Genomic DNA, 55057 nt, shown 5'->3' on the forward strand with positions numbered 1-55057 from the left:
GATCACGAAGGATCAGTTCGATCGGATCATTGAATTTGGAAAAGACCCTGCCAAGCATGGATTCAACATGCAATACGGTGGCTTCAACAACAGCTGCATCGACTTCACTTGGGGTGCGCTGAACCATGCCGGGTTGCACCGTCAGTCCAAGTCGGGTCAGGATAAAGACTACGAGGGTGCTGTAAGACCTCTGGAAAACAAGCAGGAAATCAAGAAGATTCCCGCTCCAGTTCCCGGGAGCAAGCTGAACACCGAACACGAAAACCCGATGCCCAAGCAAACAAACTTTCAGAAGTGGATCTCTGAAAACGGACCGTACGAAGGTGTGGAAGGCGACCCGATGATGGCCCAGATTCGCGGCAAGGTCGCAGAACTGGACGCCGCCAATGGGCGCACGTTTGACCCAACCAGCGAACGCGTCAGCGCCAGCCTGTTCGTGCTGGCCAAGGAAAACGGCCTGTCGCGCGTTGACCACGTGATGCTCAGCGAGCGCACCGCGCAATCGCCCGCCGCCGAAAACATCTTCGTGGTGCAGGGCGAGCGCGGCGACCCGGGGCATCTGCGCGCGACGATGGCAACTGCCCAGGCCGCGCAGACGCCAGTTGAGGTATCGATGGAACGCGGTGAGCAGCTGACGAACAACAGCCAGCTGGCGCAGCAGCAGAACGACCAGGTGCAATCGCAGGAGCGTGAGGCAACCGCCCGCCGAATGGGGTGACGCCCAGCGGCGTCACCCTGCGCTTTCAGCGGTCACGTCCGCTTCCGCACATACCGCGCCCGCCCTTCCCCATGCACCACACTCAGCGCATTCACCTGCCCGCGCCCATCCCGATGGAATTCGATCTGCAGCCCATCGATATCCGGTGACACGAACCGGTTCGGCGTGAGCGGCAGCACCTGCCCGTCGCGCGGTGTGCCCGCTACGCCAACACGCACTTCGCCATTGGCGACCTTCACCTGCAGCGTCGGAATGTCGAAGATGTCGGCCAGTGCGCGGCGCTGGTCCATGGGGATGGCGTCATCCCGTTCGAAGACACCCGCGTAGTCGGCATAGCGGGCGTCACGCAGGTCCAGCGCCACCGTGCGCACGGGCGGGTTCACGCCACGGCCGATGGCATCGGAGAGCGCATTGCGGATCTCGGCGGCGAGCTCGGCACCGTTCTCACCGTTGGTGAGGATCACGAAGCCATCGCCGGTGTCCAGGTAGCCTTCGATCCACGCGCGGTAGCTGTCGTTGGAGCCGCCGTGGTGGAAGATGCGGGTCTGCCCGGTACCGTCCAGGCGCGGGCCGAGCCCGTGCCAGCTGGGGGAGACCTCGGTCATCATGTCGGTGGCGATGGCACGCGGCAGGAAGCTGCCCTGGCCGCGATAGCTGGCGGTGAGCGCGGCCACGAACGCGGCCAGGTCGTTGGCGCTGGTCCACAGGCCGGAGGCACCCTGTTCGGGGAACGACTGCCAGCCGCGCGGCAGGGCAGTGAGCGCACCGTCGCCGTCGTGCGCCTTGGCGATGTTGTCGGTGCCCGGCTGCGGGTCGCTGTAGCGGCTGCGCTGCATGCCCAAGGGGACGAACACCTGCGTGCGTGCGATGGCGTCCAGCGGCTGGCCGGTCGCATCTTCCAGCACCTGCTGTTCCACCATGACGCCGCCGCCGGAATAGTCACCGCGCTGGCCCGGGGTGTGGTTCAACCGGATGGGCTTGTTCTTGGCCGGTGCAATGCCATCCAGCGTCTGCACCAGGGTGGGCAGCGGCTCGCCGGGCAGGTAATCGGCGAAGCCATGCACGCCCAGCCCGCTGGTGTGCGACATGAGCATGCGCAGGGTGAGCTGCGGGGCGGGCACGGTTGGGGTGGCCGGTACCTTCCAGCTGCGCAGGTAGCCGTTGATGTCCTGGTCCAGTGCGAGTGTGCCGTCGGCCACCAGGCGCAGGGTGGTGGCGGCGGTGACCACTTTGCTCACCGAGCCCACCGAGAACAGGGTGTCTGCATTCACGGCATCGTGGGTGCCCGCCTGGCGGGTGCCGTAGCCGGCGCTGTGCACCAGCGTGCCGTTGCGCAACACGGCGATGGCCACACCCGGCACGTGGTGCTGGGCCATGCGCTGCTGCAGCGACCAGTGCGGTAGCGCGACATTCGGCGGCAGCACGGTGGGGCGCAGGCCGTTGGCGAGCGCGGCCTGGATGGCGGTGTCTTCGCGGTCGGCAGCGTAGGCCGATGCGGTGAGCAGCAACGCCAGCGCGGTGCACAGGGTGCGGACGACCGCTGCCGCGGGGCGGGAGGTGGGGGCGTGGTCCATGCGGGGCCTCTCAGGGTTTGGGCAGGGCGAAGCGGAGACGTGCGGGTGCACGCCGTGGGGAAGGCGGGGTGGGCCTGCGGATCGGCAGGCAGCAGTGGGCCGTGGGTGACCGTTGCCGGTCACCGGGTGGGGGCTGCGGGTGGGGCGCTACGCGCCTTGGGGGTTAACGCCGGCCGGCGATGGCGCCGCGCTGCACGAGGGTCTCGCGCACGCGCGGGTTGCGCGCCTGGTTGAGTGGCGAGCGCCACTGGCCGGCGTCGGCCACCACGCCCAGGTTGACGTCGGCACCGTGGTCGATGAGGAAGGTCACGGTGGCCACGTCGCCGGAGCGGGCGGCGTTGATCAGCGGCGTTTCATCGAAGGGCACGATGCGGTTGACGTCGGCGCCGGCGGCCACCAGCCGCTCCACCACCGGGAGGTGACCGTGGCGGGCGGCGGCGATAAGCGGGTTGCCGTCGCCGGTGGCCTGCAGGTCGGGCTGCGCGCCAAGGGTGAGCAGGGCATCCACGGTAGCGAGCTGGCCGTTGCGTGCGGCGCTGATCAATGCGGTGCCATCGCCGCGCACGGCGCTGTCCACGGCGACACCGGCCTGCACCAGCTGCTGCACTTCGGCCACGTCGCCTGCGGCGGCGGCATCGAGCAGGCGCTCTGCCTGCGGCGACACCGTGCGCGCAGCTTCTTCATCCACGATGCGTACGGGAGCAGTGCCCAGGCGCGGGGTGGCGGCGACGGTGACGCTGACATGCGCAACCAGTGCCAGCCCGCACAGCGCGCTCCAGGCGATGCGGGTGGTCCAGGCGGTGGTGCGGGTGTCGAGGCTCAGCAGGCTGTCGATGCGCTGGGACAGACCATTGCGGCTGCCGGACATGGCCACCGCCAACGGTGCACCGCGTGGCGGGGTGTTGATCAGCCCGGCGATGCCGGTGAGCAGGGAATCTGCATAGCTGCGGCCGCTGTCGCCCTGTGCGGCGGCGCGGGCATCGCAGGCGATCTCGCGGGCAAGGTCGAGGCGCTTGCCGAGCAGGCGCAGGAACGGGCTCCACCAGTAAACGGCCAGCACCGCGCGCTGTGCCGCCGCCATCCACAGGTCGTTGCGGCGGATGTGGGCGGCTTCGTGCAGCAGCAGGTCGCGCAGGGCGGCCGGTGCCAGCGTGGTGGCCAGGTGCGACGGGACGAGGATGCGCGGGGCGAGCAGGCCGACCACCATGGGGCCGGAGGCGGTGTCGGACAGTGCCACCGTGCTGCCGTAGGGCAGCTCGCGGCCCAGCAGGGCGTGCAAGGCCGGTGCGGGGCGGGACGTGCGGTGCAGGGTGTTGGCCTGCCACGCGCCACGGAGCAGTTGCAGGAGGGCGAACACGGTGCCGAGCAGCCAGACCAGGGCGGCGCCTTGTTGCAGCAGCGAGGTTGAGGTTGGGGTTGCGGAGGGCTGGCCAACGGCCGGCGCAACCGGAGGCGCGGCTTGCGATGACTGTAGGGTGGTGGGCGCCGTTTGCGCAGGCAGTGCGACGGTGGGGGCCACCGTGTTGTGCGGTGGTGCGGGGAGCAGCACCAGCAGCGGGGAAACGGCGGCGAGCGCGAAGGCGCCGCACAGCAGCCAGGAGCGTACTTCGGCACTCAGCCGGGCGCGCGCTACCAGCAGTGCGGCAAGTGCGAACAACAGGGCGCTGTGCCACAGGTGCTGCAGCGCGAAGGTGGCCAGCAGTTCGGTCCCGTGCACGCTCATTTGGGCTTCCTCGAGGGGGCGGCATCCTCCACGCGCTTCTGCAGGGCCTGCAGTTCGTCGGCGTCGATGGCGTGTTCGTCGATGAGGTGCTGGGCCAGCACGTTGGGGGAATCGTTGAAGAACGACTTGAGCAGGTTTTCCAGCGCCTGCTTGCGCGCTTCGCCACGGCTGATGGCGGCGCTGTAGATGAAGGCGCGGCCCTCGCTGCGATGGGTCACCAGGCCCTTCTTGTCGAGCACTTTGAACATGGTGAGCACGGTGGTGTAGGCCACCGGTTTCTTCCTGGACAGCTCGTCGGCCACCTCGCGCACGGAGGCCTCCTTCTTCTTCCACAGCACTTCGAGGATGCGGCGCTCGGAATCGGTGAGAGTGGGCGAGGGCGGGCGGGCCATGGGCTGTCTACTGGTTCGTTAGTTGATGATCGCATCCTGCGCCCGCCGGGTTCAGGGTGTCAACTATGTAATTAGTAATGGGCCGTCGGTGGCAGGCCGGGTTGCGCGGCCGCACGGGTTTGGTGTGCACGTGACGTCATCGCAGGGGCGGATATTTTCACGGGTGCGGTGCAGCGGCTTGTCTATGGTCAACGCTCCTTTTTGCACACTCGAGGTTGTCCCATGACTGCACCCCGCGTTCGCCTGCATGTTGAAGACACTGGCGGCACCGGCCGCCCCGTGGTGCTCATCCATGGTTGGCCGCTGTCCGCCGAATCGTGGAAGGCGCAGGTACCGGTGCTGAAGGCCGCGGGCTACCGCGTGGTGTCCTACGACCGCCGCGGCTTCGGCCGTTCGGACAAGCCAGCCGACGGTTACGAATACGACACGCTGGCCAACGATCTGGCCGGTGTGCTGGAAGATCTGGACCTGCGTGATGCGACGCTGGTGGGCTTCTCGATGGGCGGCGGCGAAGTGGCGCGCTACATCGCCAACCATGGCGAGCAGCGCCTGCGCAGCGTGGTCTTTGCCGCTGCGGTGCCGCCGTACCTGCTTAAGACGGCTGACAATCCCGACGGCCCGCTCACCGAGGAAAAGGCCGAGCAGATGCGCCTGGGCCTGCAGAATCATCGCGACACGTTCTTCGATGGTTTCACCACGGATTTCTTCAGTGCCAAGGGAGAACTGAAGGTCAGCGAGAAGCAGCGCCAGGAAGCGATCGCGCTGTGCGAGCAGTCCGACCAGACGGCTGCGCTGGGCTGCATGAAGGCGTTCGGGACCACTGACTTCCGCGAGGATCTGAAGAAGGTGACGGTGCCGACGCTGGTACTGCACGGTGACAGTGATGGCACGGTACCGTTCGAGGGCTCCGGCAAGCGCACGCATGCCGCCATTGCCGGCAGCGAGGTGGTGGTGCTGGAGGATGCGCCGCATGGGTGCAATGCCAGCCACCCCGAGCAGTTCAATGCGGCGTTGGTGGCGTTTCTGGCAAAGTAGGCGGGCGCCTTCTCCGTCGGCCACGCATGGCGTGGCTCTACCGCCACGTATCACGTGGCGTCACGGCTACGTGGGGCGTGGCGCCGCGCAATTGGAACGATGAGAGCTTGCATGCGTAAGACGGCTGCACCGCCTTGGAAGAAGCCCAACCCGAAGAAGACAGGTAAGGGCCAGCCGATGTCGCAGCTGCAGAAGGATGCAGCGCGGCAGCGCGCCGAGGAAAATGGGCGCGCGTATCCGAACCTGGTGGACAACATGTGGGCGGCGAAGCTGCCGCGCAGCGACTGATGCTGAAGGCGATGCGGTGTGGCATTCCCACCGCATCGTTGCCCGTTGGTGCTGCAACGCCTGATCAGCGCAGCGCGTCCTTGGCGGCACTCAGTGCCTGGTCGGCGCGCAGGAACACGGCGGTAGTGGCCTCGGCCGTGGTGGTCGACGCCGCGCCCAGCAACAGCGCGACCTGCAGGCGTTGGCTGGTTTCACGGGCCACCTGTTCGAGCCGGGCGAGCGTGTCGCCCGCATCCGAACTGCCCAGCACCGCAATGAACTCGCCGCTGCCGGTAACGCGGTTGATGCTGTCGCCGCGCGCCGGCTGCAGGCACTGCTCCAGTTGTTGGTCGAGCTGCTGCAGCTGTCGATCCAAGGCGCGGTCGCCGAGGCGCTGGGCGAGTGCGGAGAGATCCTGCAGTTCCAGCACCACAACGGTGTATGCGCCGGCAGCGTCAGGTGCGGCGGCGGTCTCTTCCACCACGCCCTGTTCCAGAATCGCCGCCACGGCCTGCTCACGCTCGCGGCCACGTCCCTCCATGAGGGTCATGGTCAACCGGGCCAGCGCCTGCAGTGCATCGCGCTGGAGCGGGCTGAGCTCGCGCGGATTGACGTCCAGCACGCACACCGCGCCAACAGCTGCGCCGGTGTCGGTCACCAGCGGCATGCCGGCATAGAAGCGGGCGTCGATGTCCTTGAGCAGCGGGTTGTCGACGAAGCGGTCGTCCAGGGACAGATCCCCGACCTCCATCAAGCGCGACGGCTCGCGGATGGCGTGGTCGCAGACGGCCATGTTGCGTTCGGTCTGTACACCTTCCAGCCCGGTGCGCGCCTTGAACCACTGGCGGTCGCGGTCGATCAGGGTCACCAGCGCCATCGGCGTGCCGCAGACGGCTGCGGCCACTTTGACGATGTCGTCGTAGGCGGGCTCGGGCAGGCTGCCCACGATGTGCAGCGCATCCAGGGCGCGCTGGCGCTCGTTCTCGTCGACGGCGGTGGGGCTCGGACTCATGCAGGTTCCTGAAAAAACGTGGGGCCGATGCCTAGCCTAGGTCAGGCGCCTGGCAGGCTGGTTAAGCCGTGGTGGAGGCGCTGCGCATGGTTCATCTGCGCGCGGGGTCAGCGCCTGACGGCCAGCACCCCGTCCAGCGCCAGCTCGGCCTTGAAGCCGGCCTTCTCCAGGCGCTTGGCCACTTCGCGCGGCACGTCGCGGCCGCTGGTGAGTTTGTTGGGCGCGCCGGTGTAATGGAACATGCGCCCGCCAGCGCGGATCACCCGGGCCAGCTGATCGTAGAACACCTGCGAGTACAGCTCGCCGGCAATGCCGAAGCGCGGCGGGTCGTGCAGGATGGCGTCCACCGAACGGGGCTCCAGACCTTCGATGGCTTCGGATACATCACCTTGGGTCAATGACAGCCGGCCGCCGCTGCTGGCCGCGTCCGGGTCGGGCGACCACGGGTTGAGCGTGCGCAGCCACAGCACGTCCGGATTCTTCTCGAACGACTGGATGCGGGTCACGCCGGCCTCCAGGCAACACGCGGCAAAGTAGCCAAGCCCACCGCAGGTATCCAGGACGGTCTTGCCGGCCGGCGCCACCAGCGCCACCTTGCGGCGCGCATCCTCGAACGGCGAGACCTGCGCGCTGGGCAGCATCTTGATGCCGTCGATCTCGAAGGTGGGCGCATCCCACTCGGTGGGCACCAGCTTGATCAGCGCCGAGCCGAACCGCGACACCGCCGAGAATTCCTCGCCATCCCAGTAGTACAGGGTGCGGTCCCGGGTCTTGCCCGGGTAGGCGTAGGTTTCACCCTTCCACTGCCAGCGCTCCGCACCCAGCACGGCGGTGCCGGTGGAGCGCGCCAGGTCGAGCGAGCCGCTCCATTCGCCTGCGCCGCTGTCGCGCGCGCGGACCAGGGCTTCGGCAAGGGAACGGGTAAGCAGGGGGCCGGTGTAATGGGGCACGGGATCGGGGCGGGCCGTACTGCAGGGCAGCCGGCCGACAGGTAGGAGGGGTGGGCATCGTACCCGAGATGGGTGGTGGGCTGAGTCAGGGAGGCTCGGTGGGGTGGGCCAGCCCGGCGGCGCGCCGCGCAGGCGACAGGGTGGTTGCCGCGCAGCTCCAGCCGCCGTAGGTGCCGGGCCCGCTGGTGGTCAGCTCGGCCTCGTCGGCATGCAGTCCGCGGTAGCCGCACCAGGTGGCGTGGTACATGCGGGTGGCACGCGTCTGGCGCGCGAACTGGTAGGTGAAGGAGCCGTCCGGGTTGGGCAGCAGCACCTGTTCCACCCAGGCGTGCCGGCCTTGGAAGTCCGGCCAGAGCCCCGTTCGGATCACCACCGGGATTCCGTCCGCACCCATTCCGGGGCGGTCACTGAACCCTGGCGGGAAGGGCTCTCCCGTGCCGGTGGACAACAGGTACAGCAGCAGGGCGAACATGGCGAACTCCGGTCGATGCGATGGCGGCCAGTCTGGCCACGCCCGTCTTGCCGCGCCGTGCGCGCCATTCCAGCCGCAGGGATCGGCGCCATTGAAGATGCCAACACTGCGGAGCACGTCACTGCCGGGCGCGCCTAGAATGCGTGCATGCCCGCACTCGCTCACACCCTGCTTCGCCATATCACCTGGGTACTGGCCTGGATCCCGGCCGTGTTGATGACCGCCTGCACGGTACCGCCGGGTGCAGCCTCACCGGTATCGGTACATAACGTGCGCGCGGTGGAGATCCGCTACACACACGATGGCTGGGGCCACACGGACGAAGTGCACCGCCTGCAACGTGGTGCGTCACAGCGGACCTACACCCGCACGTCCAGCGGCACGACGTTTGAGGGCGTGAGCCCTGCAACTGCTACGGTCCCTGCGCAGCGCGTCGGCGAACTGCTGTGGGCGTTGTCGGCCCCAGCGTGGCCGCGCGAGCGCGCGGTGCAGGTGGTGGCGCGCCGCGTGCGTCCCGCTTCCGTGTTGGCGCATGCGTCCGGAGTGTCGCGCGAACGCGTGCCGGGCTGCAGTGCGGACCAGATCCGCAACAGAATACATTCGCGCCTGCAGGGTGGCGCGCTGCGTGCGCAGTTGGATGACTACTACGTGCATGGCTTCTGGACCGATGACTACCCGACGATGCGGGTGGTGATCGAGTACGACACCGGGCCGCCCAAGGTGATCACCTCCAGCTCGCAGAAGTTGTTGATGCTGCCATGGGTGCTGGGCGAGCAACCGGCGCAGGGGGAGCGTGCACCGCAGAACTGGTCGGTGCCCGTCAGCGATGCGCTGCGGCGGCTGTTGCCGCCGGCATCATCCGCCGCTGTCCGTCTGGGCCGTGATGAGTCAACTGCGCTGGCCAGCACGATTGAGCATGCGGCCGTGCAGGACTGCAGGCGGGCGTCGAAGGGAACCTGACCCTTCATTGGGCTGCGGTCCGACGTCTGTGCAGGGGTTGGGCTGATCGCAGCGATCTGCGCGGATTTGCACACTGCGCGCATGGTCACCGACAACCACACCTGGCAACCCGGCAGCGCGTACTTCTTCAGTGCGCACCTGCGCGATCACCACAGCCGCCTGCTGGTCGAACAGGCCCAGGTGTTGCGCCTGGCCTTCCGGGTGGCGCAGCAGGCCCGACCGTTCCGGGTCAATGCCATCGTGGTGCTGCCCGACCACCTGCACGGCGTATGGACGCTGCCGGCGGGCGACGAGGACGGGCATCGCCGCTGGCTGCAGATCCAGGCCGTGTTCGATCGCCAGCTGCCCGGCCAGCCACCGCGCGCCATGGTGCGCCGCGACCGCTGCACGCGGCCGCTCTGGCACAACGATTTCCGCGAGCACCGGCTGGTGGATGCCGAAGACGTGCAGCGCCACATCGCCTATGTGCACCAGAACCCTGTGAAGCATGGGCTGGTGCGCGAGGCCGCCGAGTGGCCGTACAGCTCCATTCACCGCCGCAACGGTGCGGAGGGAGCGCCATGCTGAAATACGGCAGGCGAGTGCCGCGGTGGGCATGCTGCATGGCCGGCACGCGGTTGGGGTGGATGCTGCAGGGGCGCAGGACGCTGCGCCCGCTTGCGCACGCGTCAGCACGCGGCCGCCTGCGCGCGCTGCAGGCGACGGCTGCGCCGGGGGCTGGCGCGGTGCGCATTGGAGCTGCGCGGGATGCCCAGGGGGCTGCTGCTTCCTGCGGGGCCCGGCAGCACGGGGGAGTGGGACGCGGATGCGCACGTTGGCGCGGACCGCTGCCGGTCTTGGGGGAGGTGCGTTGGGGGTACGCGCCGACGGGGAAACCAAGGCCACAGTTGCACATCCGGGGCTCGCCGCAGGCACGTGCCCTGGGTGCGGCGCTTAGCCGCAGGCGACCTGGAAGACCGGCCCGGCGCCGATGAGGACCAGCGCCATGTAGTCACTGTCCTTGGCCTTGCCCTTGAGGGTGGCGCCGGGATTGAAGTGGAAGATGCCGAAGCCCCCGTTGGGGCGAACCAGCGCCTTGTTGATCTGGTCGGCATCGTCGTTGAAGAAGCGGGCGATGTCGGCGCGCGAGGACACCTGCAGCGGCGTCGTGTCGCGCTGCCATTGCTCGTCGCGGTTGAAGGACACGAAGTACACGCCCTGCTCCTGCTCGATGCGGAACTCGGCTGGTTTGCGTGGGTGGGTGGCGTAGCAGCCGAGCAGCGGGTCGGAGGAGAACACGCCGGGGCCGGTGTCGCGATCGCGGCAGGAGGTTAGCAGCAGCAGGCCGGGCAGCAGCAACAGGAACGGAATGGTACGCATCGATGGGTCCCCCCCAGGGACAGGTCTGACGCCATGGTGCGCCGCTGCGTGCCGAGGCCGTGTGTACATGTGGGGTTGGGTGTACGGTTGGGAGACCTACGGAGCACGACCATGTCGCAACCCACCGCTCACCCCCCATCGAAACCCGCTTCCCCCGGTGCCGGGCAACGCTGGCCGCTGTTGGGTGCCTGCAGTTGGCTGGTGGCACCGGCGCTGCTGGCCATGGCGTATGCAACGTCGCAGGCCTCGCCGGATGTGGGCCGGCTGCTGGTCGGTAACGCCGGTGTATCGGTCGGCGTGTTGGCGTCTTCGGTGCTGGGTCTGCTGCTGACCATGGGTTCGCGGGTGCGCCGCGAGCGCTGGCCATGGGTGGGCATCGTGGGCGCGATCATCAGTGCGCTGCCGCTGCTGTTGTTCCTGGCGGGGATGTTGTTGCGGCTGTGATGACTCTGCCGCGCCGCCCGTAGAGCCAGACCGCGCCGTTTGATCGACAGGCGCCGGTTCGATGAACGCATCGCCATGCGCGCAAAAAGTGCCGCTGTCTCGGGACGTGATTCATGCCTGGCTGCGCGTCTTCCGGCATATCCGACGCGCATTGGCAGCATCAAGCGAATGGCTCAGAAGGATAAGAACAATCTTCCATAGCGGTGCCGTTTCTGTATCGAGGGCACAGCACGAGAGTATCCGGGTAAACAGACTGCATGCTCCTTCCACTGGAGATGCAGAATCAGATGAAGACTCTCGCAATAGCGCTCATGGCGTGCCTGCCACTGTCGGGCATTGCCGCCGAGAACGGCGGTCCATTCGAGCGGACAGAGATTGACGGATCAGGCAGGCATCTGATTGTGAGAACGAGCCAGATGCCCGACGTGCAGGGCGAGATTGTGTGGATCGAGCAGCGGCTGCAACCCATCGGTGAGGACAGCTTTCGGTATGACTACCATGATCAAAGCGACGGGACCAATGAATATCACAATGCGTATTGCGCAGCGGGTGGGTTGCTCCCCCAACAAGACGGCGAGATCTACTTCACTGGCGCGTCCAGTGCCTGGGTATGCGGCATCTCAACCCAGTACGGGCCAGATGGTGAAGTTCTGGACGAATAGCAGGCGTTGTTCGTTGGTGCAGCCACGCGTGAGTCACGTCCGGAGACAGCGGCAGGCTTCGCGCGCATGGCGACGCGTGCATCGAACCGGCGCCCGTTGGACAAGCGGCACGGGGTAGCTCTACGGGTTGGTCGGACTTTCAGCCACGCAGGGCGTGGCTCTACGGGTTGGTCGGGGTTTCAGCCACGCAGGGCGTGGCTCTACGGGTTGGTCGGGGTTTCAGCCACGCAGGGCGTGGCTCTACGGGTTGGTCGGGCTTTCAGCCACGCATGGCGTGGCTCTACGGGTTGGTCGGGCTTTCAGCCACGCAGGGCGTGGCTCTACGGGATGGGCGGGCTGGCAGCCAGGTGTGGCTCGGCTGCGCTTCAGTGGCGGTGGCGGCGCCAGGCGTTCCATAGGTGAGTGGCGGCCAGCAGCAGGCTGCCTACCACTGTCATGGGGGTTTCGGCGTCGTGGGTGGGCCACCCTGCGGCGCCTGCCAGGAGCAGCAGGAGGCCGGTGGCTGCGCTGAGGAACGCGGCGGCGGGGAGCCGCTGCTGGCGGTGGGCGCGCCATAAGGCGAAGCCGGTGGTGGGTGCGGCGATGGCGACGAACAGCACATGGACCCATTCGGCCTCGGCCCAGACGCCCATCAGCGGCAATGCGGCCGCAAGCAGCGGCAGGGCGAGGCAGTGCAGCAGGCACAGGCTGGAAAGGGCAATGGCACCGGCGTCGAGCAGGGCGGAGGTGGTCTTCATGGGCGCGGGGGTCAGGAACTCGAAGTGTTATAGAGTAACATTTGAGTGGACGTCGAACCTTTCGCCTTCCTGACTGGATGGGGGCTTGCCGGGCCGAGGGAGCACGCGCAGCGTTGATGGCGTCAGGCGTCAGGCGTCAGGCGTCAGGCGTCAGGCGTCAGGCGTCAGGCGTCAGGCGTCAGGCGTCAGGCGTGAGGCGTGCGGCGTCAGCGAGAGCACCATCTGCAGTTGCACCGCCGACCCCCATAGGGTGGGGGTCGGGCGCATGCTGACGCGCGCGTCGTCGGCGTCATTGGTGTCATCGGCGTCATCAGTGTCAGAGGCGGCGCAGCTGCCAGCCGTCCTCGTCTGCATCCAGCAGGTGGGTCAACTGCACGGCGTCGAGCAGCGCCTGGTCGTGCGAGACGATTACTACGCTGCCTGGGTACTGATTGAGCATCTGCTCCAAGGCGGTGAGCGATGACAGGTCGAGATGGTTGCCCGGTTCGTCGAGCACCAGCAACTGCGGTGGTGCCTGCGCGTACAGCACTGCAGCCAGAGCGGCCTTGACCCGCTCGCCGCCACTGAGCGTGGACAGCGGACGCAGACTGCGGCCGGCGTCCAGCCCGAGCAGGGCCAGCTGGGTGCGCAGGCTGGCTTCGCTGGCGGGTGGGTTGGCCCGCTGCAACAGGCCGAGCGCGGTCTCGTGCGCGGGCAGCGCGGACAGGTGCTGGTCGAGCAGGGCAACGCTGGCCGCGCGGTTGACCTGGCCGGCCAGCGGCGTCAGCTCGCCAGCCAGTACGCGCAGCAGGGTGGACTTGCCACTGCCGTTGCGGCCGCGCACGCCGATGCGGTCACCCCGCTGGATGCGCAGGTCGATGTGCTGCCACGGGGCCTGGACCCACGGCAGCTGCACGCTGGAAAGCTCGGCGACCTGCTGCGGGCCAGGTGCGGCCAGCCGGGGCCCGAGCATGGCGATCTGGACGGCGTCGTCGATGTCTGCCGCTGCATCGCGCACGCGCTGGTCGGCCACTGCACGGCGTGCGAGTTGCTGGGCCTGCATGCGTCCGGCGCTATGCTCGGCGCGGTTCTTCATGCCACCGAGCAGGATGGGCGCCTGGTTGGCGGTACGCGCGTCGCGCTGCGCACGTGACTGGCGATGCTCCAGCCGCTCGCGCTGGTCGCGCAGCGCGGCCTGCTCCTGGCGACGCTCGCGCTTGCGCAGGAGCAGTGCTGCTTCGGCGGCGCTCTGCTCGGCCTGCTTCTGTTCTGCATACAGGTCGTAGCTGCCGCCGTAGCTGCGCAGCCCGGCGGGACCGAGTTCGACGATGCGTTGCATCTGGCGCAGCAGCGCACGGTCGTGGCTGATCACGATGAGGCCACCGCGCCACTGCGCGAGGGCGTCGATCAGGCGCTGGCGATGCGCGGCATCCAGGTGGTTGCTGGGCTCGTCCAGAACGAGTGCGTCGGCGTCGGACAGCAAGGCACCCGCCAACGCCACCTGCATGGCCTGGCCGCCGCTCAGGCGTGCGGCGGGTTGTGCCGGGTCCAGTGCCGGCAGACCCAGGCGCTGCCACTGCGCGTGCAGCCGTTCGCGGATATCCCAGCGATCGCCGACCGTGGCGAAGTCGGCCGGGTCGACGTGGCCGGCTTCAATCCGGGCCAGTGCGTCGAGCAGCGGGGCGACTCCCGCCAGGTCGGCGATACGTCCAGGAATGACGCCGCTGTGCTGGGCCAACAGGTGCACGTGGCCCTGCCGCTGCACGTGGCCAGCGGCAGGTGCGAGGTGCCCGGCGAGCAGGCGGGCGAGCACGCTCTTGCCCACGCCGTTGCGGCCCACCAGGCCAACCCGGGTGGTGTCGAACGTTGCGGAAAGCTCGGAGAACAACACCCGGCCGTCGGGCAGGGTGGACGTCACGCGGTCGAGCGTGAGGGAAAATGCGGTCATGCGACCTCCATGGATGCCAACGACTCCCCCTGCGGACAGGGCGGGAAGGAGACTGGCCGTCAAACGACGGCGGCATCAATGGCGCATGTAGGCATACCTCATCACGGGGGCGGCTGGATGCCGCGGGGGGAGTATAGGGCGCGGGTGGCGTGGAGCGATGAACGGTTGAATAGCGCGTCGCCTGCGGCGTAGAGCCACCCCATGGGTGGCTGTCTCGATGGCGGGCTTGCGCTGTCTGATGGAAGAGCAGACACCCGACAAAACCATGCCCCTTGCCGATGCGGACAGGCCCGGGCGCGTGGCGACGCGTCCAGGGGAATGGCGCCCGATGGTCATGGGGCGCGGGGTGGCTCTACTCTTCGATGCTGTTGGGGTTGCGCATGTCTTCGGGCGCCTTGCCGTACTGCTTGCGACGCAGCTCGTGGAAGGCGACGAATTCGGGCGCCGGCAAGGGGCGGGAGAACAACCAGCCCTGGCCGAATTCGACCTGCCGCGACTGCAGGTAGGCCAGCTGCGCCGACGTCTCGATGCCCTCGGCAACGGTGAACAGGCCCAGCGTCTTGGCCATGTCGATGATGTGCGAGGTGACCGGGCTGGTGGCGCTGTCGGTACCGATGGAATCAATGAAGGACTTGTCGATCTTCAGCGCATCCAGCGGCAGCTGCTGCAGGTACTGCAGGCTGGAGTAGCCCACACCGAAGTCGTCGATGGCGACGCAGTGCCCGGCGCGGCGTGCGGCGGCCAGCGAGGTGCGGGCGCCCTGGATGTCCATGAAGCCGCGTTCGGTGGCTTCCAGCCAGAGCTGCTGTGGATGGATGCCGGTGCCGACGAGCTTGCCGGACAGGACCTTGAGGGCCCGACCACTGCTGACATCACCTGCGGAAAGATTGATGGCGATGTGCGCGCTGCGGTCGTGGACCAGCAGTTCGCGCATGTCGTTGAGCACCAGGTCCATCACGTGGTCGGTCAGGGCTTCGATCAGGCCGGTTTCCTCGGCCACCGGAATGAACAGGTCCGGACGCACCTGGGTGCCGTCGGCGCGCGACCAGCGCACCAGGGCTTCGGCGCCCACGCAGATGCCGGTGTCCAGCTCGATGATGGGCTGGTAATCCATGCGGAACTCGCGGCGACGCACGGCGCTGGCCAGTTCGTTGCGCAGCGACAGGCGCCGGCGCGACAACCATAGGGCCGCCGCAACGGCCAGCGCCGCGCCCAACGCGCCCAGCGGCAGCAGCCGCAGGCCGTGCTGCCGGAAGCTGGTGAGCAGCCCGGTGCGCGGGGCGACGGCGATGGCCAGCCATTCCTGGTCCTGCGCGGTGGCATACCGGCTGCGCGCGGTGCTGCCGTCGTGTGGCTCGCGCAGCAACTCCTCCAACAGGTCCTGGTCGGGCAGCGCCTGCTGGGCGATGAGCCGCCCGTCAGGAGTGGCCACGGCAAGGCGGACGTTGGGATCGGTGATGACGTCGACGAAGCGGTTCGGGTCCATCAGGATGTCGTGGCGGCCCAGCTGCAGCGCGAGCAGGGAGGCGTTGTCACCCGCGACCGGGCGGACCCCGAGGGTGAGGGTGGCGCCGTCGGCGGTGACGTGGTCCGGGGAGGGCTCGGCGATGACGTCCTCGGTCATGCCCCACGAGGTGCAGCGCAGGCGCCCGTCCTCGAAGTAACCGACCTGCTCGGCCGAGTTCGTGGTCAGGGCCAGGCTCCGCATCAGCCGCAGGTGCTCCGGCGAGCACCCCGCCACCGGGGCCTGGTTGAGCTTGCGCAGCGCCAGCAGCCCGGCCTCGTAGGCACGGTTCGCGCGCTGCAGGGTGCGTTCGGCGGTCTGGTGCAGGCGCTGCTGTTCGGCATCCTGGCCGCGGCTCCAGGTGAAAAAGACCACGACCAGGATCGGCAATGCCGCCCCAAGCAGGGCGGCGAGCACGATGGCGGCGATGGTACGGGCGCGCTTCAAGCTGACCTCGATTCCTGGCTGGGCGTGGGAGGCAGGCAACCGAGGAAGGGCCGCCGATGCATGGGTGAGCGCTATATCACCATCTGGACCGGCTAATGGGAACAGGATTTCATGTAGATTCCTGTCGGCTTTTCCCCAGTGTCGGCATCAGGTCGCATTGGCAAGGTGAAGCCGACGAGGCGTGCGGCGGCGCCGCCGGCCCCGGCTGGATTCACCTGCGGTTCGCGCCCTGCGCCGGATGATCGCGCCACCCCACGATCTGGCCGCGCGCTGCGGCCCCGGAGCCATGAAGCCCTTCCTGCCTGCCTTGCTGGCCCTGTTGCCGTTGCTGCTGCCCGGTACGGCGGCGGCGCGCACGGTGTACCGCTGCGTGCAGGGCAACACGGTCAGCCTGGCCACCGCGCCGGAGCCGGGCTCGAAATGCACGCCGCAGCAGGTGGATGACAACACGGTGCAGGCGCCCAACCTGTGGGGCAACATGGGGGTGTTCAGCGGCACGCTGTACGAGCGTGAGCAGGATGGCGAGCTGGTCTACTCCACGCGCAACCTGCCCGGGTCGCGGGTCTTCCTGAAGTTCACGGTGTCCACGCCGCCCGGCGAGCCGGCCCACGAGGGGCTGGGCAAGGTGGGCGCGCCGCAGCTCAACCGCCATGCGAAACAGTTCAAGGCCGCCGCGCGTGCCACCGGGGTGGAAGACGCCTGGCTGCGCGCGATTGCCCATGCCGAAAGCGGCTTCGACGCCGGTGCGGTGTCGCCCAAGGGCGCGCAGGGCGTGATGCAGCTGATGCCCGATACGGCCACCGAGCTGGGCGTTGCCGACCCGCTGTCGGCCGAGCAGTCGATCAACGGCGGCGCGCGCTACCTGCAGGCACTGCTGAAACGCTACAAGGGCGACCGCACGCTGGCCGCAGCGGCCTACAACGCCGGCATCGGTGCGGTGACGCGCTACAAGGGCGTGCCACCCTATGCCGAAACGCTGGCCTACGTGGAGAAGGTGAGCGCGCTGTACGTGCGCTACCGCGAGGCGATGGGGTTCAAGGTGGAAACGCCTGCGCGCTAGGCGCAGGCGCACGCGCTACTCGTTGTACAGCGCATAGCTGTCCATGCGGCCGACCCGACGCACGGCCGCCTTGACGTCGGCACGCTGCACGAACTGCTCCCAGCGGGCGTGCGTTTCAAGCTCGCCGGGCAGCAGCGGTGAGATGCTCAATTCCTGAAGCTCCAGCAATGCGTCGCCGCGCTCAAGAGGATCGGCCAGCCGGGTGGCCAGCACGGCAGCGGCCGCATCCAGACGACCATCGGCGACCAGCGCGGCCATGTAATGGGCGGTGGCATCGTCGCGGCGGGCGAACAGGGCGTCACGCGCGCGCTGCGCGGCTGCGGCGTCCTTGAGCTGCAGCGCGGCGACCAGTTCGATCAGCTGGCGGGCAGCTTCCCCGTAGGCGTTGAGGTCGCCCAGGTCCTTCACGGTCTGGCGTGCGAGCGCCGGCCGATGCAGTGAGATGTAAAGATGGGCCAGGCCGAACTGCTGGTCGGACAGGCCGCTTGGCTCGGCCATGCGGACGGCCAGCATCTGGGTGTTGACGGCCGCGTCGCTCTGGCCGAGCTGGCGCTGGGCGCGGGCACGGACGTCGAGCATCCAGCCCACCGAGCGTGCCTGCGCCTCGCTCGGCTGCGTGGTGGACTTCGCTGCGACATCGGCCAGCGTCTGGGTCATGCCGATGACCTCCTGTGGCTGACCGGCAACCAGCAGGGCGTAGCTCAGCTGGACCGCCACGTCATTGATGCCGGGCGACAGCATCGTTTCCACCCGCAGCCGGTCGATATGGCGCTGTGCCGACGCCTCGGGATCGAAGCGCGACCCGCTGCGCTGCACGTAACGGTCGAAGCGCCTGTCACTGCGCAGTTTCACCAGCGCGAGGGGTTCATCCACGCGCTCCAGCGTGGCCGCGACCTTGTCCTGCTGGCCGGCGTCCAACTGGAGCGTGGCCAGGGACACCCACAAGGACGCCGGCTCGATGCCGTCGCTCTTCCAGCCGTGGTCGAACAGGGCCTGCAGCAACGCCCGGCGCCTTGCCGGGGAATGCTTCAACGACCGGTCCAGATGCCAGACCATGTTCTTGTCGAGTTCGGCCGTGCCCTCGGTGTTGTCCAAGGCAAGGATGACATTGTCGGCAGCGGCATCGACCTGATTGTCGCCGAGCTGATTGCCAGCCAGCGTCAGGCGCGCCAATGCGTTGCGCGGATTGATCGACAGCGCGGTCTGCAGTCGTTCTTCGGCCAGTGCCTGCTGGTTCTGCTGCCCGGCGACGATGGCGGCCGACAACCAGGTGTCGCTGCGCCGCGCGGGGTCGAGCATGGACAGGCGCGGATCGGCGAGCAGGCGCTCGAAGGCGATCAGTGCGCCCGAGGTGTCGCCGAGATGCCATTGCTCGGTGGCGGCATCCAGTGCGTCCTGGTAACCCCCGATGGCCACGGCCGCTTCCTGGGCGACATCGACGCTGCCGTGCCCGGCCGCGTTGGCGCCGGCGATGGGCGCGGCACAGAGCGACAGCAACACGATCAAAGCAGTACCGGAACGGCAGCGCATGCGGTGTTTCCTTCCTTGGCGTAGGCGTTGATTGAAACCGGAACGACGGATCGGCACAAGCGGCGCCCATCGCGCAAGGGTTTGCAGCGCGGCGGCGAGCGATTAAGGTCGTGTCCCGAACAGGCAGCAGGCAAGGACAGCAATGACGCGTGGACGATGGGCGATGGCGGTGCTGGTCGCCGTGCTGATGGCGGCGGCACTGGCCTGGACCTTCCTGCGCGAACCGGCCGCGCCGACCGCGCCGCCGGGACCGGTCGCCACGGCGCTGGGCTGGACGCCGGAGATCAGCCTGCTGGCCGGCGACGGCGTGGGTGGCTGGCGCGACGGTCCGGGTGCGCAGGCACGCTTTGCCGATCCGTATGGGCTGGCCGTGGATGGACAAGGCGTGCTGTACGTGGCCGATGCCGGCGACAACAACCGCATCCGCCGCGTCTACCCGGACGGGCGCGTGGACACGCTGGCCGGGCAGGGGGAGGGCTGGCGGGATGGGCCGGCGCTGCAGGCGCAGTTCAATACGCCGTCGGCGATCGCCATCGACGCGGCGGGCAGTGTGTTCGTGGCCGACACCGGCAACCACGTGATCCGCCGCATTGGCACCGACGGAACGGTGAGCACGATTGCCGGCGATGGCAGTGCCGGCTTTGCGGATGGCCCGGCGGCGCAGGCGCGCTTCAACGGACCGATGGGCGTGGCGGTGGATGCCGGCGGACGCGTGTTCGTGGCCGATACCTGGAACGACCGCATCCGCGTGATCGAGCCCGATGGCCAGGTGCGCACGCTGGCCGGTGGCGACGCGCCCGGCAATGTGGACGGCGCGGGCGTGGGGGCGCGGCTGGATACACCGGTGGCACTGGCGCTGGATTCGCACGGCAACCTGCTGGTTGCCGACCTGTTCAACGGGGCGATACGGCGGCTCGCGCTGAACGGTACGGTGGATACGTTGTTGGCCCAGGGCAGCGTCATCAACGGGCCGCTGGCGCTGGCGGTCACGCATGACGACGTGGTGTACGTGAGCGATTTCGACGGCAAGGTGGTGCAGCTGTCCGCGCTTGGGCACGTGCTGGACCTTACCGGCGTGGCGTCGCAACCGCGGTTCTCGCGGCCGGGCGGGCTGGCGCTGGATGCGGAGGGTGGGCTGTACCTGTCGGATGCGGCGTCGTACCGCGTGCACCGGCTGCGCGCGCTGGCTGCCGGTGCCGTGCCGCCACCGGCGCTGGTTGGCCCCGCGCCCGATGCCGCGCTGCCCGATACCGGTGGGCGCTGGCCGCTTGCCCCGCAGCTGGGCTGGCATGAAGTGGTTGGCACGTTGGGCGAAGTGCGCGGCACCTTCAGTGGCGAGAGCCGCCACCACCTGCATGACGGCTTCGATATCCGTGGCGATGTGGGGCAGACGGTGCTGGCGATTGCCGATGGCAAGGTCAGCAGCCCGTTTCCCAGCTGGTCGCTCGGCGGGCAGGCCGAAGGACTGTCGCTGGATCGCTTGCGCTACATCCATATGAAGGTAGGCCGCGATGCGGGCGACCGCGCGTTCGATGCGCGCTGGCCGCAGCTGCGGGACCTGGATGGCAAGCTGGAGCGCGTGCGGGTGCGTCGTGGCACGCGCTTCAAGGCCGGTGAACCGCTGGGCAGCATCAATCGCATGGCGCACGTGCACCTGAGCGTGGGTGCCGGCGGCTTCCAGCGCAACGCGGTGGCGCTGGGCTTCGTGGGATATGCCGATACGTTCGCGCCGCGCATCACCGAGGTGGCGCTGCTGGATGATGCGGACCAGCCCATGTCGCCAGGGGCAGACGTTCGCGTGGCGGTGCCGCGCCAGGGCCCGGGCGTGCAGATCGTGGTGGAGGCGTGGGACCAGGTGGACCGCAACCTGCCACGCCGCCGCCTGGGTGCGTACCAGGTGGGGTACCAGATCCTGGATGCGGCGGGCACGCCGCTGACGGGCTATGAGCAGCCGCGCTTCAACATCGTGTTCAACCGGATGCCGCGCGAGAACAGCGCCACGGTGGTGGCGTATGCGCCGGACAGCGGCATCACGGTGCATGGCAGCGCGGTGACGCGCTTCCGCTACCTGGCGACCAATACGGTGCGCGATGGGCGGGTGGACACCGGGCGCTGGCAGCCGGATGCGTTGCCGGCAGGGGACTACATCATCCGCGCCAGTGTGCGCGATTACAGCGGGAACGAGGGGGTGGGGGTGCGCGAGTTGAAGGTCACCTTGTTGCCTTGATGCCTCGAGCTACAACCGCCCCTACGCGCCGACGCGCTGGCGCTCGGCGTCCATGTCGGCCAGTGGGCGCACTTCGATGCTGCCGTAGCGGGACCACGGGAACCCTTGGGCGATGCGCATGGCCTCGTCGTGGTCGGCCGCGTTGATGAGGTTGAAGCCGGCGAGAAGCTCGCGGGTCTCGGCGAACGGGCCGTCGGTGATGCGGGCCTGCGACTGGCGCGTGCGCAAGGTGCGTGCCTGGGTGACCGGCTCCAGCTGCTGGGCGATGACCAACGTGCCTTGCGCCTGCAGTGCGTCGGCGTGCTGCAGGCAGCCGCGCATCAGCGCGTCGTATTCGTCGGCCGGCAGGGCCTGCAGCAGGCCTTCGTCGATGTAGATGAGCAGCAGGAATTGCATGGCCGTTCCAGCGGGGGCGGGGGTCGCCATGATGCCCCAGCCCGCGCGACGGGGCTGTTGCAGTGCAGCGTCGCGTGCCTGTTCAGGCCGTTCTTGCCAACGGATGTCGGCATCGGAATATTTTTTGGCAGGCGTGTCGATTTTCATTCCACTGGCGCGTCGTAACCAGTGAAGGGCCCGGCAACCGGGTCCGTGGACAGGACATGCCGATGAAAGTCATGGTGATCGTGAAGGCTACCGAGGCCACCGAGGCGGGGCAGTTGCCCACCGAGGCGCAGTTCAGGGACATGGGGGCCTTCAATGAGCAGCTGGTGCAGGCCGGCATCATGCTGGCGGGCGATGGGTTGCGGCCCAGCCGGCATGGCCGGCGGGTCGCCTATACCGGCGCGGCACCGCAGGTGATGGATGGCCCGTTCGCCGAAACCCGCGAGCTGGTGGCCGGGTTCTGGCTGTGGCAGGTGCGTTCGCTGGATGAGGCCACCGAATGGCTCAAGCGCGCCCCGTTCCTTCCGGGCGACGTGGTGGAGATCCGTCCGTTCTACACCGTGGACGATTTTGGCGATGCCCTCACGCCCGAATTACGTGCGCGGGAACAACGTCTGCGCGACCAGATCGGCCAGGCCGACTGACTCTTTGATCACACCCCTGGAGAATTCCATGAAACTGATTCCCTTCCTGAGCTTCAGCGGCCAGACCCACGAGGCCATGGCGTTCTACGCCGGCGTGCTGGGCGGCACCGTCACCTCGGAAACGAAGTACAGCGAGATGCCACCCAGCGAGGGCATGGAGGGTTGCGGTGACAACCCCGGCCCGGCCGATCCGAACCTGATCGCGCACAGCCAGGTGGAAGTGGGCAGCGCGATCCTGATGGCGGCCGATGGCCCGCCGTCCCCGGGTCAGGGCAGCACCACCATCAACATCGACGTGGAGACCGAGGAAGAGGCCGAACGCGTATTCAAGGCGCTGTCCGAAGGCGGCAAGGTGACGTTCCCGATCGGCGAGACGTCCTGGGCCAAGCGCTGGGGCATGCTTGAAGACCGCTACGGCAAGCCGTGGATGGTCAACTGCATGAAGCCCTATTGAGCACAGGAACCCCATCATGTCCGATACGCCCCAGATGATCTTCGTGAACCTGCCCGTCCGTGACCTGGACAGGAGCAAGGCGTTCTTCACCGCGCTCGGGTTCGCCCCCAACCTGACCTACACCGATGACAAGGCGGCGTCCTTCAACATCAGCGAGACCATCATGCTGATGCTGCTGCTGGAACCGTTCTTCGCCACGTTCATCAACCGGCCCATCGGCGACGCACGCAGGCAGGCGCAGGTGATCCTCGCGCTGTCCTCGCCCAGCCGCGCCGCGGTGGACGCCACCCTGGAGAAGGTGCTGGCGGCGGGCGGCAGCGAGCCGACGCCGGCCCGCGATTACGGCTTCATGTACCAGCGCAGCTTCGAAGACCCGGACGGGCATCTCTGGGAAGTGGCACACATGGACGGCGAACCGACGTAGTGCCGGCCGCTGGCCGGCAACCAAGGGCGGTCAACCGCCGCCCAGGACCGCGCCGCCGCTTGTGCGGCGCGGTCACGGATGCTCTCATTAACCGCATGGATGCCGCGCTGACGCAACGACTGGAGACCCTCTGGCGCATGGAGTCGCCGGTCCTGATCGCACGCCTGGCGCGGATGCTGGGCGGCGATGTCGGGCGTGCCGAAGAACTGGCCCAGGACACCTGGCTGGCCGCGCTGGAGCGCTGGCCACAGCAGGGCGTTCCGGACAATCCGGGAGCGTGGTTGATGACCACTGCGCGCAATCGCGCCATCGATGTGCTGCGCCAGCACCAGCGGGTGACCGGCCAGCATGCGCAGTGGGGCAGCGAACTGGAACCGCAACCGCTGCCGTTGCCCGACGACAGCGATGCGTTGCAGGACGACATCGGCGATGACCTGCTGCGGCTCATGTTCGTGGCCTGCCACCCGGTGCTGTCGGCCGATGCGCGGGTGGCCCTCACCCTGCGCCTGCTGGGTGGGCTGAGCACCGACGGGATCGCCCGCGCGTTCCTGCAGCCGGAACCGACCATCGCCCAGCGCATCGTGCGTGCCAAGCGCACCCTGGCAGCGAAGCAGGTGCCGTTCGAGGTGCCACGCCAGGCGGCACTGCCCGAGCGGCTGGGCTCGGTGCTGGCGGTGGTCTACCTGATCTTCAATGAAGGCTATGCGGCCAGCAGTGGGGATGACTGGATGCGCCCGGCGCTGTGCGAGGAGGCATTGCGGCTGGGCCGGGTCCTGCAGCAGCGGCTCCCCGCATGGCCGCAGGTACACGGGCTGCTTGCGCTGATGGAACTGCAGTCCTCGCGCGCGGCCGCGCGGGTGGACGCGCAGGGCAACCCGATCCTGCTGCCCGAGCAGGACCGCACGCGCTGGGACCACCTGCAGGTGGCGCGCGGCCAGGCGGCGCTGCAGCAGGCCGTGGCGCTGGGCGGCAGCGATGATGGCTACGTGCTGCAGGCGGCCATTGCCGACTGCCATGCCAGTGCGCGGCGCGCGGAAGACACCGACTGGGAACGCATGGCCGGGCTGTATGCTCGGCTGGCGATGGTGCAGCCCTCGCCGGTGGTGGAACTCAACCGTGCGGTGGCGGTGTCGCGTGCGGAAGGTGCGGCGGTGGCATGGCCGCTGGTGGAGCAGTTGGCCGACGATGCCCGGCTGCGGGACTACGCGCCGCTGGCTGCGGTGCAGGGCGACCTGTTGTCGCAGTTGGGGCGGCACGCCGAAGCTGCCGAGGCCTTCGCACGCGCCGCGCGGCTGACCTCCAACCCCCGGGAACGGCTGCTGCTGCGGGCGCGCGCCGGGATGAAGTGACGCTTTTGACTTGATTGAGTCGCAATCAGGGTCTATTGTGGCGCATTCATAAAAGTGACTCGGCGTCCGCCGGCGTCCAGCCAAGAAGGAACGGGGAACGATGTTTTCAGGGAAGAAGCCCGCGCGTGGAGCGTGGCTGTTGCTGTGCGCGTTTGTGTTCGCCGGTACTGCCGCCTTCGCCGGTACCGCACAGGCCGCCGACAAGTCGCAGCAGGCCTATTGGGCCGGTTTTGCCTACACCGCTGACCAGAGCGCTGTGGAAGCCAGCACCCCGCGTGCGGCCGCCGTGCTGAAAAGCCGCGGCTTGGCCCCGCTCAACCAGGCCCTGTGGGCCCGGCTGCAGGCACAGCGCCCGGCCAGCCTGGAACTGATCGATCAGCCCCTGGCGATGCTTGACGGCACCACCAGTGCCACCGTGCTGGCCACCGCGCTGGACCGCGAGCTGGTCTCGGTGGAGCCGATCGGCGGCCAGTACAAGGTGCTGGTGGAAGTGGCGCTGCAGGCGCTGTTCTTCGATTTCCGCGAACGCCAGGTGGTGGCGTCCTACCCGATCACGCTGCAGCGCATCGACGTGATGGAGTACCTGCCGGACGACGACGATATCGACGCGATCGTTGCCGACCTGCTCTATGGCAAGGCCGCTACCGGCCTGCCGCAGGTGCTGGCCGATACGCTTGCCAAGGCGCAGCTGCCGGCCGCGTCGACCCGCCGCCTGCAGGTGGGCGAGGTGACTCTGTCCGACGCCGTGCAGGCCAAACTGCCTGACGAGGTGGATGCGAAGGTGCTGCGCGCCACGCTGGCCCATGAACTGTCCAAGACGCTGTCGTCCAACACCGGGATCGGCCTGCTGCCGCCGGCCAGCGGCCAGGCGATCGGCGGGGCGATGGCCGCGCGCTTTGCCGACGGCAAGGTCTACCAGCTGAAGATTCCCGAGCCGGACTACGTGGTGAAGCTGCGCCTGGATGCGCTGAAGAACGGCGTGATCAATGAAACCCCGGCCATGAAGACGATGCTGTTCGGCGCGTTCTTCCAGGCCACGGTGGTGGAGCCGTTCTCGGGCAAGGTGTTCTTCGACCAGCCGCTGCGCAAGGGCGCCACCAAGGTGGTCCCGGCGACGCAGTGGCATGTGGACCAGTGGTCGGCGAGCTACGAAACCGTGCTGGCCGGGCTGGACGCCTTCGCCGGCGCCGCCGCCAAGCGTGCCGATTCGCGCGCCTGGCTGGACGAACAGAAGCCCGGCGGCAAGCCGCTGCAGCAACAGACCCAAGCCCTCCAGGAGTTGATCAAGTCATGCCGTTGATTCGTGCCGTACTGCTGATTCTCATTGCACTGATGGTTACCGCGCCCGTGGCGGCGCAGACCGCCAGCTCCCGCGGCACCGGTTCGGCCAGCTATGGCCTGCGCCTGAGTGCCGACACCCGCGCCCAGGCCCTGAACAAGGCCAAGGTCAATGCACTGGAGGCGTACATCGCCGAATCCGGTGCGGCCAAGCTGCGCCTGTTCGAGGCGCGCCGCGCCGAGTTCATCGGCGAGATCGACCGCTACGTGCTGTCGGCGGTGCCGCTGTCGGACACCGAAGACAAGAAGGCCAAGACCTACACCGTCAGCGTCCGCGCCGAAATCAACACCACGCTGCTGCAGACCAAGCTGGACGCCGGTTCGGCCACGGCCGGTGCGCGCAGCAACGAGCGTTCGCTGCTGACCTTCCTGTTCATGGCGCGCTCGCAGGACACCGTGCAGTCGTTCCAGGACAAGGAATACCGCCGCGTCGACGCCAGCCAGAGCTATGACGAGAAGACCCGCGAAGGCGACAGCTTCCGTGGCAACTCGGTGAGCACCAACGGCAGCATCAACCAGAACGCGTCGGTGTCGGTCACCTCCGGTGGCAGCACCACCGCGCGCAGTGACAACATCAGCTGGAAGGTTGCCAACGCCAATGAAGTGAACACCGCCATGACCGGCGCGTTCAGCGCGGCCGGCTATGAAGTGGTGGAAGCGGAGTACGTGGAAGGCGAGTCGCGCGGCCTGCTCAGCATCGAGCGCATCCGCAAGGACTTCAGCACCGGCAACGATCTGTCGCCGGCCACCCTGCGCGACACCGCCAACGGCATCAAGGCCGCCAACATTCCGTACCTGGCGGTTGGCACGCTGGACGTGGGCATGCGCGACCGTGATCCGGTCAGCGGCAACACCCGCGTGTTCGTCACCGTCACCGGCAAGGTGCTGGACGTGAGCGGCCGCTTCCCGAAGACGGTGTCGTCGGTGGGTCCGGTGCAGTTCTCCGGCACCGGCCCGAACGAGACCGTGGCCCGCACCAACGCGCTGCAGATCGCGGCCGAAAAGGGTGCGCAGCAGATGATCAACGAATTGAACGTCAAGGCCGTGCGTTAAGCGCACGACCGTCATGCGTACCGGCCAACGGTCGGTACCTACCGGTTTTTCTACAAGGAATCACATCATGATCCGCAAGACCCTCATCGCACTGGCCATCGCCACCACCTTCGCCGCGCCCGCCCAGGCGCAGTTCGGCAAGCTGAAGGACCTGGCCGGTGGCGGCAACAGCGCCTCGGCCGCTTCGGCCGGTGCCCCGGACGAAGCCGCGCAGGAAGCGCTGGTGCGTCGTTTCGTGTCCTCGCAGTCGCATTCGCTGGACGCGCAGTCCTCGTTCGCCAAGGCCTTCGGCCTGGCCGAGCAGGTGCAGCTGCTGGAAGCCGAGCGCCAGGCGCTGTCGTCGGGTTCGGTCAGCGTCGATGCCATGAAGAAGTCGGTGTCGGTCAGCGAAGCCGCCCAGGCAGCGATCGATGAGCGCGTGGCGGCCAAGCCGGAGCTCAGCGCCGAGTCCAAGCAGCATTACTCCCAGGGCCTGATCGCGCTGGTCGCGTCGGCTGCCGAAGGCCAGAAGCTGAGCGGTGAAGCCAGCAACTTCGCCAGCGGCATGAAGAACCTGAGCGGCACGCAGCTGGCCACCGTCGGCCGCAAGCTGGCGGCCGGTGCATGGGTTGCCAAGGAATCGCCGGGCTACCTGAAGGGTCTGTACTCCTCGTCGAAGGCTGCGCTGACCTTCGCCCGCGCCAGCAAGATCAAGGTGCCGGGCAACGCCGAGTCGATGCTCGACAGCCTGTAATCGACAAGGAACGCCACGCATGCAGACCTCATACCGACTGTTGAGCCTGGCCCTCACCGTGACCCTGCTTGCCGCCTGCGGCAAGCAGGAGGCACCGGTTGAGGCAGCCGCCCCCAAGGCCGAATCGAAGCTGGAAGCACCGGCGGCGGACCAACCGCTGCGCGGCGCGCCGGATTTCGGCGGCACCACCAAGGTGGCGCGCGAGGCCGACGGCATCGGCAGTACGCCGGAGCTGGCGGTGCTGGCAGCGCTGCAGTCGGCAGTGGCACAGGTCAATGGCGTGCGCGTGGCCAGCCAGATGCAGAGCCTGCGTGCAGGCCTGCATGTGGACGTGGATGGGGAACACGTCGGCGATATCCGCGCCGACGCGTTCGCCCAGCAGATGATTGCCGCGTCGCAGGGCGCGGTGCTGGGTTACGAGATCCTCTCGCAGGAAGAAGTGAACCAGCTGGATGAGGAAGTGATTGCCCGCGTGCGTGCCAGCGACGCCGGCTACAGTTATTCGGCGTCTGCCTCGGCCAGTGGCTCGGCGCAGGCGCAGGCCGAGGCTTCCGGTGGCGGTGGATCCGCATCGGCCAGCATCAAGGAAAGCTACAAGGAACAGGCCAGCGTGGACGCCAAGCGCGGCGCGCAGTCGTTCGAATCCGATGTCAACCGCCGTACGATGCGCAGCTACTGGAAGGTGCGCGTGCGCGCCGAGATTGCCAAGTACCGCGCGCCGGACGAGCAGGGCCGCCCGAAGATCGTGGTGGCCCAGCCGCACGTGCGCAGTGGCACCTACGCGGTGGGCGATGGCCGCGTGGCCAGCGATGACGTGGCCGCGGCGATCCGCGCGCGCCTGAACGACACGCTGACCCAGACCAAGCGGTTCATCGTGCTCGACCGCGAGTTCGGCGAGGAGATGCAGGCCGAGATCGACCACATCAACAGCGGCAACGTGCGCCTGCAGGACACCGCGCGGCTGGGCCAGCAGCTGGCCACGGACCTGATCCTGATTCCCACCATCGAGCGTTTCGAATACCCGCGCAGCGTGCGCAACCTGCGCATGTCCGACCGCCAGGTGACCTCGTACTCGGGCGGCGGGCGCATCACCCTGCGCCTGATCAACGCGGCCACCGGTGAGGTGGTGATGTCCGACAGTTTCGATCACCAGCTGGCCTCCACCGGCCCGAGCACGCTGCCGCGCACGGTGGATGGCAAGGGCATGGCGGCGGCGATGATGGATTCGCTGTCGGGCCAGATCGGCACCGCGATCATCACCGGGATCTTCCCGGTGTCGGTGGTGTCGATGACCGGCGACCAGGTGGTGCTGAGCCAGGGCGGTGAGTCGCTCAAGGCCGGGCAGCGCTGGCAGGCGGTGATGCTGGGTGAGGAACTGAAGGACCCGCAGACCGGCCGTTCGCTGGGCCGCAATGAAACCCCGTGCTGCACGATCCGCGTGGACCGTGTGGCCGCGCAGACCTCCTACGGCACCATCGAAGGCGGCGCGGACCTGGGCGGGGCGAACTTCAAGCCGGGCTCGATCGAGCTGCGGCAGTTGGCGGGTGCGGTGAAGCCGGCGGCTGCGGCAACCGGCAGCACCGGCGCCGCGAAGCCGAAGCCGGCGCGCGCGGCGGCGGCCAAGCCTGCCGCGCCCGCGGAAGATCCGAACTGGTGATGTGACGAGCGCTCACGACCAACGGTCGTGAGCTACCGGGGGGCGCGCAGCCACCCGCTGTGGCCGCGTACCGCCGGTAGGGCAAGGTAGTACCGCCGGTAGGGCGCGACCGTGGGTCGTGCCGCAGCGCGCCGCAGTCGGCGCACGCCGGGAATGGGTATCATCGGGTGATGATGTCCCTGCCCTGGAGAGAGCAATGAAGCGAGTGGTATTGAGCGTGCTGGCACTGTCGGTGTCCAGCGCCCTGATGGCGGCGACGCCGAAATTCGATGGCGCGCGGATCTCCGCCGACGTCAAGGAACTGGCCTCCGACGCCTATGAGGGCCGCTCGCCCGCCACGGCCGGCGAAGAGAAGACCGTCGCCTTCCTCAGCAAACAGTTCGCGGCGGCCGGCCTGCAGCCGGGCGGTGACCTCAAGGACGGCAAGCGTCTGTGGACCCAGGCGGTTCCGCTGCGCAAGGGCGATATCGTCGGCACGCCGAGCCTGTCGCTGGCCAGCAAGGGCAAGCCGCAGGCCCTGAGCCAGGGCAAGGAAATCGCCGTGCGCGCCGCCATGAACGGTGCCACCGAGGTGGACATCAAGAATGCACCGCTGGTCTTCCTGGGCTACGGCGTGAACGCGCCGGAGCGCAACTGGGACGACTTCAAGGGCGTGGACCTGAAGGGCAAGATCGGCGTGGTGCTCATCAACGACCCGGACTTCGAAACCGGCGAAGGCAGCTTCGACGGCAAGGGCATGACCTATTACGGCCGCTGGACCTACAAGTACGAAGAGGCGGCCCGGCAGGGGGCGCTGGGCCTGCTGATCGTGCACGAAACCGCGCCGGCCTCGTACGGCTGGGCCACGGTGGCCGGTTCCAACACCAACACCATGTTCGACGTGGTCCGCGACAATCCGGCCGAGGCGCACCCGCTGCTGGAAGGCTGGATCCAGCGTGATCTGGCGGTGGATCTGTTCAAGCGCGCCGGGCAGGACTTCGACACGCTCAAGCAGCAGGCACAGCGCCGCGACTTCAAGCCGGTGGAGCTGACGGGCGAAACGCTGTCGGCCAAGTACGCAGTGAAGACCGAGGTGATCACTTCGCACAACGTCGCCGCGCGCCTGGAAGGCAGCAAGCACCCGGACGAGACCGTGGTGTACAGCGCGCACTGGGACCACATCGGCGTGGGCAAGCCGGACGCCAACGGCGACACCATCTTCAACGGCGCGCTGGACAACGCCAGTGGCACCGCGTCGCTGGTGGAACTTGCGCGTGGCTTTGCCAAGGGCAAGCGCCCGGAGCGCTCGGTGCTGTTCCTGGCCGTGACGGCCGAGGAAAAGGGCCTGCTGGGCTCGGAGTACTACGCCAGCCATCCGCTGTATCCGCTGGCCAAGACCGTCGCGGTGATCAACATGGACGGCATGGCGCCGTTCGGTCCGTCGCGCGATTTCGGCATCTACGGTTCGGCCAAGCTGGAACTGCTGGACCAGCTCAAGGACGTGGCCAAGGGGTGGGACATCCGCTACACGCCGGACCCGAAGCCGGAAGCGGGCTTGTTCTTCCGTTCCGATCACTTCCCGTTCGCCAAGCGCGGCGTGCCGGCGGTGTCGTACTCGGCGGGCCAGGACTGGGTGGACGGTGGCGTGGCCGCTGGCAAGCAGGCGTCGGATGACTACACTGCCAAGCGCTACCACCAGCAGGGCGACGAGTGGCAGCCGGACTGGACCTTCGCCGGCGCCTCGCGCGACCTGGAAGTGCTGTACACGCTGGGCAACCAGCTGGCCAACGCCCGCACCTGGCCGAACTGGAGCGACGACTCGCAGTTCCGCGGCCCGCGCGACGCATCGGCTGCTGATCGGAAGTGATCGAAACCCCCCCGCCGGCACCGCCGGCGGGGGGGGCGTTGGGGAAGGTTGCGGCGACGTGGTGGATGGATATCACCCGGGCCTTACGTGGGACACGCATGGCGTGTCGCTACGCTGACCCGGAAACCCGGCCGCAGCGGCGTTCCGGCCCCATCGCAGGGACACGCCATGCGTGTCCACGCCGCGCCCGACACCCCGGCGCCGTCCCGGCGCCGTTTCATCCCCGCTTTCCCGGCTTCCATCGCACGGCGCTTGTGCCCTTCCCGAGCAGGGCTATCCTCACACCATCCCATCGTGAAGACACCGCCGTGTTCGCCAGCCTTTCCCTGATTCTCCGCATTCTGCTGGCCTGGGCCGCGGCGATCGTCGTGGCCGGGTTCGTCTGGAGTGGCTTCTTCCACGGCATGGACGAGGGCCCCGGCTGGGTATTCGGCCTGCTGGCGCTGTTCCTGATGGTCACCGCGCTGGGCAGCTGCATCACCCACCTGCGCCGGGTTCAGATCATCGCCGGGCGGCTGGATGCCGCCACCCTGTCCAGCCGCCAGCGCCGCCAGATCGAGCTGCCGATGGACGCCGGCGCGGCCTTCAGCCTGGTCGAACGGGCGGTCAAGGAGCTGCCCCGCGTGGAAGACATCGAGAGCGCCGCCGGCAGCCTGCAGGTGCGCGCCTATGTGCGCCGTGTGGACCCCTACAACGGGCGCCCGCCGTCGCGCTGGAACCTGCCGGCGCGGCTGGCGATCAAGCGCAACAGCGTGCTGGCCACGGTCACGCCGGGGCAGGGCACCAGCAGCGTGACCCTGGTGTTCGAGCCCGATGCCGGCATCTGGGCCGACCTGCTGGCAGTGGATGAAGGCAGCAACTACGAAAACGCCGAAGCGGTCAGCCGGGCGATCACCCGCCGCGTGGCCGAACAGCGCCGCGATGAACAGGCCGCGGCCGAACAGACCGCGATCGAGAAGGAACTGTCGGTGGCGCGGTTGAACCTGCTGCACGCCCAGGTCGAACCGCACTTCCTCTACAACACGCTGGCCAATGCACAGGTGTTGACCCGCACCGACCCGCCGCGCGCCGACCAGATGCTGGGGCACCTGATCCAGTACCTGCGCAGTTCGCTGCCCAGCGTGGACGAATCGATGTCCTCCCTGGGGGTCGAACTCGACCGCACGAAGGCCTATCTGGAAATCCTCAAGATCCGCATGGGCGCGCGGCTGTCGCTGCAGGTCGATGTGCCACCGGCGCTCGACACGTTGCCGCTGCCGTCGATGGCGCTGCAGACGCTGGTGGAGAACGCCATCAAGCACGGCCTGGAGCCCAAGCCCGGCGGTGGCACGGTGTGGATCATCGCGCGCGCGTTCGATGACCATGTCACCCTCACCGTGGCCGACGATGGGCTGGGCTTCGGCCAGGGCAGCAGCGGTACCGGGATCGGCCTGAAGAACCTGCGCGAACGCCTGCGCCTGACCTGCGGCGACCGCGCCGGGGTGGCGATCGTGTCCAATTTCCCCAGCGGCGTGGCGGCGACGATCACCCTGCCGCGCGACGCACGCGAGGCGATCCATGCAGCTTGATGCGCTCATTGCCGAAGACGAAGACCTGCTGCGCCAGTCGCTGGTGGCCCAGCTGCAGCGGCTGTGGCCGGAACTGCGGCTGGTGGCCGAATGCGAGGATGGTGCCAGCGCGCTGGAGCGGCTGGCCGAGCTGAAGCCCGACCTGGCGCTGCTGGATATCCGCATGCCGGGCATCAGCGGCATCGACGTTGCCCGCGCACTGCCTGACATCAGCCCGCGCACGCAGGTGGTGTTCGTGACCGCCTACGACCAGTACGCCATCGACGCGTTCGAGCAGGGCGCGATCGACTACCTGCTCAAGCCGGTCAGTGACGAACGGCTGCTGGCCACGCGCGAGCGCATCCTGGCGCGCATGCAGGTGGGGCGGCCGGACAACGCGATGCTGGAGCAGCTGCTGCAGCGCCTGGGCCAGTCGCCCGCCGCACATTCGACAGCGCCGCCGCTGGCGTGGATCACCGCCAGCAACGGCCGCGATACGCAGCTGATCATGCTGGAGGACGTGGTCTATTTCCGTGCGGACAGCAAGTACACCACGGTGGTTACCGAGCAGGGCGAAAGCCTGCTGCGCACGCCGCTGCGCGAACTGCTGGAGGTGTTGGACCCGCAGCGCTTCCGCCAGGTGCACCGCTCGACCATCGTCAACATGACGGCGGTGGCGGCGGTGACCCGCGACGATACCGGGCGTGGCCAGCTGCGGTTGAAGCAGCGGCCCGAAGCGCTCAGCGTGAGCCAGCCGTTCATGAGCCTGTTCCGCGGCATGTAGCGCGGTGCGCTGCAAAGACAATGCCACCGTGATCGCTCACGGTGGCATTGGGACCCCCCCCTTTTCGCAGCCGGCCAGTGGCCGGCGCTACCCTAGAAGGCGGGCAGCAGATGCAGGTTGTGGCCGCTGTTCTGCTCGCCAACATGGTTGAGCTGGCCGACCAGTTCGGTGTGCTGCTTCATCCGGCCGATCTCGCGCATGATGCGGATGTCTTCGTGGCGCAGCTCGCGCTTGGCGCTGACGGCCTGCTTGTAATCGAGGACTTCGGGATAGTGCTGGGCCATGTCCAGCGCTTCGGCCACGCACTCGACGCTGTCGGCGTCGGAGGTGATGCGGGCGCGGCTGTTGAAGGCCTTCATCCAGCGCTCGAAGCCGGCGGTGTGGTCGAACATGTTGGCCATGAACCAGATCACGAACAGGATCGAGACCCAGGAGCCGAAGATGATGACCACGCGGGTGAAGGTGATATGGAAGTCGTCCTTCCACAGGTAGTTGGCGATCAGGCCCAGGATCAGCAGCGAGGCCGCCTGCCAGCCGACGATGGAGGCCATGAGCCACTGGCCCTTGGCTTTGGCCAGGGTGGCCACTTCCTCGCGGATCTGCTGCTCGCTCTTGTTACGCCAATGCGCGACCTGCTTCTCGAACGGGCTGGTGTACAGCTCGTTGTCCAACAGCAGTAAACCCAACCCTTTGAACAAAGCGATCATGACGAGCTCCTTCGGGAACGTACGGCAGCGCATTTGGACGACTTGAGGCGGGTTCAGTTCTAGCACTTTCGTCGGACTTGGCAATGGGCAGTGCGACAAAACGCCGCAGGGGTGTTTGCTGAATGGGCAAGGGCCGGAAAATTTTGCGCAATGCGACATTGAAAAGCGCCGGCAAAAGTCCAAAAACCGCCGCCTGATTTGTTGCAGACGCACAATCAACCGGAAATTGCAGCCCACGGCATGGCCGGGGTGTCGCAGATCACGCAGAATTGACGCAACCGCGCAGGATCGCGGTCCCATGTACGCCTGGAACCGCCGATGTCGTCACTGCTGCACCGCCTCACCCGTCCTGCCACCGCACCGATCCGGCGCTGGGTGCTGGGCGCCTTCCCGCGCGGCCAGAGTGGGATCGACTACGACCATCCGCCGGGCGACGCGGGCTGGTTCGGGCCCGACAGCGTGACCTGGCGGGTGCACTCGGAGTTTCCCGGCATGTTGGCCGGGGGCCTGTGCGCACTGATGCTGCAGACCCTGCATCCGCTGGCGCTGGCCGGTGTGTACGACCACTCCAACTTCCGCGACGACCTGGTGGGGCGGTTGCGCCGCACCACGGCCTTCGTGGCGTGCACCAGCTATGCCGCCTCGCAGGAAGTGGATGCGCTGGTGGCGAAGGTGAAGCGGATCCACGCCCAGGTACGTGGGCAGACACCGGACGGGCAGGCATATTCTGCCGACGATCCCGCGCTGCTGACCTGGGTGCATGTGACCGAGGCCTACGGGTTCCTGCAGGGCTACCGGCGTTACTGCCGTGAGGTGCCGGAGGCGGTTGCCGACCGCTACTACGACGAGTACCGCCGGGTGGCCGAAGCACTGGGCGCAACCCATGTGCCTGCGTCGGAAGCGGACGTGGAGGCGTACTTCGCGCGCCAGCTGCCGGTACTGCGTTTCGATGCACGCTCACGGGAGGTGCTGGCGGTGCTGTCGGGCATTCGTCTGCCGGTGCCGATGGCGGGACTGTCGCGGGAGTTGTTCCTCGGCGCCGGTGCGGCATTGCTGCCGGAGTGGGCCACGCAGATGCTGGAACGCACGCCATTGCAGCGCACCCAGGCCCGCGCCTCGGCGCGCCTGCTGCAGGGCATGTCGCCGCTGTTCCGCCGCGCGCTGCAGGACGGCGTGGCCGCCCGTGCCTTCGCGCGCGTCGGCGTGCCGACCAGCGCGCTGCTGCATTGGTGAAGCAAACGCGGCTGCCGGTGGATCCAGCGCGGGGCCGCCATGCCCTTGCCGGCGACGGTCCCTCAACAGCGGCTGCCGGTGGGGCGAGCGCGGGGCCGCCATACCCTTGCCTGCGAATGTCCCCCGGCGTCGGCCTTCGGCCGCCCCCTCCTCCTTTACTTCGCCGCAAGGGCATGGCGGCCCCGCACTCGCCCCACCGGCGTTGGCACCGTGACATCCGCTTTTCCAGCGCTTTTCCATCGCGTACCGCAAGCCGAGCCCCGTCGCGGCCGGTAGGTCCCTGGCAATGCCTAAAAAGGGGACGGAGGAGGTTAAGCCTCACCGTCCCCGATTAACGTCCTCCGTCCCGGATTTTGCCTTTTCCTGCGAACCGCAAGCCGAGCCCCGTCGCGGCCGGTAGGTCCCTGGCAAAGTAAAGGAGGAGGCCGTCGCCGCAGGCGTCGGCCGGGGGACATTTGCATAGGGGCCTGCCGGCCGCGGCGGGGCCCCAGACGCTCGCGGCAGATCTGATCGAAGACCGACCGCCAAGCTTCAAAAAAAAACGGGCGCCGAAGCGCCCGTCCCAATCACCACACCTTGACCCGCTTGTCCGGGGCCAGGTACAGCTTCTGGCCTTCCTTGACCTCGAACGCGGGGTACCACGCGTCCAGGTTGCGCACGGTGAGCGCGCGGAACTGGCCGGGGGCGTGCACGTTGGTCAGCAGCGAGTTGCGCAGGGCCTGTTCGCGGGCCTTGCTGCGCCACGCCTGGGCGAACCCCAGGAAGAAACGCTGGTCGGGACTGAAGCCTTCCAGGGTCTGGCCCGGCTTGCCTTGCAGCGAGAGCTGGTAAGCGTCGTAGGCGGTGGCCAGGCCGGCCACGTCGGCGATGTTCTCGCCCAGGGTCAGGCGGCCGTTGACCGACACGCCCGGGAACGGCTGGTAGCTGCTGAACTGCGCGGCCAGCGCGTCGCCGGCGGCGTTGAACTTCTTCAGGTCCTCGGCCGTCCACCAGTTGTGCAGCTTGCCGGTCTCGTCGAACAGCGCACCCGCGTTGTCGAAGCCGTGGCTGATCTCGTGGCCGATCACCGCGCCGATCGCGCCGTAGTTCACCGCGTCATCCGCAGCACCGTCGAAGAACGGCGGCTGCAGGATCGCGGCCGGGAACACCAGGCGGTTTTCCAGCGGCACGTTCATCGCGTTGATGGTCTGCGGCAGCATCGCCCACTCGCCGTGGTCGACCGGCTTGCCGAGCTTGGCCAGGTTGCGTCGGTACTCGAACAGGCTGGCGCGTTCGGCATTGCCCAGCGCGTCGTCGCGCTTCACTTCCAGGCCGGTGTAGTCGCGCCACGTGTCGGGGTAGCCCATGCCCACCGTGAGGCCATCGATCTTGGCCTTGGCATGCGCCTTGGTCTGCGGCGACATCCACTCCAGCGCGTCGATGCGCTTGGCGAACGCGGCGATGATGTTCTTGGCCATCTCGTCGGCGCGGGCCTTGGTGGCCGGGTCGAAGTGGCGTTCGACGTACAGCTTGCCGATCGCTTCGCCCACGGCGCTGTTGCTCTCATCCACCGCACGCTTCCAGCGCTCGCTCTGCTGCGGAGTGCCGTTGAGGGCCGTGCCGTGGAAGGCGAAGCGCGCGTCGGCGATGGCCTTGGGCAGGTACGGCGCGGCGCGGTCCAGCGCGTGGAAGGCCAGGTAGTCCTTCCACACATCCAGCGGCTCGGTGGCCACCAGGCGCGAGATGCCGGCCACGGCCTTGGGCTGCCACACGATGAAATCGTCCTGCTTGTCCAGGCCGGCGGCGGCCAGGAAAGCCGGCCAGTCCATGCCCGGCGCCTTGGCACTCAGGTCGGCCTGCTTCCAGGCATTGGCGCCCTTGGCCACGTCGTTGGTTTCTTCCTGGGTGGCATGCACCTGGGCGATCCGGGTCTCCAGCGCGAGGATGCGCTGCGCCTTGGCCGCCGGGTCGGCCACGCCGGCCAGCTGCAGCACCTGCGCGATGTAGGCCTGGTACTGCTTGCGCAGCTCGGCCATGCGGCCGCCCTGCAGGTAGAAGTCGCGGTCGGGCAGGCCCAGCCCGCCCTGCACCAGGTACGGGGCGTTGCGGTCCGGCTGCAGCAGGTCCACCGACACCCAGGTGCCAAACAAACGGTCGGTGTAGAAGTTGGTCGCGTTGAGCAGGTCCACGTCGGCGCGCAGCGTGCCGCCCAGGGCGGTGGCCAGCGCGGCCTTGTCGGTGATGCCGCCGATGGCGTCCAGTTCGGGTTTGATCACGCCCATGCCGCGCGATTCGATGCCCGCCTCGTCCATGAAGGCGGCGTAGTAGTCGCCAATCAGCTTGGTCTCGCCGCTGGCCTTGGCATCTGCCGCTGCCCCCTCAAGGATGGCGCGGGTGTCGGCCAGGGTCTTTTCCGAGATGACGTTGAAGCTGCCGAAGCTGGAGCGGTCAGCCGGGATCTCGGTGTTCTTTACCCAGGTGCCATTGGCGAAGCCGAAGAAATCGTCGCCGGCGGCAACGCCGCGGTCCATGCCGCTGGCGTCGAAGCCGAAACTGCCCAGTTGCGGCTTGGGCGCGGCCGGCGGCGTGGCGGCGGCATCGGCGGCGGGGGTGGCCGCCGGGGCGGCGGGCTCACGGTCGCAGGCGGCCAGGCCCAGCGACAGGCTGGCGGCGATGGCTAGCATCAGGGTAGGGCGGCGCAGCTTGGACATGGACTTCTCAGGCAACGGGAAAACGCCAAGTCTAATCCGCACCCCTGTGTCCTGGATGTACCCTTCCTGAGAGCGCGTCGCAGCGCGCCCATGAAATGAATGGGCGCCCGGCCGCTTTCAAGGTGTGACGGCCGTTAACCCGCTTCCCGCGCCGCGCCGGCTGGTGCATGCTGGGCCAGGAGAGCTGGACCAAGGCCTCGCAGGTGGGGAAACCTGCAAGGGGGGCATCAAGAAATTGCGACATTGGCCGCTCAGGTTTGGGGAAACCAGGAAAGCGTTTGCAGATGAAGCCAGCCCGTCACTGTGGAAGAGGTACGCGATGCCCGCGATGAGCCACGCCATGGCGCGGCCGTTGCGGACGATCGTGTGGCTGGGCATCGGGCTCGGCGGCCTGCTGGGCGTCGGCCTGGTGGTCATGCTGGTCAACGATTTCCAGCGCCGGCAGGAAGCGGCGCAACGCCAGAGTTCGGCGCTGGCGGCCGGTTCGCAGCGCCTGCTGCGGCTGGAGCTGCGCAACCTGGAACGGGCCATGCGCGGCATTGCCGCCGATGGCGCGCAGCTGTTCGAGCGCGTGCCGGCGCAGGCCCCCGACCTGCTGGACGACGCCATCGGCGGGGTGCTGCAGCGGCATGCCGAGCTGGACAGCATCGTGGTGGTGGACCAGTACGGGCGCGCGCTGACCAGCGGCAGCGGCGACCTGAACCTGCCGCTGTGGGCGGTGGACGCCCACCGTGGGGTGGAGAGCTATCTGTACGTGGGGCCGCCACAGCTGCTCGATGCGCAGCGGTGGGTACTGCCGCTGGCGCTGCGCATGGGCGAGGACCGCTGGCTGTTGAGCCGGCTGCACACCACCGAGCTGCAATCGATCATCAGCGGGCTGGACACCGGGCGCACCGGCGTCATCTCGATCAGCGATGCGGGCGGCTACGTGCTGGCCCGCAGCCCGGACCGGGAAGGCCTCACCGGGCAGCGCTTCGACCTGGCGCGGCGGGAAATGGTGCGGCGCGACGCGGTGACCCCGCTGGGCATCGAAACCAGCCCGATCGATCACGTTGAACGCATCTCCACGCTGACCACGCTGGGCCAGTACCCGCTGGCGGTGTACGCCGGGCTGGGGCGGCAGGACGTGCTGGCGCCCTGGTGGCCGTACGTGCAGGCATCGCTGGGGTTGTTCCTGCTGTACTGGGGCGCGTTCGCGCTGGTCTATACCAGTCTGCGCCGCGCCACCCGCCGCCAGGATGCGATGAGCCAGGAGCTGCGCACCGGCCATGCCGAGCTGCGCATGGCCCACCAGGTCGGCAAGATCTGCACCTGGACGGTGGACGAGGACGCGGCCGTGCTGCGCTGGTCGCCGCTGGCCCGCGAGATCTTCGGCATCGACCTGGATTTCCTGCCGGTCGCCGACTTCTTCAACCGCGTGCACCGGGAAGACAGCGAACGCCTGCAGGCCGCCTTCGACCACGCCTTTGCCAGCAACGGCGTGCTTGATGAGATGTTCCGCATCGTGCTGCCGGGCGGGCACGTGCGCTGGGTGTCGGCGCGTGGCCAGCAGGTGGGGGCGGCCGACCGCGAACGGCGCATGATGGGTGCGCTCACCGATGTGAGCGAGCGGGTGCAGGCACTGGCGCGCGCGCAGCAGGCCGAGCGCCAGTTCCGCCTGCTGTTCGACCGCAACCCGGCGCCGTTCTGGGTGTTCGACCCGGACACGCTGCGGTTCCTGGAGGTCAACGAAGCGGCGGTGCGCCAGTACGGCTACAGCCGCGACGAGTTCCTGGCGATGAGCATCCTGGATATCCGCCCGCGCGAGGGCTGGGAAGAAATCCGCGCCGCGATCGCCAGTGCCAGCACCGGCGAGCTGCAGGATGCCAAGGTGCGCCTGCACCGACGCAAGGACGGCACCCTGTTCGAGGTGCGCGCGCACCTGTCCCGGCTGGATTTCGACGGGCGCGAGGCTTGCCTGGTACTGGCCGAAGACATCAGCGACCGCATGGCCTACGAGCGCGACCTGGCCTACCACGCCACCCACAACCCGGCCACCGGCCTGCTCAACACGCGCGCGCTGGCCGCGCAGCTGGACGAGGAGGGCGGCGGCTACACCATCGCCTATGTGCAGTTCCGCGGTCTGCAGCTGGTAGCCGATACGCTGGGCCGGGAAGTCGGCGACGTGGTGCTGCAGGCCATGGCCAAGCGCCTGGGTGGGTTGGGCGTGCGCTACGGGTTGCTGGCCTTCCAGCCGGCCGAGGATTTCATCTTCGCCATCCGCGACGACCACGAGCGCCAGTCGGCGCTGGACACCCTGGTACAGACGGTGTCCGAGCCGGTGCGCGGGCAGGACTGGCTGCATCAGTTCGAGCCGCGGATCGGCGTGGCGGTGAAGTTCGACGGCGACGTGATCAGCGCCGAGCAGGTCATCAGCATGGCCGCGCAGGCCGCGCATGCCGCACGCGACGAGGGCAGCGTGATTGCCTGGTTCGACAGCACGGTGAGTTCGCGGCTGGCCGACCGGCTGCGCCTGGCCGGGCGCATTCACAGCGCGATCGATGCCGAGTTCGCGCTGTACTTCCAGCCGATCTGCCATGCCACCGACGGCACCCCTGCGGCACTCGAGGCGCTGCTGCGCTGGCCACAGGCCGACGGCAGTTTCATTCCGCCGGGGGAATTCATCCAGCTGTGCGAGGACACCGGCTTGATCCTGGCGCTGGGCCGCTGGGTGATCCGCGAAGCGGCGCGTGCGCAGCGGCAACTGGTGGACGCCGGTTGGGACCTGCCGATCGCGGTCAACGTCTCGGCCGTGCAGTTCTTCAACAGCGACCTGGTGGCCGAATTCACCCGCGCCAGCCAGGAGTTCGGGCTGGCCCGTGGCGCACTGCACGTGGAGCTGACCGAGAGCAGCCTGATGCGCAAACCCGGCCAGGCCAAGCAGACCATGCAGCGCATGCACGAGCAGGGCATCTGCATCTCGCTGGACGATTTCGGCACCGGCTATTCGAACATGTCCTACCTGCAGCACCTGCCGCTGGACATCCTGAAGATCGACCGCAGCTTCGTGGCGGACGTGGAAACCAACCCGCGCAACGCCTCGATCTGCCGCGCGCTGCTGTCGCTGGGCCACAGCATGGGGCTGACGATCATTGCCGAGGGCGTGGAAACACCGGGCCAGCACGAGTGGCTGGCCGCGCACGGCTGCGACCAGGTGCAGGGCTACCTGCTGGGCCGCCCGGCACCCTTGGCCGATGTGATCGGGCGGCTGGAGACGGCGGACGCATAGCGCCAGCGCGCCGACGGGGCGAAACCGGCGGGGCGAAACCGGCGGGGTAGAGCCGACTGTTAGTCGGCTGCGCGCGCAGCGCGCGGAGGTTGACGCATCCAGCGGAGAGCAGCCGACTAACAGTCGGCTCTACCCAGTCGCATGTTCCCAGTCGCATGCACGCGTCGTGTTCCCAGTCGCGTGTTCCCAGTCGCATGCACGCGGCATGTCCCCAGTCGCATGCACGCGTCGTGTCCCCAATCGCATGTCCCCAATCGCGTGCACGCGGCAAGTAACCCATCGCATGTGCCGCGCGGCATGCACCCAATCACATGCCCCCCATCACCTTCACCCCGCCGGGTCCGCCAGCGCCTCCACCAGGTAATCAATGAAGCTGCGCACCTTCGGTGCCAAGTGGTTGCGGCTGGTATACACCGCGTAGATGCCGATGGGCGGCACTTCCCACTCCGGCAATACCCGCTGCAGGCGGCCGTCGGCCAGTGCGTCGGCGACCAGGAAGTCGGGCTGCACGATGATGCCCAGCCCGGCAATGGCCGCTTCGCGCAGCACGTCGCCGTTGTTGGCGCGCACGCCGCCGTGCACCGCCACCGAGACCTCGCCACGCGGGCCGTGCAGGGGCCATGCGTCGCCGCCGGCCCAGTAGCTGTAACCCAGGCACTCATGCGCGGCCAGGTCCTCGGGCTGCTGCGGGTGGCCATGCGCGGCCAGGTAGGCGGGCGCTGCGCACAGGCTGATGCGGGTCTCGGCCAGCTTGCGGGCAATCAGCGACGGGCCCGGCTGGCGGGTGATGCGGATCGCCACGTCGTAGCCTTCCTCAACCATGTCCACCAGCCGGTCGGACAACGACAGGTCCAGCTGCACCTGCGGGTAACGCGTGCGGAAACCGGCCAGCAGCGGGCCCAGCCGGGCGATCCCGTAGCTGACCGGCGCATTGATCCGCAGCGTGCCCGAGGGCGCCAGCGCCTGTGCGCCGATGCCCGCCTCCAGCGCATCGAACTGCGCCAGCAGTTGCACGCATTGTTCGTAGTACGCCGCGCCGGTGCTGGTGGGACTCACCCGGCGGGTGGTGCGGTTGAGCAGCCGCGCGGACAGGCGCTTCTCCAGTGCCGCGATCTGGCGGGTGACGCCGGCGGTGGAGAGGTCCAGTGCCTGCGCGGCGGCGCTGAAGCCGTTGCGCTCGACCACCGCCACGAACACGCGCATTGCCTCTAGGGTGTCCATTGTTGCGGTTCCTGGAATGAACAGCGTCGGATCATCGTATTTATCGGTCCGGGTCGACGCAATACGCTGATCGCCTGGATCCCCCGGCGCTGCCGGTCGGTCCGCCTTCCTGCCTGGAGTTGCGCCATGTCCCGCCTGCCTTCGCTGTACATCTCCCACGGTTCGCCCATGACGGCGCTGCAGCCAGGGCAGGTGGGCGTGCGCCTGGCCGAACTGGCCGCGCAGCTGCCGCGCCCGCGGGCCATCGTGATGGCCTCGGCGCACTGGCTGACCCGCCAGCCGGTGGTGGGGGCGCACCCGCAGCCGCCGACGATCCATGATTTCGGCGGCTTCCCGCAGGCGTTGTTCGATCTGCAGTACCCCGCGCCCGGCGATCCTGCCCTGGCCGCCGAGGTCGCCCAGCGGCTGGCCAACGCTGGCCTGCCGGCGGCGTTGGACCCCGCGCGCGGGCTCGACCATGGCGCGTGGGTGCCGCTGCGGCTGCTGTACCCGCAGGCCGACATCCCGGTGGTGCCGGTGGCCCTGCAGCCGCTGCTGGGCCCCGCGCACCAGTTCGCGCTGGGTCGCGCACTGGCACCGCTGCGCGACCAGGGCGTGCTGCTGGTCGGCTCGGGAAGCATCACCCACAACCTGCACGACTTCCGCGAGTACCAGCGCGGCGGCGAAGCGCCCTATGTGCGCCCCTTCATCGAGTGGGTGGAGCAGCGCCTGCGCGCCGACGACAGCGCCGCGCTGCTGGACTACCGCCGCCAGGCGCCCTACGCCGAGCGTGCGCATCCCACCGACGAACACCTGCAGCCACTGCATTTCGCACTGGGTGCGGCCGGTGGCGATGTACTCGGCGCGCAGCGCATTGATGCCGGCATTGATGCGGGCATGCTGGCGATGGACATCTACCGCTTCGACGGCGCGGCGGCATGAGCGTGCTGCGCCCGGCGCGGCATCCAGCTGCATGGCATGGGGCGCGCGCTGCGGCGCTGCGGCTGTCCGTGGACTGAGCCGCTGCGCTGCCTGTCGTTCGCGTTGTGGGGTGGGTGTGGTAATTTTTTTCCAGGCTCTCTGGAAAATGCATGCATACGATTGAAGTCGTCCTGGCGATGTTGGTGGCCGTAGTCGCCAGCGGCTATCTGGTCCGCGTACTGCCGTTGTCGCTGCCGCTGCCGTTGGTGCAGATCGGGCTGGGGGCGGTCATCGCCGGTGTATTCAACCGCGGCCACGCGCTGGAACCGGAGATGTTCTTCCTGCTGTTCCTGCCGCCGCTGCTGTTCCTCGACGGCTGGCGCATTCCCAAACAGGGCCTGTTCCGCGACAAAGGCGTGATCCTGGAACTGGCGTTCGGGTTGGTGGTGTTCACCGTGATCGGCGCGGGCCTGCTGATCCACTGGATGATTCCGGTGATGCCGCTGGCGGTGGCCTTCGCGCTGGCAGCGATCATCTCGCCGACCGATCCGGTGGCGGTCAGCTCGATCGCCTCGCGGGCACCTATTCCCAAGCGGCTGATGCACATCCTGGAAGGCGAGTCGCTGTTGAACGATGCCTCCGGCCTGGTCTGCTTCCGCTTCGCGGTGGCGGCGGTGATGACCGGCAGCTTCTCGCTGGCCACCGCGTCGATGACCTTCCTGTGGGTGGCGGTGGCCGGCCTGGCCATCGGCGTGGCGGTCACGCTGGGCGTGTCCACCTTCCAGCGCTGGTTGTGGCGGCGCTTCGGTGAAGAACCCGGTGCAGCGCTGCTGGTCAACCTGCTGATTCCGTTCGCGGCCTACCTGCTGGCCGAAGAGGCCAATGCCTCGGGCATCCTCTCGGCGGTGGCCGCCGGCATCACCATGAGTTACGTGGAGCTCACCGGCCGCGTCTCGGGCAGCATGCGCGTGCAGCGTACGGCGGTGTGGAACATGCTGCAGTTCAGTTTCAACGGCATCATGTTCGTGCTGCTCGGTGAGCAGCTGCCCGGCATCGTGGACCGGGCGATGACCACGGTCAGCGAAAGCGGCCACCACAGCGCGTGGTGGCTGCTGGTGTACGTGGTGGTGATCAACCTGGCGCTGGTGCTGCTGCGCCTGGCCTGGGTATGGCTGTCGCTGCGCTGGAGCGTGCTGCGCGCGCGGCATCGTGGTGAAGCGCGGCCCGGCACCTCGTGGCGGATCGTGGTGGCGACGTCGCTGGCCGGCGTGCGCGGCGCGATCACGCTGGCGGGCGTGTTGACCCTGCCGCTGTTCCTGCCCGATGGCAGCGCCTTCCCGGCGCGTGACCTCGTGATCTTCCTGGCGGCGGCGGTGATCCTGATTTCGCTGGTGGGCGCCAGCGTGGCGCTGCCGCGCCTGCTCAAGGGCCTGGAACTGCCGGCCGATTCGGGCGAGCGCAAGGAAGAGGACCTTGCCCGCCGGCTGGCCGCCAAGGCGGCGCTGGCCGGGGTGGAGCGCATGCGCCAGCAGCTGGTGCAGCACCAGACCACCGACAACGTGCAGCTGTACAACGATGCGGCGTCACGGGTGAGCCTGCTGTACCAGCGCAACCTGGAGAAGGAGCAGGGCCCCGACGCCGACCCGGAGAAGGTGCGGCGCATGGAACAGGGCTACCGCCAGCTGCGTACCGCCGGGCTGACTGCCGAGCGCGAGGAGTTGTTCCGCCTGACCCGGCGCGGCCGGATCTCCGACGAGATCTCACGCAAGCTGATCCGCAATCTGGACCTGCTCGAGACGCGGCAACGGGATTGACGGTAGAGCCACGCCTTGCGTGGCTGCGTTTCCGTCCCGCACCGCGAAGCCACGCAGGGCGTGGCGCTACGCCGTCGGCCTGCAATCAGGCCGAGGGTTTCTGATCCAGGTAATACGCCACTACGGTGCCCTTGATCTTGATGGTCATCGGGTTGCCGCGGCGATCGCGGGCCTTGCCGGCCTGGACCCGGACCCAGCCTTCGCTGACCGAGTATTCCTCGACGTTGTCGCGCTCGACATCGTTGAAGCGGATGCCCACCCCGCGCTCCAGCGCAGCGGCATCGTGGAAGGGACTGGCCGGGTTGATCGCCAGGTGGTCAGGAGGGGTATCGCTCATGGGTGCCGGATGCTGACGGCCACCACGGCCGTCTTCAGGCATACAGGATAAACCGTACGGGTGCCAAGGCCGAATTTCGCTTCCTGCCAACGCCCGCGCACGGCAGAATGCCTGCCTGTCTCCAGGAATACCGGTCATGCCCGACAACAGTGATTATTTCGACTTCGAAGAAGAAGAGCGCGACTTCGACGAAGAAGACTTCGAGGCGCGGATCTGGAACCTGTTCGTGCTCATCAACCCGGGCGATGAAGAGCTGGGCCTGCAGCAGTTCAACCGCTGGCGGGAGGCGGTGTTGGAGAACGGCGAGGAGATCGACGAAGAAGCCGACTGGCTGCCGCCGTTGATGACGGCCATTGCCTGGCAGTCCGGGTTCGAGGTGGACCGCGGCGATGCCGATGCGCTGATGTCGGCCGTGAACGAGCTGGCCGCGCGCTGGAACCTGCAGCTGGACTGGGGTGGCGACCTGGACGATGAGGACTTCGCCGCCGGCGTGGATGCGCCGATGCTGATGGCCACCGGCTACGACCGTCTGCGCGAACACAACTATTCGCTGTGGAGTGTGGACACCGGCAACGGCGGTCTGGCCGGCTGGATGGCGCTGAGCCGCGACGACGACGCCATGTTGGCGCTGTGTTCGCTGCTGGGCGTGGAAGTGCGGCCGGGGTCGGACCCGTTCTGACGTTTTGTGGCCTCTGTTCGTAGCTACCGGTTTCGTCGTTGCCGGCTTTGTCGTTGCCGGTTCCGTCGTTGCCGGTAGAGCGGACTGTTAGTCCGCTGCCGTTGATGTTGGCGCGGAGAGCAGCTGACTAACAGTCAGCTCTACCCAGTCAGCTCTACCCCGTCGACCCGCGTCGGTGCCCTACGGCAGGTACTGCGCCCTGGCATTGGCAATCACGGCTTTGACCAGCGCCCGGTCGGTGTGACGGGAAATGGCGCGTGCGCCCAAGGCGATGGCCTGCAGGCGGAGCGGGGCGGGCACGTCGTAGTGGGCGCCGCTGCGGCGGTTCTGGAATGCCCGCCGTGGAATGCCGAGCTGCGCCGCCATGGCGTGCAGCTCGGGCAGGGTGTCGGCCATCAGATGCGCCCAGCGCTCGCCGCGCCAGGGGTGTACCGCATCGTCGATATAGACCGTCACCGGGTGGCCGTGGCTCAGGCCTGCGGCTTGTCGTCGCTGGCGGCCTGGGCAGCGTCGCCGTCGGCGGCAGCGGCTTCGTCGGCAACCGGGGCGTCTTCCGCCACGCCATCCGCATCGGCGTCGTCGCCTTCTTCGCCTTCCACGCCTTCGAATTCGGAAACCAGGTTGGCCAGGTATTCGTCGGCGGTCGTGCCTTCGTCAGCGGCCAGGTCGTCGATCAGCTGCTGCAGCTGGGTCGAGTATTCCAGGGTGACCTTGCGGCCTTCCTTTTCCTGCACGTTGGACAGGTGCTTGAGCATCGCCAGCATCGGGATCGGGTTGTCGGCGTTGCCCATCGTCTGGCCGCCGATGGCCAGCAGCCATTCGGTGCCCTGCAGGCCGATCGCGGCCACGACCTGGCCTTCTTCGTTGGTCAGCACGGCATGGTTCTGCACCGGCTGCTGGGCGTTGAGGCGGTTGATCGGGCGCTTGGGCTGGAGCTTCTTGCGCTTGTCGCGCTTGGCCTTGGACTGCTTGGACATGGACTCGGTCTATTGGAGGGGAAAGACCGCCATTCTAATGCCGGCCGCTGGCCGGCTCCACGGAATCAACGAAACCCATCCACCTCAGGGCGAGGCGGACGGTGGCGCGGCCGCCGGCGCAAGCACCGGCAGGGCCGGGGCGCCCTGGGTGGCCTGGATATCGGCGTCCTGCACGGTCGGCGACAGGGCCACCTGCTGGCCGGAGCCGGCCAGGGCGGCGGCTTCGGCGGCCTTGGTCATCACCACGATGCTGATGCGGCGGTTGATCGGGTTGTCCGGCTGGGTCTTGTCGAACAGCACCGACGAGGACAGGCCCACCACGCGGGTGACCTTGTCGTCGGCCATGCCGCCGTCCAGCAGGGCACGCCGGGCGGCATTGGCGCGGTCGGCGCTCAGTTCCCAGTTGCTGTAGCCGTGGGCGGCGTTGTAGGCGGTGGTGTCGGTATGGCCGGTGATGCTGATCCGGTTCGGCACGTGGTTGATGAACTGCGACAGCTCGCGAAGGATCTCGCGCGTGTACGGCTTGAGCGCGGCGCTGCCCATGTCGAACATCGGCCGGTTCTGCTTGTCCACGATCTGGATGCGCAGGCCTTCCGGGGTGAGGTCCAGCAGCAGCTGGTCCTTGAACGGCTCCAGCGCCTGGCTCTTGCTGATGGCTTCTTCCAGTTCCTGCTTCAGCACTTCCAGCTGTTTCTTCTCCCGCTCGCGCTCATCCTGCTGCGGCACCGGGCGTTCGGCCTGCTGGTTCTGGAAGGGGTCGTTGCTGTTGCCACGCGAGACATCGGTGGCGCCGCCCAGTTTGATCATCGAGGTGCTGGCGCCGCCCGGGCCGGCCATGCCCGGGGCGGGCGTGGGGCTCTGCCCGCTGAGCGGGCTGGGATTGCGGAAGTACTCGGAAATGGACGCGCGCTCGGGCTTGGTGGTGGCCGCCATCAGCCACAGCACCAGGAAGAACGCCATCATGGCGGTCACGAAGTCGGCATACGCCACCTTCCAGGCGCCGCCGTGATGCGCGGCGTGGCCGGCCTTCTTGACCCGGCGGACGATGACGGTGGGTTTGTTCTCGGCCATGGCGGTGCCTTACTTGACCGTCTTGAGGTGCTGTTCGAACGCGCTGAAGCCCGGGCGCACGTTGGACGGCAGGGTCTTGCGGGCGAATTCCAGCGCGATCTTCGGGTTGTAGCCGCGCAGGCAGGCCAGCAGGGCGGTCTTCACCGATTCGTAGATGCGGCTGTCCTGTTCGGCGCGCGCTTCCACGGCCGCCGCCAGCGGGCTGACGAAGCCGTAAGCGAGCAGGATGCCCAGGAAGGTGCCGACCAGCGCGCCAGCGACGTGGGCGCCCACTTCGGTGATCTCGCCGCCGATCGAGCCCATGGTGATCACGATCCCCAGCACCGCCGCCACGATGCCGAAGCCGGGCAGGCCGTCGGAGACCTTGTTGAGCACGGCCGAAGGCTGCATCGCCTCGGCGTGGTGCTTCTCCAGCTCCATCTCCAGCAGCGGTTCCAGCTCGTGCGGCTCGATGTTGCTGCCGATCATCAGGCGCAGGCAGTCGGTCATGAAGTCGACCAGGTGGTGGTCGGCCTGGACCTTGGGGTAGTTGGCGAAAATGCTGCTGTCGGCCGGGCGCTCGACATGCTCTTCCAGCGCCATGAAGCCTTCGCGGCGGGCCTTGTTGAGCAGTTCATAGAGCAGGCTCAGGACGTCGATGTAGTCCTGCTGCTTGTAACGCGGGCCCTTGAACACGCCCACGGTGGCCTGCAGGGTCTGTTTGACCGTCTTGAGCGGGGTGCCGACCAGGAACGCGCCCAGTGCCGCGCCGCCGATGATGACCAGCTCGTAGGGCTGCCACAGGGCGCCCAGCTTGCCGTGCGCGCCGACGTAGCCGCCGAGCACGCTGAGGATGACGATGACGAAGCCAACAATGATGAGCATGGGGCGGGCGCGGAGGAGGGGGATATCTCCATGTCGGCCCCGTCACCGGTTTCCTGAAGGGTGGCGTTCGTTCGACGTCACACTTTTGCGTGGAAAAGTGTACCCACCCACGGTGGGCACACCTCCACCGGGCAGGCTCAACCCGCCGGCTGCGCCTCGGCACCGCCACGCTGCAGCGGGTCCGGATAGGCCTCGCCATTGGCCGTGAACGACAGCGAGATCGAGTTCAGGCAGTGCCGCTCGTGGGTCGGCGGCGGGCCGTCCGGGAACACATGGCCGAGATGGCTGTCACACCGGGCGCAAACGATTTCGGTACGGATCATGCCGTGACTGCTGTCACGGATCTCACGCACATGGGCCGGATCGAACGGGGCGAAGAAGCTGGGCCAGCCCGTGCCGGAGTCGAACTTGGTGCTGGAGCGGAACAGCGGCAGGCCGCACAGCCGGCAGCCGTAGACGCCGTCCTGCTTGTTGTCCAGGAACACCCCGCAGAACGGGGCCTCGGTGCCGTGGTGCAGCAGCACGCGCTGCTCGTCCGCGCTGAGCCCGGCAATCAGCGCCTGGCGCTGGGCGTCGCTGGGCGGGGAGAGGTCGAAAGCGGTCATGGGCGGTCCTTGTGGGGGTAGCGCAGAAATGGGGGCGGCAGCCGCTGTGGGCAAGCGCTGCGGGTGTTCATGGTGCTGACACGCGGGCAGGCGCAGGGTGAATGCCTGTTCCCGCCGTGAGCCTGCCCATCATGAAACGTGTTTCCTGGCTTGGCCTGTCGCTGCTGGTACTGGTGCCGCTGGGCACCGTGGCGCAGGTCGCCGCGCCGCGAAATCCCACCGACACCCGCCCCGTGACCCGCCCTGCGCCCACCCAGACGCCGCTGCCCACCCCGGTGCGCCCGGCACCGGCCGACAGCCTGTCCGGGCGCATGGCCCCGGTGAAGACGCCGGCGCAGACCGCGCAGCAGCTGCGCACCCACCCCATCCAGAGCCAGGGCCCGGCGCAGGTGCAGCCGCCCGCACCCCCGGCAACCACCGCACCGCCGAAGATCTACGATCGCCACGGCCGGATCGTGCCGGGCATGAAGCAGGCCGGCCCCAACCGCGTGCTCGATACGCGCACCGGCCGCTACTACGACGCGGTTCCGAGCGGCGATGGGCAGCGGATCAAGCCCTGACGCATGAACGTTGCACAACCGCGCCGCGCAGTCAGCTGTGTCAACGCGCCAGCTCACTGCAATTTCGCCCGCGATTAACCGCGTTTCCAAGACCCTGTACGTGCGCCGCAAGACCGCGCATCCCCAAGATTTTACGAGAAGAGCAACCATGGCAAATCAGCAGAACCGCACTCCCGGCAAGATGCCGCAGGAACAGCAGGGTCAGCAGAACCAGAAGCCTGGCCAGCAGGACCAGCAGCAGTGGGATCAGCAGAACCAGAAGGGTGGCAAACAGCAGGACCAGCGCCAACAGGAGCAGAAACAGCAGCGCTGATGCGCTGGTCGGCAGCTCAACAGGCGGTGCGCGCAAGCGCGCCGCCTTTTTGCATGGGGGGGATCAGTCCGGGATCGGTAGGGTCAGGGTTTCCTTGACCTCTTCCATCACGATGTAGCTCTTGGACTCGCGCACGTGCGGCAGGGTCAGCAGGGTGCTGCCAAGCAGCTTGCGGTAGGACGCCATCTCGCTGATGCGCGCCTTGAGCAGGTAATCGAAGTCGCCCGAGACCAGGTGGCATTCCAATACGTTGGGCAGCTTCAACGCGGCCCGGCGGAATTCCTCGAAGATGTCGCCGGACTTGTACGCCAGGCTGATCTCCACGAACACCAGCAGGCTGGCCTTGAGGTAGTGCGGGTCGAGCTTGGCGTAGTAGCCGGTGATGGCCCCGTCGCGTTCCAGACGACGCACCCGCTCGGTACAGGGCGTGGTCGACAGCCCCACGCGCTCGCCCAGTTCGGTAAAGGAGATGCGGCCCTCTTCCTGCAGGATGCGCAGGATCTTGCGGTCGATCTTGTCCAGCTCGCGGGTGCGTACGGCCATCTGCGTCAGCCTGTTGCGTAGGTTGGCAGGACAATACCCTGCTGGTTGAGCAAAAAACAGCAAAAACGATTGGTTTGGGCGGCATATACTTCCGCAATTATGGTCCCGGCACGCTCCAGTGCAGGGAATGATCGGGTTGGAGAGGTGTCATGCGCGTTCTAGTCCTTGGCAGTGGGGTCATCGGCACCACCAGTGCCTGGTACCTGCGGCAGGCGGGGTTTGAAGTCACGGTGGTGGACCGCCAGCCGGGTCCGGCGCTGGAAACCAGTTTCGCCAATGCGGGCCAGCTCTCGTTCGGCTATACCTCGCCGTGGGCCGCCCCCGGCGTGCCGCTGAAGGCGGTGAAGTGGCTGTTCGCCGAGCATGCACCGCTGGCGATCCGCCCGGGCCTGGACTGGCACCAGTACCGCTGGCTGGCGCAGATGCTGCGCAACTGCACGCATGAGCGCTACGCCATCAACAAGGCGCGCATGGTGCGCATGTCCGAATACAGCCGCGACTGCCTGAACGAGCTGCGCGCGCAGACGGGGATCGAATTCGAGGGCCGCGACCTGGGCACCACCCAGTTGTTCCGCACCCAGCAGCAGCTCGATGCGTCCGCGCAGGACATCGAGGTGCTGGCCCAGTACGGGGTGCCGTACGAGGTGCTGGACCGCGACGGCATCATTGCCCACGAACCCGCCCTGGCCGGTGTGGCCCATACGCTGGTCGGCGCGCTGCGGTTGCCGCGCGACCAGACCGGTGACTGCCAGCTGTTCACCCGGCGCCTCGCGCAGATGGCCATCGATGCCGGCGTCGAGTTCCGCTTCGACCAGGACATTGCCGGGCTGGAGACCAGCGGCAACCGCATCACCGGTGTGCGCATCGACGGCAAGGTGGAAACCGCCGACCGCTACGTGGTCGCGCTGGGCAGCTACTCGCCGTCGCTGGTCGCCCCGCTGGGCATGCAGCTGCCGGTGTACCCGCTCAAGGGCTATTCGCTGACCCTGCCGATCACCCGCCCGGACATGGCGCCCACCTCGACCATCCTGGACGAGAGCTACAAGGTGGCGGTGACCCGCTTCGACGACCGCATCCGCGTGGGCGGCATGGCCGAGGTGGGCGGGTTCGACCTGTCGCTGTCGCCGCGCCGCCGCGCCACGCTGGAAAAGGTGGTGCGCGATCTGTACCCGCACGCTGGCGATCTGTCGCGCGCCGAGTTCTGGACCGGGCTGCGCCCGGCCACGCCGGACGGCACGCCGGTGGTGGGCGCCACGCCGTACAGCAACCTGTTCCTCAATACCGGCCACGGTACGCTGGGCTGGACCATGGCCTGCGGCTCCGGCCGCTACCTGGCCGACCTGATGAGTGCGCGCCAGCCGCAGATCAGCACCGAAGGCCTGGATATCTTCCGTTACGGCGGCCACCACGCCGCCTCCGTCCAACACAGTGAACCCACCCCATGCGTCCAGCCCGCGCGTTGATCGACCTGGACGCGTTGCGCTCCAACTTCCGCCTGGCCCGTGAACTGGGTGGCGGCCGCAAGACCCTGGCCGCCGTCAAGGCCGATGCCTACGGGCACGGTGCGGTGGCGTGCGCGCGTGCGCTGGAGGGCGAGGCCGACGCGTTCGGTGTGGCCTGCATCGAAGAAGCGCTGGAACTGCGCCAGGCCGGCATCGCCGCGCCGATCCTGCTGCTGGAAGGCTTCTTCGACGCCGACGAGCTGCCGCTGATCGTGCAGCACAACCTGTGGTTCGCGGTGGCCGCGCCGTGGCAGGTGGATGCGGTGGCGGCCTTCCAGACCGACGCCACGCTGCAGATCTGGCTGAAGCTGGACAGTGGCATGCATCGTCTTGGCCTGTCCCCGGACGACTTCCGCACGGCCCACGCGCGCCTGTCCGCGCTGCCGCAGGTGGCGCCGATGGTGCTGATGAGCCACATGTCACGCGCCGACGAGCTGGACAGCCCGCGCACCCGCGAGCAGGCCGCCACGTTTGCCAGTGCCATTGACGGTCTGGCCGGTGAAACCAGCCTGTGCAATTCCCCCGCGCTGCTGGGCTGGCCGGAGGTGCGCAGCGACTGGGTGCGCCCGGGCCTGATGCTGTACGGCGCCAACCCGCTTCAGGCGCACAACGCCTTCACCGAGCGCCTGCGCCCGGTGATGACCATGCAGTCGAAGATCTTCGCCACCCGCGAGATCGCCGCCGGTGAGCCGGTGGGCTACGGCGCGCGCTTCGTCGCCGAGCGGCCCACCCGCGTGGGCGTGGTGGCGCTTGGCTATGCCGATGGCTACCCGCAGTTCGCCCCGAACGGCACCCCGGTGCAGATCGACGGCCAGCCCGGTCACCTGATCGGGCGGGTGTCGATGGACATGCTGACCGTGGACCTTACCGACCTGCCGCAGGCCGGCGTGGGCAGCACCGTGACGCTGTGGGGCGAGTCGCCGCGGTTGGACGTGCTGGCCCCGCTGTGCAACGTCAGCGCGTATCAGCTGCCGTGTGCGGTCAAGCGCGTGGCACGTGAGCTCATCGGCGGGTAGGCGGCAGCAGGCGGCGCAGCCAGTCGTCCAGCATGCGCTTCTCATAGCGCAGCGGGTCGCTGTTGCTCAGCAGGCCGGTGTTGCCCAGGTAGTTCATGTCGATGAGCTTCTCTTCGCCCTGGCTGACCACGCCGCCGCTGGCATCGCGCAGGGTGAAGTTGAGGGTGATCCGCGGCGGGTAGATGTCGCGCATGATCCGGATATCGTTGGTGCGCGGACCGTGCTGTGGCTCGAAATCGCCGGCGCGCTTGATGTCGGTGATCTCCACCTCCAGCGTCTGTCCGGGCGGCAGGCGCTTGCTGGCGCTGCGGCGCAGGTAGTCGGCGAGCTGCTGCACCCAGTTGCCGCTTTGGGCCTCGAAACGGTTGGAACTGGCGCGGATCTCGGTGAACTGGGCCGGATCGGTCCATTTGACCTGTACCGGGCTCTCGCCGGTGAGCGCGCGGGGCGCCTTGGGATCGGTGACCGTACGTGGGGCGGCGGAGACGCTGCCAACCAGCAGCAACAGACAGCTTAGAGCACCAGCCAGCAAGGGTTTGCGGTTCATGACGACTCCAGGGCTGCGGGGGGATGGGCGGTGGCTCGCAGTGTGATCCGTATCGCCAGACGGGACAATCGGCCCGCCGCGCCTGCATCATCCGGGGTGGGTATGAATTCACCTACATCAATGCGGGCAATGGGTGCTTGACGCTACGAATACGCGGTCTGGAAGATGCTGTGTCCCTCCGCTCCGCCAGTTGCCCCCACTTGACGCCCTTGCCCAGCCTGCCCGCCTCCACCCTGGAACGCACCGCTTTCGCGGCTCCGGTGTCCGATCCTGTCCTTCACCGCAGCGTGCTGGAAGGTCTCAGCGCGGGCTTCTGCATCATCGAGGTGATCCTCGAAGACGGCGTTGGCGTCGACTACCGCTTCCTGGAGGTCAACGAGGCCTTCGAGCGCAACACCGGTCTGCATGACGCCTCCGGGCGCCTGATGAGTGAGCTGCAGCCTGAGCACGAGGACGAGTGGTACCGCATCTACGGTCAGATCGCCTCCACCGGTCGGCCGCAACGTTTCGAGCTGGAAGCGCGTGCGCTGAACCGCTGGTACGCGGTGGAAGCGATGCGCGTGGGCGATCCGGACGAACGCCGGGTGGCGGTGCTGTTCTTCGACATCACCAACCGCAAACAGATCGAAGTGGAACTGGCCGAGAGCGAGGCGCGCTTCAGCGCGCTGGCCGACGGGCTGCCGATGCCGGTGTGGGTGCTGGACGAACGCGGCCACGCCCGCTTCGTCAACAGTGCCTTCACCGAGTTCTTCGGGGGCGACGAGCAGCGCGTTCCGGAAGACGTGTGGCGCGGCCTGGTGCATCCGGACGACGCGTCGGTGTTCGATTACGAGCTGCTGGAAGCCATGAAGGCGCAGCGGTCCATGCACGCGCTGGTACGCGGGCTGCGTGCCGACGGCGAATGGCGCTGGCTGGAAATGAACGCCCGCCCGCGTTTCTCGCGGATGGGCCGGTTCATCGGCCTGGCCGGCAGCAGTACCGACGTGACCGAGCGCCGCGA

General features: G+C 68.0%; 53 protein-coding genes (2 of these 53 running past the window's edge). 29 read left to right on the plus strand and 24 right to left on the minus strand.

What is annotated here, in order from left to right; genetic code table 11:
• Positions 1-718, plus strand: the 3' portion of a protein-coding gene (locus AC3ITN_RS02535; RefSeq protein ID WP_489391975.1) for an XVIPCD domain-containing protein. The gene continues 233 nt to the left of window position 1, outside the view; the window shows 718 of its 951 coding nt (coding positions 234-951); the start codon falls outside the window, past its left edge; it ends in the stop codon at positions 716-718.
• A 32-nt stretch (positions 719-750) separates the two neighbouring features.
• On the opposite strand, the gene AC3ITN_RS02540 is transcribed toward AC3ITN_RS02535, so the two are convergent.
• The 3 genes from AC3ITN_RS02540 to AC3ITN_RS02550 form a co-directional block, all read right to left on the minus strand.
• Positions 751-2292: a serine hydrolase domain-containing protein gene (locus tag AC3ITN_RS02540; protein ID WP_489391976.1), complete on the minus strand. Its 1542-nt coding sequence runs from the start codon at positions 2290-2292 to the stop codon at positions 751-753.
• Between the two features lie 163 nt (positions 2293-2455).
• Positions 2456-4015: a M56 family metallopeptidase gene (locus tag AC3ITN_RS02545; protein WP_489391977.1), complete on the minus strand. Its 1560-nt coding sequence runs from the start codon at positions 4013-4015 to the stop codon at positions 2456-2458.
• Complete coding sequence (locus tag AC3ITN_RS02550) at positions 4012-4407, minus strand: BlaI/MecI/CopY family transcriptional regulator (RefSeq protein ID WP_313347933.1); 396 nt, start codon at positions 4405-4407, stop codon at positions 4012-4014. The genes AC3ITN_RS02545 and AC3ITN_RS02550 overlap by 4 nt, the downstream gene beginning before the upstream one ends.
• 222 nt (positions 4408-4629) lie before the next feature.
• Between AC3ITN_RS02550 and AC3ITN_RS02555 the strand changes: the two genes are divergently transcribed.
• Complete coding sequence (locus AC3ITN_RS02555) at positions 4630-5442, plus strand: alpha/beta fold hydrolase (protein WP_489391978.1); 813 nt, start codon at positions 4630-4632, stop codon at positions 5440-5442.
• 111 nt (positions 5443-5553) lie between these two features.
• Entirely contained in the window at positions 5554-5730 is a 177-nt protein-coding gene (locus AC3ITN_RS02560) for a hypothetical protein (protein WP_489391979.1), read from the plus strand.
• A gap of 64 nt (positions 5731-5794) precedes the next feature.
• On the opposite strand, the gene AC3ITN_RS02565 is transcribed toward AC3ITN_RS02560, so the two are convergent.
• From AC3ITN_RS02565 to AC3ITN_RS02575, 3 genes are all read right to left on the minus strand, one after another.
• Positions 5795-6721 (minus strand): diguanylate cyclase domain-containing protein, encoded by a 927-nt coding sequence (locus AC3ITN_RS02565; protein ID WP_489391980.1) that lies wholly within the window; start codon positions 6719-6721, stop codon positions 5795-5797.
• Positions 6722-6828: 107 nt separating this feature from the next.
• Entirely contained in the window at positions 6829-7671 is an 843-nt protein-coding gene (locus tag AC3ITN_RS02570) for a class I SAM-dependent methyltransferase (RefSeq protein WP_489391981.1), read from the minus strand.
• An 85-nt stretch (positions 7672-7756) separates the two neighbouring features.
• Complete coding sequence (locus AC3ITN_RS02575) at positions 7757-8143, minus strand: hypothetical protein (protein ID WP_489391982.1); 387 nt, start codon at positions 8141-8143, stop codon at positions 7757-7759.
• Positions 8144-8290: 147 nt separating this feature from the next.
• On the opposite strand from AC3ITN_RS02575, the gene AC3ITN_RS02580 reads away from it, so the two are divergent.
• Both AC3ITN_RS02580 and AC3ITN_RS02585 read left to right on the plus strand, forming a co-directional pair.
• On the plus strand, positions 8291-9103 hold the full coding sequence (locus tag AC3ITN_RS02580) for a hypothetical protein (protein ID WP_489391983.1): 813 nt from the start codon (positions 8291-8293) through the stop codon (positions 9101-9103).
• An 81-nt stretch (positions 9104-9184) separates the two neighbouring features.
• On the plus strand, positions 9185-9670 hold the full coding sequence (locus AC3ITN_RS02585; protein WP_489391984.1) for an REP-associated tyrosine transposase: 486 nt from the start codon (positions 9185-9187) through the stop codon (positions 9668-9670).
• A gap of 366 nt (positions 9671-10036) precedes the next feature.
• Here the strand turns inward: AC3ITN_RS02585 and AC3ITN_RS02590 are convergent, their stop codons facing one another.
• The gene (locus AC3ITN_RS02590; protein ID WP_489391985.1) at positions 10037-10462 is read right to left on the minus strand and encodes a hypothetical protein; all 426 of its coding nucleotides are present in this window, start codon (positions 10460-10462) and stop codon (positions 10037-10039) included.
• A 111-nt stretch (positions 10463-10573) separates the two neighbouring features.
• Between AC3ITN_RS02590 and AC3ITN_RS02595 the strand changes: the two genes are divergently transcribed.
• Together AC3ITN_RS02595 and AC3ITN_RS02600 are read left to right on the plus strand one after the other, a co-directional pair.
• Positions 10574-10906, plus strand: coding sequence for a hypothetical protein (locus AC3ITN_RS02595; RefSeq protein WP_489391986.1), 333 nt, complete (start codon positions 10574-10576; stop codon positions 10904-10906).
• Positions 10907-11193: 287 nt separating this feature from the next.
• Positions 11194-11568, plus strand: coding sequence for a hypothetical protein (locus AC3ITN_RS02600; protein ID WP_489391987.1), 375 nt, complete (start codon positions 11194-11196; stop codon positions 11566-11568).
• A gap of 365 nt (positions 11569-11933) precedes the next feature.
• Here the strand turns inward: AC3ITN_RS02600 and AC3ITN_RS02605 are convergent, their stop codons facing one another.
• The 3 genes from AC3ITN_RS02605 to AC3ITN_RS02615 all read right to left on the minus strand — a co-directional run bounded on the left by AC3ITN_RS02605 (position 11934) and on the right by AC3ITN_RS02615 (position 16183).
• Positions 11934-12305 carry a MerC domain-containing protein gene (locus AC3ITN_RS02605; protein WP_489391988.1) on the minus strand — a complete coding sequence of 124 codons (372 nt, stop codon included), beginning with the start codon at positions 12303-12305 and terminating at the stop codon, positions 11934-11936.
• Between the two features lie 316 nt (positions 12306-12621).
• Complete coding sequence (locus AC3ITN_RS02610) at positions 12622-14232, minus strand: ABC-F family ATP-binding cassette domain-containing protein (protein WP_489391989.1); 1611 nt, start codon at positions 14230-14232, stop codon at positions 12622-12624.
• Positions 14233-14584: 352 nt separating this feature from the next.
• Positions 14585-16183, minus strand: coding sequence for an EAL domain-containing protein (locus AC3ITN_RS02615; protein ID WP_313347947.1), 1599 nt, complete (start codon positions 16181-16183; stop codon positions 14585-14587).
• A gap of 286 nt (positions 16184-16469) precedes the next feature.
• Here AC3ITN_RS02615 and AC3ITN_RS02620 point away from each other — a divergent pair, with 286 nt between their 5' ends.
• Positions 16470-17243 (plus strand): lytic transglycosylase domain-containing protein, encoded by a 774-nt coding sequence (locus tag AC3ITN_RS02620; protein WP_313347948.1) that lies wholly within the window; start codon positions 16470-16472, stop codon positions 17241-17243.
• A gap of 15 nt (positions 17244-17258) precedes the next feature.
• Here the strand turns inward: AC3ITN_RS02620 and AC3ITN_RS02625 are convergent, their stop codons facing one another.
• Complete coding sequence (locus tag AC3ITN_RS02625; RefSeq protein WP_489391990.1) at positions 17259-18773, minus strand: hypothetical protein; 1515 nt, start codon at positions 18771-18773, stop codon at positions 17259-17261.
• Positions 18774-18915: 142 nt separating this feature from the next.
• Between AC3ITN_RS02625 and AC3ITN_RS02630 the strand changes: the two genes are divergently transcribed.
• On the plus strand, positions 18916-21000 hold the full coding sequence (locus AC3ITN_RS02630) for a gluconolaconase (protein ID WP_489391991.1): 2085 nt from the start codon (positions 18916-18918) through the stop codon (positions 20998-21000).
• Between the two features lie 21 nt (positions 21001-21021).
• Here the strand turns inward: AC3ITN_RS02630 and AC3ITN_RS02635 are convergent, their stop codons facing one another.
• Complete coding sequence (locus AC3ITN_RS02635) at positions 21022-21396, minus strand: YciI family protein (protein ID WP_489391992.1); 375 nt, start codon at positions 21394-21396, stop codon at positions 21022-21024.
• 209 nt (positions 21397-21605) lie between these two features.
• On the opposite strand from AC3ITN_RS02635, the gene AC3ITN_RS02640 reads away from it, so the two are divergent.
• The 11 genes from AC3ITN_RS02640 (at position 21606) to AC3ITN_RS02690 (ending at position 33210) form a co-directional block, all read left to right on the plus strand.
• Positions 21606-22025, plus strand: coding sequence for a YciI family protein (locus tag AC3ITN_RS02640; RefSeq protein WP_489392863.1), 420 nt, complete (start codon positions 21606-21608; stop codon positions 22023-22025).
• Positions 22026-22053: 28 nt separating this feature from the next.
• Positions 22054-22479 carry a VOC family protein gene (locus AC3ITN_RS02645; protein ID WP_489391993.1) on the plus strand — a complete coding sequence of 142 codons (426 nt, stop codon included), beginning with the start codon at positions 22054-22056 and terminating at the stop codon, positions 22477-22479.
• 16 nt (positions 22480-22495) lie between these two features.
• A complete protein-coding gene (locus tag AC3ITN_RS02650; protein ID WP_489391994.1) occupies positions 22496-22903 on the plus strand; it encodes a VOC family protein in 408 nt (135 codons plus the stop codon).
• Between the two features lie 95 nt (positions 22904-22998).
• Complete coding sequence (locus AC3ITN_RS02655) at positions 22999-24252, plus strand: RNA polymerase sigma factor (protein ID WP_489391995.1); 1254 nt, start codon at positions 22999-23001, stop codon at positions 24250-24252.
• 100 nt (positions 24253-24352) lie between these two features.
• A complete protein-coding gene (locus AC3ITN_RS02660) occupies positions 24353-25552 on the plus strand; it encodes a hypothetical protein (protein WP_489391996.1) in 1200 nt (399 codons plus the stop codon).
• Positions 25543-26643 carry a hypothetical protein gene (locus tag AC3ITN_RS02665; protein WP_313347955.1) on the plus strand — a complete coding sequence of 367 codons (1101 nt, stop codon included), beginning with the start codon at positions 25543-25545 and terminating at the stop codon, positions 26641-26643. Before AC3ITN_RS02660 ends, AC3ITN_RS02665 begins: the two co-directional genes overlap by 10 nt.
• 67 nt (positions 26644-26710) lie before the next feature.
• Complete coding sequence (locus AC3ITN_RS02670; RefSeq protein ID WP_313347956.1) at positions 26711-27376, plus strand: hypothetical protein; 666 nt, start codon at positions 26711-26713, stop codon at positions 27374-27376.
• Between the two features lie 19 nt (positions 27377-27395).
• A complete protein-coding gene (locus AC3ITN_RS02675) occupies positions 27396-29033 on the plus strand; it encodes a CsgG/HfaB family protein (protein WP_313347957.1) in 1638 nt (545 codons plus the stop codon).
• Positions 29034-29229: 196 nt separating this feature from the next.
• Positions 29230-30879, plus strand: coding sequence for a M28 family metallopeptidase (locus AC3ITN_RS02680; RefSeq protein ID WP_489391997.1), 1650 nt, complete (start codon positions 29230-29232; stop codon positions 30877-30879).
• 308 nt (positions 30880-31187) lie between these two features.
• Positions 31188-32447: a sensor histidine kinase gene (locus tag AC3ITN_RS02685; RefSeq protein WP_313347959.1), complete on the plus strand. Its 1260-nt coding sequence runs from the start codon at positions 31188-31190 to the stop codon at positions 32445-32447.
• Positions 32437-33210 (plus strand): LytR/AlgR family response regulator transcription factor, encoded by a 774-nt coding sequence (locus tag AC3ITN_RS02690; RefSeq protein WP_489391998.1) that lies wholly within the window; start codon positions 32437-32439, stop codon positions 33208-33210. Before AC3ITN_RS02685 ends, AC3ITN_RS02690 begins: the two co-directional genes overlap by 11 nt.
• A gap of 92 nt (positions 33211-33302) precedes the next feature.
• Here AC3ITN_RS02690 and AC3ITN_RS02695 read toward each other — a convergent pair whose 3' ends face one another.
• Positions 33303-33917 (minus strand): hypothetical protein, encoded by a 615-nt coding sequence (locus AC3ITN_RS02695; protein ID WP_489391999.1) that lies wholly within the window; start codon positions 33915-33917, stop codon positions 33303-33305.
• A 318-nt stretch (positions 33918-34235) separates the two neighbouring features.
• Here AC3ITN_RS02695 and AC3ITN_RS02700 point away from each other — a divergent pair, with 318 nt between their 5' ends.
• Positions 34236-35150 carry an oxygenase MpaB family protein gene (locus AC3ITN_RS02700; RefSeq protein WP_489392000.1) on the plus strand — a complete coding sequence of 305 codons (915 nt, stop codon included), beginning with the start codon at positions 34236-34238 and terminating at the stop codon, positions 35148-35150.
• Positions 35151-35716: 566 nt separating this feature from the next.
• Here AC3ITN_RS02700 and AC3ITN_RS02705 read toward each other — a convergent pair.
• Positions 35717-37840 (minus strand): M13 family metallopeptidase, encoded by a 2124-nt coding sequence (locus AC3ITN_RS02705; RefSeq protein WP_489392001.1) that lies wholly within the window; start codon positions 37838-37840, stop codon positions 35717-35719.
• Positions 37841-38159: 319 nt separating this feature from the next.
• Between AC3ITN_RS02705 and AC3ITN_RS02710 the strand changes: the two genes are divergently transcribed.
• A complete protein-coding gene (locus tag AC3ITN_RS02710) occupies positions 38160-41108 on the plus strand; it encodes a bifunctional diguanylate cyclase/phosphodiesterase (protein WP_489392002.1) in 2949 nt (982 codons plus the stop codon).
• A 327-nt stretch (positions 41109-41435) separates the two neighbouring features.
• Here the strand turns inward: AC3ITN_RS02710 and AC3ITN_RS02715 are convergent, their stop codons facing one another.
• On the minus strand, positions 41436-42329 hold the full coding sequence (locus AC3ITN_RS02715) for a LysR family transcriptional regulator (protein WP_489392003.1): 894 nt from the start codon (positions 42327-42329) through the stop codon (positions 41436-41438).
• 126 nt (positions 42330-42455) lie between these two features.
• On the opposite strand from AC3ITN_RS02715, the gene AC3ITN_RS02720 reads away from it, so the two are divergent.
• Together AC3ITN_RS02720 and AC3ITN_RS02725 are read left to right on the plus strand one after the other, a co-directional pair.
• Complete coding sequence (locus tag AC3ITN_RS02720) at positions 42456-43250, plus strand: dioxygenase family protein (RefSeq protein WP_489392004.1); 795 nt, start codon at positions 42456-42458, stop codon at positions 43248-43250.
• Positions 43251-43399: 149 nt separating this feature from the next.
• Positions 43400-45043: a Na+/H+ antiporter gene (locus AC3ITN_RS02725; protein ID WP_313348206.1), complete on the plus strand. Its 1644-nt coding sequence runs from the start codon at positions 43400-43402 to the stop codon at positions 45041-45043.
• Positions 45044-45128: 85 nt separating this feature from the next.
• Here the strand turns inward: AC3ITN_RS02725 and AC3ITN_RS02730 are convergent, their stop codons facing one another.
• The gene (locus AC3ITN_RS02730) at positions 45129-45380 is read right to left on the minus strand and encodes a DUF3297 family protein (RefSeq protein ID WP_313348204.1); all 252 of its coding nucleotides are present in this window, start codon (positions 45378-45380) and stop codon (positions 45129-45131) included.
• Positions 45381-45516: 136 nt separating this feature from the next.
• Between AC3ITN_RS02730 and AC3ITN_RS02735 the strand changes: the two genes are divergently transcribed.
• Entirely contained in the window at positions 45517-46059 is a 543-nt protein-coding gene (locus AC3ITN_RS02735) for a DUF6630 family protein (RefSeq protein ID WP_313348202.1), read from the plus strand.
• 180 nt (positions 46060-46239) lie between these two features.
• On the opposite strand, the gene AC3ITN_RS02740 is transcribed toward AC3ITN_RS02735, so the two are convergent.
• The 5 genes from AC3ITN_RS02740 to msrB form a co-directional block, all read right to left on the minus strand.
• Positions 46240-46515: a DUF4031 domain-containing protein gene (locus AC3ITN_RS02740; protein ID WP_313348200.1), complete on the minus strand. Its 276-nt coding sequence runs from the start codon at positions 46513-46515 to the stop codon at positions 46240-46242.
• Between the two features lie 14 nt (positions 46516-46529).
• Positions 46530-47036: a hypothetical protein gene (locus AC3ITN_RS02745; RefSeq protein ID WP_313348198.1), complete on the minus strand. Its 507-nt coding sequence runs from the start codon at positions 47034-47036 to the stop codon at positions 46530-46532.
• Positions 47037-47120: 84 nt separating this feature from the next.
• Entirely contained in the window at positions 47121-48107 is a 987-nt protein-coding gene (gene motB / locus AC3ITN_RS02750; protein ID WP_313348196.1) for a flagellar motor protein MotB, read from the minus strand.
• A gap of 9 nt (positions 48108-48116) precedes the next feature.
• Positions 48117-48971, minus strand: a complete 855-nt coding sequence (motA, locus tag AC3ITN_RS02755; protein ID WP_313348194.1) for a flagellar motor stator protein MotA — start codon at positions 48969-48971, stop codon at positions 48117-48119.
• A 137-nt stretch (positions 48972-49108) separates the two neighbouring features.
• Entirely contained in the window at positions 49109-49576 is a 468-nt protein-coding gene (gene msrB, locus AC3ITN_RS02760; RefSeq protein ID WP_313348192.1) for a peptide-methionine (R)-S-oxide reductase MsrB, read from the minus strand.
• A 131-nt stretch (positions 49577-49707) separates the two neighbouring features.
• Here msrB and AC3ITN_RS02765 point away from each other — a divergent pair, with 131 nt between their 5' ends.
• On the plus strand, positions 49708-50136 hold the full coding sequence (locus AC3ITN_RS02765; RefSeq protein ID WP_489392005.1) for a classical arabinogalactan protein 4: 429 nt from the start codon (positions 49708-49710) through the stop codon (positions 50134-50136).
• Between the two features lie 40 nt (positions 50137-50176).
• Here AC3ITN_RS02765 and AC3ITN_RS02770 read toward each other — a convergent pair whose 3' ends face one another.
• Positions 50177-50485 (minus strand): hypothetical protein, encoded by a 309-nt coding sequence (locus AC3ITN_RS02770; protein ID WP_489392006.1) that lies wholly within the window; start codon positions 50483-50485, stop codon positions 50177-50179.
• Positions 50486-50512: 27 nt separating this feature from the next.
• Positions 50513-50992, minus strand: coding sequence for an Lrp/AsnC ligand binding domain-containing protein (locus tag AC3ITN_RS02775; RefSeq protein WP_313348188.1), 480 nt, complete (start codon positions 50990-50992; stop codon positions 50513-50515).
• A gap of 149 nt (positions 50993-51141) precedes the next feature.
• Between AC3ITN_RS02775 and AC3ITN_RS02780 the strand changes: the two genes are divergently transcribed.
• Together AC3ITN_RS02780 and alr are read left to right on the plus strand one after the other, a co-directional pair.
• Positions 51142-52455, plus strand: coding sequence for a D-amino acid dehydrogenase (locus AC3ITN_RS02780; RefSeq protein WP_489392007.1), 1314 nt, complete (start codon positions 51142-51144; stop codon positions 52453-52455).
• Complete coding sequence (gene alr, locus AC3ITN_RS02785) at positions 52434-53510, plus strand: alanine racemase (protein WP_489392008.1); 1077 nt, start codon at positions 52434-52436, stop codon at positions 53508-53510. Before AC3ITN_RS02780 ends, alr begins: the two co-directional genes overlap by 22 nt.
• Here alr and AC3ITN_RS02790 read toward each other — a convergent pair.
• Positions 53497-54057, minus strand: a complete 561-nt coding sequence (locus AC3ITN_RS02790; RefSeq protein ID WP_489392009.1) for a DUF3016 domain-containing protein — start codon at positions 54055-54057, stop codon at positions 53497-53499. The two genes, alr and AC3ITN_RS02790, sit on opposite strands and share 14 nt — an antisense overlap.
• 209 nt (positions 54058-54266) lie before the next feature.
• On the opposite strand from AC3ITN_RS02790, the gene AC3ITN_RS02795 reads away from it, so the two are divergent.
• Positions 54267-55057, plus strand: the start of a protein-coding gene (locus AC3ITN_RS02795; protein ID WP_489392864.1) for an ATP-binding protein. Its footprint extends 1219 nt past the window's final position; only the first 791 of its 2010 coding nucleotides appear in the window; the start codon lies at positions 54267-54269; the stop codon falls past the right edge of the window.

It is taken from the genome of Stenotrophomonas sp. KH_036_B (genome assembly GCF_057839485.1).

What these genes read in the sequence shown, in the direction of transcription:
- AC3ITN_RS02600 (WP_489391987.1), top strand. Translation starts at nt 11,194, where the DNA reads ATGAAGACTCTCGCAATAGCGCTCATGGCGTGCCTGCCACTGTCGGGC.
- AC3ITN_RS02665 (WP_313347955.1), top strand. Translation starts at nt 25,543, where the DNA reads ATGCCGTTGATTCGTGCCGTACTGCTGATTCTCATTGCACTGATGGTT.
- AC3ITN_RS02675 (WP_313347957.1), top strand. Translation starts at nt 27,396, where the DNA reads ATGCAGACCTCATACCGACTGTTGAGCCTGGCCCTCACCGTGACCCTG.
- alr (WP_489392008.1), top strand. Translation starts at nt 52,434, where the DNA reads ATGCGTCCAGCCCGCGCGTTGATCGACCTGGACGCGTTGCGCTCCAAC.
- AC3ITN_RS02645 (WP_489391993.1), top strand. Translation starts at nt 22,054, where the DNA reads ATGAAACTGATTCCCTTCCTGAGCTTCAGCGGCCAGACCCACGAGGCC.
- AC3ITN_RS02630 (WP_489391991.1), top strand. Translation starts at nt 18,916, where the DNA reads ATGACGCGTGGACGATGGGCGATGGCGGTGCTGGTCGCCGTGCTGATG.
- AC3ITN_RS02580 (WP_489391983.1), top strand. Translation starts at nt 8,291, where the DNA reads ATGCCCGCACTCGCTCACACCCTGCTTCGCCATATCACCTGGGTACTG.
- AC3ITN_RS02680 (WP_489391997.1), top strand. Translation starts at nt 29,230, where the DNA reads ATGAAGCGAGTGGTATTGAGCGTGCTGGCACTGTCGGTGTCCAGCGCC.
- AC3ITN_RS02670 (WP_313347956.1), top strand. Translation starts at nt 26,711, where the DNA reads ATGATCCGCAAGACCCTCATCGCACTGGCCATCGCCACCACCTTCGCC.
- AC3ITN_RS02540 (WP_489391976.1), bottom strand. Translation starts at nt 2,292, where the DNA reads ATGGACCACGCCCCCACCTCCCGCCCCGCGGCAGCGGTCGTCCGCACC.
- AC3ITN_RS02595 (WP_489391986.1), top strand. Translation starts at nt 10,574, where the DNA reads ATGTCGCAACCCACCGCTCACCCCCCATCGAAACCCGCTTCCCCCGGT.
- AC3ITN_RS02650 (WP_489391994.1), top strand. Translation starts at nt 22,496, where the DNA reads ATGTCCGATACGCCCCAGATGATCTTCGTGAACCTGCCCGTCCGTGAC.
- AC3ITN_RS02710 (WP_489392002.1), top strand. Translation starts at nt 38,160, where the DNA reads ATGCCCGCGATGAGCCACGCCATGGCGCGGCCGTTGCGGACGATCGTG.
- AC3ITN_RS02790 (WP_489392009.1), bottom strand. Translation starts at nt 54,057, where the DNA reads ATGAACCGCAAACCCTTGCTGGCTGGTGCTCTAAGCTGTCTGTTGCTG.
- AC3ITN_RS02745 (WP_313348198.1), bottom strand. Translation starts at nt 47,036, where the DNA reads ATGTCCAAGCAGTCCAAGGCCAAGCGCGACAAGCGCAAGAAGCTCCAG.
- AC3ITN_RS02565 (WP_489391980.1), bottom strand. Translation starts at nt 6,721, where the DNA reads ATGAGTCCGAGCCCCACCGCCGTCGACGAGAACGAGCGCCAGCGCGCC.
- AC3ITN_RS02585 (WP_489391984.1), top strand. Translation starts at nt 9,185, where the DNA reads ATGGTCACCGACAACCACACCTGGCAACCCGGCAGCGCGTACTTCTTC.
- AC3ITN_RS02550 (WP_313347933.1), bottom strand. Translation starts at nt 4,407, where the DNA reads ATGGCCCGCCCGCCCTCGCCCACTCTCACCGATTCCGAGCGCCGCATC.
- AC3ITN_RS02625 (WP_489391990.1), bottom strand. Translation starts at nt 18,773, where the DNA reads ATGCGCTGCCGTTCCGGTACTGCTTTGATCGTGTTGCTGTCGCTCTGT.
- msrB (WP_313348192.1), bottom strand. Translation starts at nt 49,576, where the DNA reads ATGACCGCTTTCGACCTCTCCCCGCCCAGCGACGCCCAGCGCCAGGCG.
- AC3ITN_RS02690 (WP_489391998.1), top strand. Translation starts at nt 32,437, where the DNA reads ATGCAGCTTGATGCGCTCATTGCCGAAGACGAAGACCTGCTGCGCCAG.
- AC3ITN_RS02655 (WP_489391995.1), top strand. Translation starts at nt 22,999, where the DNA reads ATGGATGCCGCGCTGACGCAACGACTGGAGACCCTCTGGCGCATGGAG.
- AC3ITN_RS02695 (WP_489391999.1), bottom strand. Translation starts at nt 33,917, where the DNA reads ATGATCGCTTTGTTCAAAGGGTTGGGTTTACTGCTGTTGGACAACGAG.
- AC3ITN_RS02765 (WP_489392005.1), top strand. Translation starts at nt 49,708, where the DNA reads ATGAAACGTGTTTCCTGGCTTGGCCTGTCGCTGCTGGTACTGGTGCCG.
- AC3ITN_RS02590 (WP_489391985.1), bottom strand. Translation starts at nt 10,462, where the DNA reads ATGCGTACCATTCCGTTCCTGTTGCTGCTGCCCGGCCTGCTGCTGCTA.
- AC3ITN_RS02555 (WP_489391978.1), top strand. Translation starts at nt 4,630, where the DNA reads ATGACTGCACCCCGCGTTCGCCTGCATGTTGAAGACACTGGCGGCACC.
- AC3ITN_RS02780 (WP_489392007.1), top strand. Translation starts at nt 51,142, where the DNA reads ATGCGCGTTCTAGTCCTTGGCAGTGGGGTCATCGGCACCACCAGTGCC.
- AC3ITN_RS02575 (WP_489391982.1), bottom strand. Translation starts at nt 8,143, where the DNA reads ATGTTCGCCCTGCTGCTGTACCTGTTGTCCACCGGCACGGGAGAGCCC.
- motA (WP_313348194.1), bottom strand. Translation starts at nt 48,971, where the DNA reads ATGCTCATCATTGTTGGCTTCGTCATCGTCATCCTCAGCGTGCTCGGC.
- AC3ITN_RS02715 (WP_489392003.1), bottom strand. Translation starts at nt 42,329, where the DNA reads ATGGACACCCTAGAGGCAATGCGCGTGTTCGTGGCGGTGGTCGAGCGC.
- AC3ITN_RS02605 (WP_489391988.1), bottom strand. Translation starts at nt 12,305, where the DNA reads ATGAAGACCACCTCCGCCCTGCTCGACGCCGGTGCCATTGCCCTTTCC.
- AC3ITN_RS02705 (WP_489392001.1), bottom strand. Translation starts at nt 37,840, where the DNA reads ATGTCCAAGCTGCGCCGCCCTACCCTGATGCTAGCCATCGCCGCCAGC.
- AC3ITN_RS02775 (WP_313348188.1), bottom strand. Translation starts at nt 50,992, where the DNA reads ATGGCCGTACGCACCCGCGAGCTGGACAAGATCGACCGCAAGATCCTG.
- AC3ITN_RS02730 (WP_313348204.1), bottom strand. Translation starts at nt 45,380, where the DNA reads ATGAGCGATACCCCTCCTGACCACCTGGCGATCAACCCGGCCAGTCCC.
- AC3ITN_RS02735 (WP_313348202.1), top strand. Translation starts at nt 45,517, where the DNA reads ATGCCCGACAACAGTGATTATTTCGACTTCGAAGAAGAAGAGCGCGAC.
- AC3ITN_RS02610 (WP_489391989.1), bottom strand. Translation starts at nt 14,232, where the DNA reads ATGACCGCATTTTCCCTCACGCTCGACCGCGTGACGTCCACCCTGCCC.
- AC3ITN_RS02635 (WP_489391992.1), bottom strand. Translation starts at nt 21,396, where the DNA reads ATGCAATTCCTGCTGCTCATCTACATCGACGAAGGCCTGCTGCAGGCC.
- AC3ITN_RS02660 (WP_489391996.1), top strand. Translation starts at nt 24,353, where the DNA reads ATGTTTTCAGGGAAGAAGCCCGCGCGTGGAGCGTGGCTGTTGCTGTGC.
- AC3ITN_RS02560 (WP_489391979.1), top strand. Translation starts at nt 5,554, where the DNA reads ATGCGTAAGACGGCTGCACCGCCTTGGAAGAAGCCCAACCCGAAGAAG.
- AC3ITN_RS02545 (WP_489391977.1), bottom strand. Translation starts at nt 4,015, where the DNA reads ATGAGCGTGCACGGGACCGAACTGCTGGCCACCTTCGCGCTGCAGCAC.
- AC3ITN_RS02720 (WP_489392004.1), top strand. Translation starts at nt 42,456, where the DNA reads ATGTCCCGCCTGCCTTCGCTGTACATCTCCCACGGTTCGCCCATGACG.
- AC3ITN_RS02640 (WP_489392863.1), top strand. Translation starts at nt 21,606, where the DNA reads ATGAAAGTCATGGTGATCGTGAAGGCTACCGAGGCCACCGAGGCGGGG.
- motB (WP_313348196.1), bottom strand. Translation starts at nt 48,107, where the DNA reads ATGGCCGAGAACAAACCCACCGTCATCGTCCGCCGGGTCAAGAAGGCC.
- AC3ITN_RS02620 (WP_313347948.1), top strand. Translation starts at nt 16,470, where the DNA reads ATGAAGCCCTTCCTGCCTGCCTTGCTGGCCCTGTTGCCGTTGCTGCTG.
- AC3ITN_RS02725 (WP_313348206.1), top strand. Translation starts at nt 43,400, where the DNA reads ATGCATACGATTGAAGTCGTCCTGGCGATGTTGGTGGCCGTAGTCGCC.
- AC3ITN_RS02700 (WP_489392000.1), top strand. Translation starts at nt 34,236, where the DNA reads ATGTCGTCACTGCTGCACCGCCTCACCCGTCCTGCCACCGCACCGATC.